Genomic DNA, 46,165 nt, shown 5'->3' on the forward strand with positions numbered 1-46,165 from the left:
AGGGCTGCAGAGCAAAGGCGGTGGCGGAGCATCTGCCACCCCGCGCCGGGCGAGCCGACCTGATCGACGCCAGATCGCCGAGGTGGCGGTCAATGCGGGGAACTGGAGTCGATCAAGGGCTGGAATCCGGAAGTCCCCGGTCGGTCCGCTCTCGCGCGTCCTGTCCGTGCGGTGGCACACTGCGCCCTATGGGCGACGCGACGGGTACCCGCCATCTGCTCCTGCTGCACGGCATGGGTGCCACCGGTGAGGTGTGGCTGCCCTGGGCGCCGCTGCTGGAGCGCCACTGGGCGGGGCGCTGGCTCGCCCCCGACCTGGCCGGCCACGGCTGGTCGCCGCCGCTGCCGGCGTACTCCTTCGAGGCCCTGGCCCGGCGGGTGGTGGAGGGGCTCGGCCCGGTGGCCGAGCGACTCGGCCCGCGCGACCGGCTCGTGCTGCTCGGGCACTCGCTCGGCGGGGTGGTGGCGCTGGCGCTGGCCGCCCGGTCGCGGCGCCTGCCGGTCGACGCGGTGGTCGGGCTCGGCATCAAGGCCGTCTGGTCCCCGGCCGACCTGGAGAAGGCCCGCGAGCTGGCCGCCCGCCCGGTGACCTGGTTCGCGACCCGGGACGAGGCGGCCCGCCGCTACCTGCGGGTCTCCGGGCTGGCCGGGCTGTTCGCCCCCGATCACCCGGTGGTGGAGGCGGGGCTGCGCCGCGAGGACGGCCGCTGGCGGTTGGCCATGGATCCGGCCGCCTTCGCGGTGGGAGAGCCCCGGCTGCCCGCGCTGCTCGCCTCGACCGACGTCCCGGTGCTGCTGGCCCGGGGCGAGCAGGACCCGATGGTGAGCGACGCGCAGCTCAAGGAGCTGGGCGTGCCGGTCGCCACCCTGCCGGGGCTGGGCCACAACGCGCACGTCGAGGATCCGGAGGCGGTGCTCGCCCTCCTGGACCCGTACCTCTGAGCGCCGGTCAGGCGGTGGGGGAGAGCGGCGAGCCTTCGCGCGGGGCCGGCGCGGTCCAGTCCGGTGCGAGCTGCCGGCGGGCCGCGTCGAGGAACACCTCGGCGTACGACTCGGCCGGGAAGTCGCCCAGGTAGCGGGCCCGGGTGGCCCAGCGCGCCGCCGCCTTCGGGTCGGTGTCGAGCAGCTCGGTCAGCACCTCGTCCACGTTGGACATGTCCCGGCGCAGCACGTAGCCGGAGCCGGCCAGCGGGAACCGCTCGACGAAGTGTTCCCCGTCGACGCCCATGTCGGTGACCGCGTACGGCTTGCCGGAGTAGAGCCAGTCGGAGATCACCCCGGAGACGTCCGAGACCAGCGCGTCGGCGCGGTTGACGCACTCGGTCAGGGTCAGCTCCCGGCCGGCCGCCGCGCCCCACAGGTGCGCCCGGCCGGTCTTCGCCCGGTCGGCGGCGAGCAGGTCGGTGAGCCGGGCGAGCTGCCGGGCCGAGGCCGGGTTCTGCGCGGTGTACGGGTGGGCCCGCAGGATCACCGTCGCCCCCCGGTCGAGCAGCCGGCGGATCAGCGTCTCGGCCACCGGCAGCGAGCAGTAGTCGGCGTCGGCGTGGTGCCCCGTCCAGGTGGGGGTGTAGAGCACCGTCGGGTGGGCCCGGCCGGCGGTCGCCTCCCGGCGTACCTCGATGGTCTCCACCTGGGGACGGCCGACCACGACGAACTTCTCGGCGGGGATCTCCACGCCGGCCCGGGCGTACCGTTCGATGGCCGCCGGACCGGCCACGAAGATCTTGTCGAAGATCGCCGAGACCGGGTTGGCGCTGGGCGCCTTGTCGCTGTCGCCGTGGTGCAACTGCACGTGGGTGAGCTGCGAGAACCGGATGCAGTGGCTGTTCTTCGCGCCGTGGTTGACGTAGAAGGCCGTCCGCAGGCTCGGCACCAGCGCCTCGTCCATGGTCTTCAGCGTGGGGCAGAAGACCACCGGCGCGCGGGTCGCGGCGGCCACGGCGGGCAGGAATTCCGGCTCGCGCAGCAGCACCATGAAGGGCCGGCCGATCCGCTCCAGGTAGGGCAGCCACATGGTGACCTGGTACTCGGAGCCGGGTGGTGCGGAGAAGTAGAGCAGGAACTCGGGTTGGTGCCGGCGCAGCGCCCGGCCCACCGGGCCGCCGCCGGCCGGCGGCCGGAACCGGCGCCGGGCCAGGTCGAGGCCGACCGCGCCGCTGCCCGCCCCGACCAGCAGGGCGGCCACCAGGGCCATCCAGGCGGGCAGGGCCAGGGCGGCGGCGAGCGCCACCAGGGCGAGCAGCACGAGCAGCGCGTCGCCGAGCCGGGCGGCGACCAGCGGGGTCCAGGACCGGACCGGCAGGTTGGCCGCCCGGATCTCCAGGGCGCCGGCGTCGCGCAGCGGCCCGACCAGCAGTACGAGGCCGAGCAGGACGAGTGCGGTGGCGGCCAGCGCCGGGTCGAAGCCGGCGTCCAGCCGGCGGGTGTAGCCGACCAGGATGCCGGCGGCGACCAGCACCGACTCGGCGAGGCCGTCGGCGGTCGGTCGGACCCGGCGCTCCCAGGCGCCGGCGGCGAGGGCGGCGACGGCGACCGCGAGCCCCCAGCCGGTGGCCCCGGTGAGGGCCACGAGGAGGAAGGCCAGCACCGCCAGCCCGGTGGTCAGCACCCGGGCGAGCAGCTTCCGGACCAGGTCACCACGCATCTGGCTCGTCCCGTCCCGCGGCTCAGGCGTCGACGCCGGTGGGCAGTTCCGACGACTCCAGCTCGGCGCGTCTGGCGCCGCGCTGCGACCTGGAGCCGTCGTCCGCGTCGCGCGCGCCGGGCTGGGCGGGCACCGCGGCGACCGGTTCGCCGGGTGCCCGGCGGACGTCGATCACCTGACCGGTCAGCTCGGAGAGCAGCACGTCCAGGGAGGCCTGGGCGACCGCCTCGGCGGAGAGCAGCGTGTGCTCGGGCTCCTCGCCGAACGCCTTCGTGCGCATCGGGGTGGCGGTGCGCTCCGGGTTGACGCAGTTGACCCGTACGCCGAACTCGGCCCACTCGTCGGCGAGCGCCTGGGTCAGGTTGACAAGCGCGGCCTTGGTGGCCGAGTAGAGCGCGTAGCGCGCCCGGCCCCGGGTGTAGGAGCTGGAGGTGTAGAGCAGCAGCTGGCCCTTGGTCTGCTGGAGGAACGGCAGGGACTGCCGGGCGATGGTGACCGGGCCGACGAAGTTGACGTGCAGGAGACGGTCCATCGTCTCCTCGTCCATCTCCGCCAGCGCGCCCTTCTCCAGGATCCCGGCGGTGACCACCACGTGGTCGATCCGCCCGGTCGCCTCGAAGGCCGTCTTCAGCGCGGCGGACACGTCCTCGGCCCGCTCCACGTGCGTGCCGGTGGTGGAGCGGCTGAACGGGAAGACCTGGGCGCCGTAGCGGCGGGCCAGCTCGGTGAGGTCGTGGCCGATGCCGTAGCTGCCACCGAAGACCACGATGGTCCGGCCGGCCAGCTCCTCGGTGTAGCTGCGGTGGTCGCTGACCTTGGGCACCTGCGCGGCGGCGAGCTGGAACAGCTTGTCCGCCAGGTGCACGTCGACCGGGTGGGTGACCTTGATGTTCTCGTCCGAGCCGTCGATCACCTTGATCGGCGTGCCGGGCAGGTAGCGCAGCACCACGCCGCAGTCGTCGGTGGCGGCGAAGTCCGGGTCGCCCTCGGCCCGCCGGTACGCCTCGCGGATGGTGCCGGAGCGGAACGCCTGCGGGGTCTGGCCGCGGCGCAGGGTGGCGCGGACCGGGATGTCGGTGATGCAGTCGTCCTGGTCGACCTGGATGATCGTGTCGGCGGACGGGATGGCCACGTCCACCGCCGAGTAGGTCCAGAGCGCGTTCACGCACTCGCGCACGATGCGGGCGCTGACCAGCGGCCGCACCGCGTCGTGGAAGAGGATGTTGACGTCGCCCTCGCCGACGGCGTCCAGGGCGATCCGGGTCGTGTCGTTGCGGGTGTCGCCGCCCTCGATCACCTTGGTGACCTTGCGGAACCCGGCGCCGGCGACGATCCGCTCGGCGTCGGGCACGTGGCCGGCGGCCATCAGCACGATGATCTCGTCGATCTCCGGCGCGGCCTCGAACACCGCCAGGGTGTGCTCGATGATCGGCTTGCCGGCGATCTTCAGCAGCTGCTTCGGGATGCCCAGCCCGAGACGCGTCCCGGTCCCCCCGGCGAGGATCACGGCCACGGTCCGCGAGGGGCGCCAGGGTGCCGGGCTGGCCGGCGCGGCGTCCGGTGCGGGGGTGCGGTCGTGCGTCATTGCCGTTCCTCACTTCTGCGGGGTGGATGGGGTTTTTGTGGGTCGGTGACCGGGTGGTGAATTTTGGTCGGCGTCGAGGAAAACCTTAACGCGGACGACGGAGCGCACCGACCCGGGCGAGCCCGGGGCCGGTGCGCTCCGCACGTCTACTTCTGGTTCTCGTAGGCGTCGCAGACCTCCTTGGTGGGGCCGTCCATCCGCAGGACGCCCCCCTCCAGCCAGATCGTCCGCTCGCAGGTGTCCCGGATCGATCCGATGGAGTGGCTGACCAGGAAGACCGTGCCGGCGCTCTCCCGCAGCTCGCGCACCCGCTGCTCGCTGCGGGCCCGGAACTTGCGGTCACCGGTCGCCAGCGCCTCGTCGATGAGCAGCACGTCGTGCTTCTTGGCGGCCGCGATGGCGAAGCGCAGCCGCGCGCCCATGCCGGACGAGTAGGTGCGCATCGGCAGCGAGGCGAAGTCGCCGCGCTCGTTGATGCCGGAGAACTCGATGATCTCCGGCGCCAGCCGCTTGACCTCCTCCGGCGGCATGCCCATGGCCAGGCAGCCGAGCACCACGTTGCGCTCGCCGGAGAGGTCGTTGAGCAGGGCCGCGTTCACGCCGAGCAGCGACGGCTGGCCCTGGGTGTAGACCGCGCCCCGGGCCGGCGGGAGCAGCCCGGCGATGGTCCGCAGCAGGGTCGACTTGCCGGAGCCGTTGCTGCCGATCAGGCCGATCGCCTCGCCCTGGTACGCGGTGAAGCTCACGCCCTTGACCGCGTGCACCTCACGGATGTTCGGCGCGTTGGTCCGGGACACGATCCGCTTGAGCGCGGAGACCGGGGTGGTGCCACCGGTGGCGCCCTTGTGGATCCGGTAGATCACGTGCACGTCGTCCACCACCACGGTGGGGATGCGCCCCGAGTCCACCACGGCGGTGCTGCCCGCCGGCTGCGTCAGGTCAGCCACGGCCGTACTCCTCTTCTCCGCGCCAGAAGTAGACGAACCCACCGAGTCCGGCGACCACCGCCCAGGCGACGGCCAGGGTCCACAGCCGCAGCGGCGAGGACGCGATGTGCTCGGGGTGAGCCGAGTCGAGCAGCGCGTACCGGGCCAGCTCGATGTAGACCAGGATCGGGTTGCACTCGAGGATGGTCGCCGCCCAGCCCGGGAGCCGCTCCGCGAAGAGCGTGACGCTGTAGAGCACGCCGGACGCGTACAGCCAGGTCCGCATCACGAAGGGCATGACCTGCTTGAGGTCGGTGATCTTCGAGCCGAGCCGGGCCATCACCATGGTCAGCCCGATGTTGAAGATCGTCTGGAGCGCCAGCGTCGGCACGAGGAGCAGCCAGCGCAGGGTCAGCGGCTCGCCCGTCAGCAGCACGATGCCCGCCAGCACCACCATCGACATGAGCAGCTGCTGGAGCTGCACCAGGGTGACCGTGATCGGCAGCGCGGCCCGGGGGAACTGGAGGGCCCGGATGAGTCCCAGGTTGCCGGTGATCGCGCTGGTGCCGTTCTGCACCGCGGTCTGGGTGAACAGGAAGATGAACACGCCGGTGCAGAGGTACGCGATGAAGTTCGGCACGTTCTTGTTCTGCGAGATGATCACGCCGAAGATCAGGTAGTAGACCGCCGCGTTGGTGAGCGGGGTCAGCACCTGCCAGAGCTGCCCGAGCTGGGTGTTGCTGAACGAGGAGGCGACCTTCGCCCGCGAGTACGCGGTCATGAAGTGTCGGTACGCCCACAGTCGGCGGGCGTACTCGGCCAGGGGTGGGCGTTCCCCGGCGACCCGCAGCCCGTACCGCTGGGCCAGCTGGGCCCGGGTCAGCCCGGATTCGGGGTCGGCCACCGCGGTGTTGGCCATGGTCAGGCGCTCCGATCTTTTGTGCTGATGGGGAGCAGGGAGATGTGTCGCGGCGTTGAAATCTAGCGTGGCCGGGCGGGGAGGGTGCCTCGCTGCTGCGTGGAAGGTAGTCCAAAACACGTCGGGACGCAACCGTACCGTCGTTGCGCTACATTGTCCCACGTGACGACCGAGAAGAGGCGTGCCCCGGCCGGCGCGGCGGTGCTGCGCGGGGAGATCACCAGTGCCATCCGCGCCGCCGTGATGCAGGAGTTGGCCGAGGTCGGCTACGGCCGCCTCTCCATCGAGGCGGTGGCCCGCCGGGCCGGGGTCAGCAAGACCGCGATCTACCGCCGGTGGCGGTCGAAGCTCGACCTCGTGCTGGACATGGTCTCGGCGGCGGCCGGGCGCAACCTGCCGCTGCTCGACACCGGGAGCCTCCTGGGCGACCTGGAGATCCTGCTCCACGTGATGGCCCGCGCGCTGCGGCACCGGCTGGCCTCGCAGATCATCCCGGACCTGCTGGCCGAGGCGGCCCGCAACCCGCAGATCGCGGAGAAGCTCCAGGCCGCCCTGGACGACTACCAGCAGGCGGTCGGCCGGATCCTGATCGGCCGGGCGGTCGAGCGGGGGGAGCTCTCCCCGGACACCGACCGGCGCGCCGCCGTGGACCTCATCGTCGGTCCGGTCTACTGGCGCCTGGCCATCTCCCGGGCGCCGCTGGAGCTCGAGGAGGTGCCCCGACTGGCCTCCGCGATCGTCGCGGCCCTCCGGGTAGCATGCTTGGGGCCTGTCCGCGACGAGGTGGAAGTCTGACCCCCGATGCCCGGCCGCGGCGTGCCGGTCGATCATGAACATCAGGAAACACCTGGTCGGACAAAGGTTGCGATCGGGTTGTTTCCAGCAGCAACCGCTACCATTCCCCCAAACTGTCCCCCGAAGTGAGAACCGTGTCGACAGGAGGAAGCCCCATGGTCGGGCCGCACCCAGAGTTCATTCCCCCAGCACGACCGATCATCGGTGAGGCCGAGATCGAGGCGGCTGTCCGGGTGCTGCGGAGCGGCCGGGTCGTGCAGGGCCCCGAGGTCGCGGCGTTCGAGGAGGAGTTCGGCGACCTGGTCGCCGGCCGGCACTGCGTCGCCGTCAACTCCGGCACGTCCGCGCTCCAGCTCACCCTGATGGCGCTCGGCTTCGGCCCGGGTGACGAGGTCATCGTGCCCTCGTTCTCCTTCGCCGCCAGCGCCAACGCCGTCCGGCTGGTCGGCGCCGAGCCGGTCTTCGTGGACATCGAGCCGGGCAGCTTCTGCGTCGACCCGCAGGCGGTCGCCGCCGCGGTCACCCCGCGCACCGTCGCCATCATGCCGGTCCACCTCTACGGCCACCCGGCCGCCATGGACCAGATCATGGCGATCGCCGAGCGGCACGGCCTCGCCGTGGTGGAGGACGCCGCCCAGGCGCACGGCGCGACCCTGCACGGCACCCCGGTCGGCGCCTTCGGCACCGCCGGCTGCTTCAGCTTCTACCCCACGAAGAACATGCACGCCCTGGAGGGCGGCATGGTCACCACCGCCGACGCCGAGCTGGCCCGCACCCTGCGGCTGCTGCGCAACCAGGGCATGGAGCAGCGGTACGCCAACGAGATCGTCGGCGCCAACATGCGGATGACCGACGTGGCCGCCGCGATCGGCCGGGTGCAGCTCACCCAGCTCGCCGAGTGGACCGAGCAGCGGCGGGCCAACGCCAAGTTCCTCGACTCGAAGATCACCGGGATGGTCACCCCGCCCGTGGCGGACGCCGCCAAGCACGTCTACCACCAGTACACGGTGCGGGTGCAGGGCAACCGGGACGCGGCCATGGCCCGCCTCACCGAGCTGGGCATCGGCAACGCGGTCTACTACCCGACCCCGATCCACCGGCTCAAGCCCTACCTGGACGCCGACGGCAAGCCGGGCCCGTGGGACCTGCCGGAGACCGAGCGGGCCGCCGCCGAGGTCGTCTCGCTGCCGGTGCACCCGTCGCTGAGCCCGGCCGACCTGGAGCGGATCGCCGAGGGCGCGAACCTCGCCGGGGGTGCCCGGTGAGCCAGAGCCGCAAGCTGCGCGCCGGCCTGATCGGCCTGGGCGCCATGGGCCGCAACCACGCCCGGGTGCTGTCCAACCTGGACGGCGTCGAGCTGGTCGGCGTGGTCGACCCGGCCGGCGACGTGACCGGCACGCTCCGCGCCCCGGTGGTGCCCGAGCTGAGCGACCTGCTGGCCATGGGCATCGACTACGCGGTGGTCGCCTGCCCGACCGCGCTGCACGAGCGGATCGGTCTGGAACTGGCCGCCAACGGCGTCTGCGCGCTGATCGAGAAGCCGCTGGCCCAGTCCGTCGAGGCCGCCACCACGCTGGTCGAGGCGTTCGAGTCCGCCGGCCTGGTGGCCGGCGTCGGGCACATCGAGCGCTACAACCCGGCGCTGCAGAGCCTGCGTACCCGGCTGGAGGCCGGCGAGCTGGGCGAGGTCTTCCAGGTCGTCACCCGGCGCCAGGGCCCGTTCCCGCACCGGATCGCCGACGTCGGCGTGGTCATGGACCTGGCCACACACGACATCGACCTGACCGCCTGGGTCACCGGCCGGGAATACACCTCGGTGTCGGCCCGGACGGTCTCCCGCAGCGGCCGGCTGCACGAGGACATGGTCGCCGTGGTCGGCCAGCTCTCCGACGGCACGATGGTCAACCACCTGGTCAACTGGCTGAGCCCGCTCAAGGAGCGGTCCACCGTGGTCACCGGTGACAAGGGCTGCTTCGTCGCCGACACCCTCACCGCCGACCTGACCTTCTACGCCAACGCCGCCATCGACACCGAGTGGGAGGCGCTGCGCGCGTTCCGCGGCGTGGCCGAGGGCGACATGGTCCGGTACGCGATCCCGAAGCGGGAGCCGCTGCTGGTCGAGCACGAGCGCTTCCGCGACGCCGTCGAGGGCAAGCAGAGCGACATCGTCACGCTGCGGCAGGGCTTGCGTACCGTGCAGGTCGCCGCGGGGCTGCTCGAGTCCGCGTCCGACGGCAAGGTGGTGTCGGTCGCGGCGAGCGGCAGCGACGTGGAGTCGGCACTGCGATGAGCCCCGCGCCGGTGCGGCGGACGGTCTCCGCGGTGGGGCGGCGGATTCCCCGGCGGTGGCGCATCGCGCTCCGCCGGGCCGCCGCCGGCGACCGGCCCTGGGAAACCCCCTCGGTACGCGAGGTCTGCGAGCTGCCCGCCACCACGCCGTTGCTGGTGCACGCGGGCGGGGTCGCGGACGACCGGGCGCTGGAGGGTGTCATCGACGCCCTGGCCCGGTTGCCCGAGTTCCACCTGGCCCTGGTCCGTGCCGACGCGGAGCAGGCGGCCGTGCGGGAGCTGGTACGCCGCGCCGGCAAGGCGGGACGTCGGGTGCACGAGGTGCCCCGACCTCGCCGGCTGACGCCCGACTTCCTCGCCTCGGCGGATCTGGCCGTGCTCGGGTTCGCCGAGGCCGGGGGCGACGCGCCGCTGGTGCCCGGCGTGCTGGACGTGTACCTGGCGGCCGGGCTGCCGATCGTGGCGGGCAACACCCGGGCGGTGCGGGAGCACCTGGCCCGCCACCGCACCGGCGAGCTCTTCGTCCCGGGCTCGGTTCCCTCCTTCGCGAAGGCCGCCCAGCGGGCGTGGGCGCGCGCGAACGGCGAGACGCACGAGACGGACCGGACGGACGAGGCGCCGCCGGTCGCTCCGGTCGAGGCCGGCACGCCGGGCCCCTGGCGGGCGCTCGGCGCGGGGCCGGTGCGACTCGGCCTGGGCACCGCCAACTACGCCGGTCAGCTCTCCGCCCTGGCGGTCGCGATCAGCACGGCCCGCCCGGACGTCGGCATAGAGCTGGTGGTCGCCAAGCCGCCGGCCACCTTCCGGCACCCCGCCGACCGCTACCTCCACTTCCCGGCCGAGCACCAGTTGGACGTGCAACTGGAGCGCATCCGCCGGGTGCTCGGCGGGTACACCCACCTGATCGTCGACGCCTTCCGCCCGGTGCTCGGCCGGGTCAACGGGGACGACATCGCGGCCGACCTGCCCGCCCTGCGCCGGGCCCGGATCAAGGTCGCGCTGCTGGCCCACGGCAGCGAGATCCGCCATCCCGGCGCACACCTGGAACGGCACGCCGAATCCGCCTTCCGGGACGCCCCGGAGGACCTCCGGGAGCGGCTCACCACGGTGGCCGAGCGGAACCGGCGTACCGCCGAGGAGAGCGGCCTGCCGCTCTTCGTGACCACCCCCGACCTGCTGGACGACGTGCCCTTCGCCACCTGGGCGCCGCTGGTGGTCGACGTGGACGGGTGGGCCTGCGACCGGCCGGTGCTGGAACGGTCCCGGCCCGTGGTGCTGCACGCCCCGTCCAACCGCTGGACCAAGGGCACCGACCGGCTGCTGCCCGCGTTGCAGGACCTGCACGACCGGCGGATCATCGAGTTGCGACTGGTGGAGGGCCTGCCGTACAGCGAGATGCGCCGCCTCGTGCAGGACGCCGACATCGTCGTCGACCAGCTCGTGATGGGCACGTACGGCACCTTCTCCTGCGAGGGGATGGCCGCCGGGAAGGTGGTGGTGGCCTACCTCAGCGAGGGAGCGCACCGCGCGGTCGGCGTACGACCACCGATCGCGAACGCCACGCCCACCACCCTGGTCAAGACGATCGAATCGCTGCTGGACGACCGGCCCGCGGCGACCGCCCTCGCCGCCGAGGGGCCCGGCTACGTCCGTGCGAACCATGACGGCAGGCGTACCGCCGAGGTCTTCGACGCCTTCCTCCGGTGACCGGCTCCGGCCGTCCGGAGGACCGGCGACCGGGATCCGGGCCGCCCCTGCCACACCCCGTCAACGAGGAGAAGCACCCCATGCGAGCTGTCCCCCGTACCGACGCCCGACCGACCCGGGGGCGGGTGGTGATGCTGGTCGACAACGGGGTCCACGGTGACTCCCGGGTGCAGAAGGCGGCCCGGTCGGCCGCCGAGGCCGGCTGGGAGGTGATCCTGGTCGGCATCCTGAAGGGCGCCGCCGCGGAGGAGAACTGGCGGATCGGCGACGCCGAGGTGCGCCTGATCAGGGTGCCCCGGCGGCTCCCGCACCCGGTCACCTACCGCCGTGCCCTGCTGCGCCGTCCGCTGGCCTACAAGCCGGGGCCCGAGTCGAAGCGGAAGCTCAACAAGCTCAAGGCCCGGCGGGACGATCTCAACTTCCGGCTCTCCGAGATCAAGGTCGCGCGGCGCGAGGGCGGCCCGCGCTGGGCGGAGCTGGCCGGCAAGGCGCGGCTGGCCACGCCGTACTTCGTCAACAAGGCGATGTTCCAGTGGGTCAAGCTCCGCTCCCGGGAGCTGAAGCGCCTCCAGGAGCACCAGCAGGACCCGAACTCCCGGCTCGACCGGGCCGCCCTGCGGTTCTGGCAGGGCCTCCAGGGTGACCGGGCCTGGCGGCGCCTCGACCCGGAGCTGTGGGACTTCGAGCTGGCCTTCGCCCCGGTCGTGGACGAGCTGGCGCCCGACCTCATCCACGCGCACGACTTCCGGATGCTCGGCGTCGGGGCGCGCGCCGTCATGCGGGCCCGGGCGGGTGGCCGGGACGTCAAGCTGGTCTGGGATGCCCACGAGTTCGTACCGGGCATCATCGGCCGGCCCACGAACCTGCGCTGGCTGCCCGCCCAGATCGCCTACGTGCGCGAGCACGCGCCGTACGCCGATGCGGTCATCACGGTCTCCTCGACCCTGGCCGACCTGCTTCGCGAGACGCACGACCTGCCCGAGCAGCCGGGCGTGGTGTTGAACGCCCCGCCCGCCGCGCTCACCCCGGAGCAGCGGGCCGTGCCGGTGCCGGACATCCGGGCGCTCTGCGGCATCGACGCGGCCACGCCACTGCTGGTCTACTGCGGCGGCATCAACCCGTCGCGCGGGGTGGACATCATGATCCGGGGGCTGACGCGGATGCCCGACGCGCACGTCGCGCTGGTGTCGCTGCACCCGAACGGCAAGGTGCCGATCATGTACGAGCTGGAGGAGCTCGCCGCCGAACTGGGCGTGGCCGACCGGGTGCACCTGCTGCCGTACGTGCCGCACTGGCAGGTGTCCGCCTTCGTGGCCCCCGCCGACCTCGGCGTCATCCCGATCCACCACAAGCCGAACCACGAGATCGCGCTGATCACCAAGTTCTTCGAGTACGCCCACGGTCGCCTGCCCATGGTGGTGAGCGACGTCAAGACGATGGCAGAGGCGACCCGGGCCACCGGCCAGGGCGAGGTGTTCCGGGCGGAGGACCTGGACGACTACCTGCGCGCCGTGCGGGCGGTCCTGGAGGACCCGCAGCGGTACCGCGCCGCGTACGACCGGCCGGGCGTGCTGGAGCAGTGGACCTGGGAGGCGCAGGCCCGGGTGATGGACGAGGTCTACACCCGGCTGCTGCCGAACTACCCGAAGGCGGTCACCTCGACGGATGCCGCCCCGACCGTGCCGGCACAGCGATCGGCGGTGCCGGTCCGCTGACCCGCGCTCACGAGAAGGGGCCCGGCCGATCGGCCGGGCCCCTTCTCGTTCGCCTGCGCTCCGTCGCGCGGTTTCAGTCGTCCAGCAGCAGCCGGTCGTACCCGGACTGGGTGACGGTCCAGTCCCACGTCTTCAGGACGTGCTCGGACGCGGCCCGCCCGGCCTCCGCCCACCGCTCCTCGGTGGCCGTCGCGGCCAGGATCCGCTCCGCGGCCTCCTCGGGGGTGGCGACCACCCAGTCGGCGGGGAAGAGGGTACGGGCGCCGTGCGGCTTCCCGGCGAAGAACGGCCAGTCCCGGACCACCGGCACCGCCCCGCTGGCGGCACCCTCCACCAGGCCGCAGTGGAAGCTCTCCCGCACCGAGGCGCTGAGGATGACCCCCACCTCCTGGAGCGCGGCCGGGACGTCGTCGGTCTGCCCGTACCGCCGGACCGCGCCGAGCGGCTCCAGCTCGGCCAGGTCCTGGCTGAGCAGCTTGCCGTAGTCCTTGGCCGGCTTGCTGGTGCGGTTGTTGAAGTCGCTGCCGATGAGGGTGAGCCGGTAGCGCTCGTCGCGCTCGCGCAGCTTCCGCAGCACCTCGATCGCCCAGCGCGGGTCCTTCGCCACCGAGCTGAACCCGACCATGCCCAGGGTGAACCGGGCGTCCGCCGGCTTCGAGCGGGGGTACCGCTGCAGGTCCATGGCGTTGTCGATGACCCAGAGCCGGGGGCCGTCGGCCTCGGTGAGCTGGGGCAGCACCGCGGTGGACAGGTCCTTCAGGTGCTCGGAGACGAAGACGACGTCGTCGACCCGGGAGAAGTCCACCAGGTGCGGCCAGAAGTTGAAGGCCTCGAAGCTGTGCAGCCGCACGATGATCCGGGCGGTGCCCGGGTCGTGCAGCGTGAACAGCGCGGCGGTGGCCTGGCACCAGTCGACGAAGACGGTGTCCGCCCAGTCCAGGTGCGGTCGCAGCCACTCCTCGATCTTGGCGCCGTACGGCGACTCGCCGGCCAGCAGGTGCTCCATCACGGCGCTGCCGCTCAGGGCCAGCGGACGGGTCACCGGGTCGTCGTAGAGATCCAGGAACCGGACCTCGACGTTGGGCATCGCCCGGTAGCGCTCCAGGATCTCCTGCAGGAAGTTGTCGTTGATCAGCGTGGTGACCAGCAGGCGCAGCGGCCGGTCGGTGGGCACCGGCGCGGCCGGGGCGAGCCGCCCCCGCTTCGCGGACAGCTTCCGGGCCGCGGTGCTCTCCCGGAACGGCGTCAGGAACGCCCCCGGGTCCTCGCTCATCGGCGAGGAGAGCCGGTCGAAGTGCAGCACCCGGTTGGAGGCCAGGCTCCACGCCCTCGACACCGCCGCGGCGGCCTTCTTGCTGTCCCGGGCGAGCAGGCCGTCCGCCACCGCGAGCTGGGCCCGGATCGCGTCGTGCAGGCCGGTCGGCACGCGGCCGAGGGCCAGCTCCGCCTGCGCCGCCTTGGTCAGCACGTCCGCGCGGGTGCCGGCGCTGTTGATCCGGTTCACCGCGGCGGAGGCGGCGCGGGCGGCGACGGCCGGGCGGCCGGCCTTCACCGCGCTGTCGTGCAGCCGGACGGCGAGCTTGCTGCGGAACCGGTCCGGTACGCGCGGAGCCGCCACGGCACGGGTCCAGAACCAGGCGCCCGCCGGGTTGCTCATGACCGTCTGGCCGGTGGCCTTCTGCAGGGTGGTCCGGACGGTCTGGACCGCCGCCCGCCGGGCCCCCCGGGCGCCGATGCCCGCGGCCGCCACCACCTGGCGCTCCAGACGCCGGCCCACCGACTCGGTCCGCCGTGCGTCGAGCGCCTTCTGCGCCGGCACGAGCCCGTAGTACGCGCCGGCCCGGGTGTTGCGCTGGGCCATCTCCCACACGGCGTGCACCGCCCGGGCGTCGAGCGCCACCAGCAGGTCCGCCGTCCGGTACCGCTGCCGCAGCCAGGCGTTGCGCCGGGCGTGCAGCCACACCTTTCGGTTGGCCGGCGCGCGGCCGAGGGCCCGGCGGAGCCGGGCGTCCCGCTTCTCCCCGGGTACGGCGAAGGTGCGCACCTCCGCCAGCGCCGGGTCGATCGGCAGGTCCGCGCTGTCGAAGAGGCACGCCACGGTGACCCGGGCCCCCCGACTGCGGAAGCGCTCCAGCGCCTCGATCAGGACGGCCGGCTGCTTCGGCGCGGTGGCGGCCACGATGAGCACGGTGGTCACGGCTGGAGATCCTCCGTCGAAGCGGTCGCGGCCGGGGCGGAATCGCCGGCCGTGGTCGGCCGGACGAGCTCGGTGAGGTGTCGGACGGCGGGGCCGAGCACGGCCGGTCGGGCGAACCGGCGGGCGAGCTCGCGCGCCGCCCTCCGGTCGGCGTCGGTCGCCTTCAGGGCCATCCGGGCCGCCTCGCTGAAGGAGTTGGCGAGCCGGCGCGGGTCCAGGCCGACCGCCCCGGTCCACAGCGGATGCCCGGCCAGGATGTTCGTCGCGTCGTGGTCGACGTCGTGGGCGGAGAGCACCGGCAGACCGGTGGCCATGAACTCGTACACCTTGCCCGAGGTGACGAAACGGCCGCCGACCAGCATCAGAACCAGGGCGTCCCACGAGCCGTAGGTCGCCGCCAGGTCGGCCTTCGGCACCGGGCCGCCGAAGCTGACCCCGTCGACCGCGGCCTCCTTGAGCAGGTCCATGTGGCGGTTGGCCTCGCGGGCCGGACCGGCGCCGATGTGGCCGCGCACCTCGAACCGGGAACCGGCCACCACCGGGTCGTCCCGCCGGGCGATCCGCCAGCCGTCGAGCACCGACTCGAGGAAGGCGGGCGTGAAGTTGACCGAGCCGAGATAGCCGAAGGTGAGCCCGGCTGCCGGGCCCAGCGACCGGCCCGTGACGTCGGGCAGGCTGTCCTCGTCGTAGCCGTTGCGCACGACGTGCACCCGGTCGGCGAGGTGCGGGTAGCGCTCCCGGTAGAAGCCGGCGATCGGGTCGTTGACGCACCAGACCGCGACGGCGTGCTCGAGGACCTTGGACTCCCAGCGGCCGGAGACCGAGTCCCGGGTGAACGCCTCACCGCCGCCGATCACGTCCAGCGACCAGCCGTCCCGGAAGTCGATCGCGTAGGGGACCTTGTGCTCCTCCCACAGCTTCCAGGTGGCGGCCAGGTTCACGTACGGAGCGCAGGAGGCGAGCAGCAGGTCGGCGGGGTGCTCACGGTGCACCCGCAGGACCGCCGCCTCCAGCTCGTGCCGCCAGCCGCCGAAGACCGGCTCGGGGAAGACCTTCTGCTCGCGCTGGCGCAGCCGCTTGATCCATCCCGCCGGGTCGAGCGAGCGCTCCTCGGAGAAGGCGCGGATGTCGGTCTCCAGGTCCTCCCGGATCAGCGGCAGCTCGACCACCTTGACCCGCGGGTCGACCTTCTCGGAGAGGGTGTGGTCGAGGCCGTACTCCCGTTCCCACGCCTCCTGGCAGATGGTGATGACGGTGATGTCCCAGCCCATGGCGACGAACTGGTTCGCCGTCTCGCGCAGCCGGTACGCGCTGCTCTTGGCCGCGGGCGGAAAGCCGATCGCCAGGTAGATGGCGTGCGGCCGCGGCCCGCCGCCGGACCGGGGGAGGGGGACAACTCGGTTGCTCATCGCAGGTAGCCGATCGTGAAGAGGGGAGGCGTCGTCATGCCAGGTGCCGGCGCAGCGTCTCGGCGACCCGGTGGGCTGCCCGCCCGTCGCCGTACGGGGTGCCGCGGGGCGCCTGCGGGGCGGGACGGGTCGCCGCCGCCGCCCACTGCGCACCCAGCTCGCGCGGGTCCGGGACGAGCATGTTCCAGCCGTCCGCGAGGGTCTCCACCCACTCCGTCTCGGTCCGCAGGGTGGTGCACGGGCGGTCCAGCAGGTAGGCCTCCTTCTGAAGGCCGCCCGAGTCGGTGACCACGCCGACGGAGCCCAGCACGGCGGCCACCATGGCGGCGTACGGCAGCGGACGGCCGGCGTGCAGCGAGCCCCGGGACAGCTTCAGGCCGTGCTCCTCGGCCCGGGCGACCAGCCGCGGGTGGGCCAGCAGCGCGACCGGCACGGGCAGGTCGGCCAGCGCGTCGAGCAGCGCGGCGAGCCGCTGCGGGTCGTCGGTGTTCTCCGCGCGGTGCAGGGTGGCCAGCAGGTAGGGGGCGTCCGGGTCGATCCCCTCGGGCAGGGCCGGCCGGGGCTGGCCGCCCTGCGACACGTCGTCCCGGACCCGCAGGCAGACGTCCACCATCACGTCGCCCACCAGGTGCGAGCGGGACGCCAGGCCCTCCGCCGCCAGGTGCCGGACCGCCTCCTCCGTGGGGGCGAGCAGCAGGTCGGCGGCGTGGTCGGTGAGCACCCGGTTGTGCTCCTCCGGCATGCGCCGGTTGAACGAGCGCAGTCCGGCCTCCAGGTGAGCCACCCGCAGGTGCTGCTTCACCGCCGACAGCGTGCCGGCCAGCGTCGAGTTGGTGTCGCCGTAGACCAGGACCCAGTCCGGCCGCTCGGCGGCCAGCACCGGGTCGAGCGCGGCCAGCGTGTTGCCCGTCTGCACGCCGTGGCTGCCGGAGCCGATGCCCAGGTGCACGTCCGGGTCGGGGATGCCGAGGCCGGAGAAGAACACGTCGGACAGGTCCGCGTCGTAGTGCTGACCGGTGTGCACGATCACGTGCTCGCACCCGTCCTCGGCGAAGGCCGCGGCGATGGGCGCCAGCTTCACCAACTGCGGTCGGGCGCCGACGATGCTGACGACCTTCACTGCGTGACTCCTCGTGATCTGCGACGGGGACTACGGGCGGACCGGGGGCCGCCGCCGGTGGCGGGGGTCGGGGTGCGCACCTCGACCGCCCGGAGCGACAGTTCAGCTGTTCCGGCGCCGGACCCTGGGCGGGCACGGGGACGACCACGGCGGACGACCAGGCCCGCCGACGCCGCGGGGACGTCCTTGCCGACCGCGGGAGCCCGGGTGACGGGCGGCGGCACTAGGAATAGTAGTGCCCCGACCGGCGCCCGGGCACGGACGCGGCCGCCGCCGGGCCGCGATGGTGCGCGACGCCACCGGGCGGTTCCGGTCATCGGCGCCCGGGCAGGCCGGAGGGCGACGAGCGACGTGGGACGGGACACAGCGCACCACCCTAACCGAAGCTCCCTGGTCCCCCGGCCCTCGCCGCCGGGGCGCGTGGGGTCGTCGCCCACCGTTCGCCGCACCGGGGGTGGATCTTCTCCGGCCGTTCACGGCCGGCCCCCGGGCCGGGCGCCGCCGTCGCCGCCCGCCGGGGCCGGGTGAGGCTGGCCGGAGCGGGCGAGGTCGCTTGCGTACACTACGGCGCCATGACCGCCTCGGGGCCTGACATCCGCACCAGCACGTCCGCCGCCGGCGACCCGGTGGCCGGCGCCACCGCCGGGGTCCCCGAGCGGTCCGAGCCGCCGGTCGACGCGGCGGAAGGCGCCGCCGCGGCCGCGGCCGGCCCCTCGCGGTGGCGGCGGCTGCGCCCGGACCTGCTGGTCGCCGCCGTCTACCTCGCCGGCGCCCTCTGGGTGACCGCCCGCGGCTGGCTGGACCACGGCGGCCGGCTGCTCGGCAGCCGCCCGAACGACCAGGGCTTCAACGAGTGGATGCTGGCCTACGCCGCGCACGCGGTCAGCCACCTGGAGAACCCGTTCTTCACCACGCTGCAGAACGCCCCGACCGGCATCAACCTGATGACCAACGTGGGGATGCAGCTTCCCGGCCTGGTCCTGTCGCCGTTCACCCTGTTGTTCGGCGCCTCCTTCTCGTACCTGCTGTTCATCACGCTCAACCTGGCCGGCACCGCGTACGCCTGGTACCACGTGCTCTCCCGGCACCTGGTGTCGTCCCGGGCCGCGGCCTTCGTCGGCGGCCTGTTCTGCGCCTTCGCGCCGGCCCTCGTCTCGCACAGCAACGGGCACCCGCACATCACCGCCCAGTGGCTGGTGCCGTTCATCCTGTGGCGGGTCGTGCGGCTGGCCCGTGACGGCCGCCCGGTCCGCGACGGGCTGGTGCTGGGCGGGCTCGTGGTGGCGCAGTTCTTCGTGAGCCTGGAGATCCTCTTCCTGGCGGCGCTCGGCTGCCTGATGATGGTGATCGGATACCTGATCTTCCGCCCCCGCGAGGCGCTGCGGCGGGCCCGGCCGCTGCTCGGCGGGCTCGCGATCACCGGCGTGCTGGTGGGAGCCGCCGCCGCGTACCCGCTGTGGATGCAGTTCGCCGGGCCGCAGCACCGGGTCGGGCACCCCGGCAACCCCGACGTCTACGCGCTGACCGTCGGCTCGTTCGTGCGCTACGCCACCGAGTCGGTGGCGGGCAGCCCCACCAGCGCGCTGCGCTGGGGCCCGAACACCACCGAGCAGTCGAGCTTCTACGGCTGGTCGGTGGTGGTGCTGGCGGTGGCCGCCTGCTGGTGGCTGCGCCGCGAGATCGTCGTCCGGGTGCTCGCCGTGGTGATCGCGATCTCCGCGGTCTTCTCGATCGGCACCACCTGGACCTGGGGCACCCGACGCACCGACGTGCCGGCGCCGTTCGCGCTGGTGACCGACCTGCCGGTGTTCGACTCGGTGGTGGTCTCCCGGTTCGCGCTGATCACGACGGCGGCGCTCGGCGTCCTGTTCGCGGTCTCCGGCGACCGGCTCGCCCGGCTGCGCGTGGGCGAGCCGGCCCAGGCCCGGCTGGTTCCCCGGCTGGCCGCGGTGGCGGCGCTCGCCGCCCTGCTGCCGATCCTGCCCACCCCGCTGGAGGCCCGCGGCCGGACGCCCGTCCCCGATTTCGTGACCAGCGGCGCGTGGCGCGACCACGTGGCACCCGGCCGCACCCTGGTGCCGGTTCCGGTCAGCGGGATGACCTCGCTCTACTGGAGTTCGGCCGCGCTGGCCGGCTTCGCCGTGCCGGAGGGCTACTTCCTCGGCCCCGTCTCCGCCACCGACGCCACCGGCCGCTGGGGCGTCGAGCCGCAGCCGACCGCGAAGCTGCTCACCGCCGTCTCGCGGGGTGAACGGGACACCGCGGTCGGCCCGGCCGACATCGCCCAGGCACGGTCCGACGTCCGGTACTGGAAGGCCGATGCCGTGGCGCTGCCCGACCGGGGCGCCCGCGGCCACGACAACCTGAAGATCGTGCTGGACGCGTTGTACGGCCCGGGACAGCGGGTGGACGACGTCTGGCTCTGGGACGTCCGGCCGTACACGCGGTGACGGGCGGGCGCGCCGTCACCGGCTGACGGTCACGGCGACCTCGTCCAGATCAGCAGCAGGTAGCCGCCGAAGTACGTGGAGAAGGCGGTCACCGCCACCAGCACGGTGACCGCCCGGGCCCGGCCGGCCCGGGCCAGACCGACGGCCGCCGGGAGCAGCAGCGCGAACGCCGGCAGCAGGAACCGCGCCTTGGAGTGGTAGTAGCCCGCCGAGCCGACCGTGGTGACCAGCAGCAACCCGCTGTACAGCAGCAGCTCCCACGGCTGCCGGTCGAGCAGGCTCAGCACGAGGAACACCACCGCGAGCAGCATCACCACGCTCACCACCAGCATCTGTGGCGCGGCCGGCTGCGCCAGCACCTCCCGCCCGCGCTGGAAGGTGTAGACGCCGAAGTCGAAGCTGCTGCCCCAACCGGCGGACTGGATGTGGAACCAGCCGTCCGGCCGCCCGGTCTGCGTGCCCACCCAGGCCAGGTAGCCGAGCCAGCCGGCCGGGGCGAGCAGCATGGCGACCCAGGGCCGCCAGCCGTCCCGGCGCCGGACGATCGCCACCAGCGCGGCCAACCCGACCACCGGGATCAGCGACGAGGCGGTCGGCCGGGTCAGACCGGCGAAGAGGCAGAGCACGCCCGCGGCGAGCCAGCGGCGGCGCAGCAGCGCGTAGAGCGTCCAGGCGGCCAGGGCGGTGAACAGCGTCTCGCTGTAGGCCATCGACTCCACGATGCCGTGCGGTAGCGCGGCCCAGAGCGCGGCGAGCAGCACTCCCGTGCGCCGGTCGTGCAGGTACGTCCCGATCGCGAACAGCCCCCAGGCGGCCGCCAGGCCGGCCAGCCAGGCCACGATCAGCGCCGCGTCGCGCGGGCTGAGCGGGGTGATCCGGTCCAGGCCGCCGATCAGGCCGGGGTAGAGCGGGAAGAACGCCATGTCGCTCTGTGTCCTGGCGTACCCGTCGTAGCCGTGCTGGGCGATCGAGAGGTAGTAGGTGGCGTCCGACCTGGTGAGCCGCTGACCCGGGGAGACGCCCGTGGTGCGGGCCCAGACGTAGACGGCCAGCACACCGATCAGGCGGATCACGGCATAGGCCGCGAGCGCGGGCAGCGCCTGCCGGGCGGCCGCCCGGAGCCGTCCGGCGAGGGTCGTGCGCCCCGGGGGCGGGCTCGCCGGCTCCGCGGACGGTGCCGGCGTGGGCCGGCTCGGTTCCTTGGTCGTCACCAGGTCCATGTTGCGATCCTGTCCGCGCTGAGCTGGGGTGATCCGACGGTCCGCCGGGGTTCGCCGGGGGGCTCGACGCCGGCCCGGCCCGCGAACGGACGGGGCCACCGGTCGTTGAACTGGATGGAGGGTAGCAACCGGCCCGCCAGGGCGCGGTGCGCCGACGGCGGCGGACCCTCCCGGCCGACGCGTTGTCGTAGACTCGCTCGGGTCCCGCGGGTGCGGTGCTGGCGACAACGGAAACGGGCAGGAATGGGATCTGACGGCACGACCGCCCCGGTGGCCACCCGGGGACGGGTCGTCATGCTGGTGGACAACGGGGTCATCGGCGACTCCCGGGTGCAGAAGGCCGCCCGCTCGGCGGCCGAGGCCGGCTGGGAGGTCGTCCTCCTCGGGCGCGCGCCCGTCGGGCAGCCGCAGCGCTGGCGACTCGGCGACGCCGAGGTCCGCCTGATCCCGATGCCCGAGCCGCTCGCCAAGCGCCGGCACGAGTTCCGCCGCGTCTGGCTGCGCCGGCCGCTCGCCTACCCGCCGTCCGGCGTCGCCGCCCACCGCACCCAGGCGATGAAGGCCTGGCGGGCCGACCTGGCGGTTCGGCGGGCCGCGCTGACCACGGCGGCCCGGGAGTCCGGCGCCGGCCGGCCGGGCGGCCTGCCCTGGGCGGCGCTGCGCGCCGAGGAGAAGCTCGCCGGCCTGACCCGCAAGTGGGTGGGTTTCCGCCACCGGCAGCTCAACCAGGCCCGGAAGCGCCGCAAGCTCCACGGCCCCTGGGACCGGGCGTACACGCTGTTCTGGCAGCGGCTGCGCGGCGACGGCGCCTGGCGCCGCCTCGAGCCGGGGCTGTGGGACTACGAGCTGGCCTACGGCCCGGTCGTCGACGAACTGGCCCCGGACCTGATCCACGCCAACGACTTCCGGATGATCGGCGTCGGTGCCCGCGCCAAGATCCGGGCCGCCGCCAAGGGCCGCCGGATCGCGCTGCTCTGGGACGCCCACGAGTACCTGCCCGGCGTGCAGCCGTGGCGGGACAACGCCCGCTGGCTGCCCGGCAACGTGGCCCACGAGCGGGAGTACGTGCCGTACGCGGACGCCGCGATGACCGTCTCCGGCGGCCTGGCCGACCTGCTGCGACGCGAGCACGGGCTGGCGGAGCGCCCGGCGGTGGTGCTCAACGCCCCCGCGGTGGACGAGCTGCCGGCCGACGCCGGCGAGCCGGTGCCGGACATCCGTGCGCTCTGCGGCATCGGGCCGGACACCCCGCTGCTGGTCTACAGCGGGGTGGCCGCCGCCAAGCGGGGCCTCGGCGTGATGGTCGAGGCGCTGCCCCGGCTGCCCGGGGCGCACGTCGCCCTCGTGGTCAACAAGCCGGCGTCGGCCTACGTCACGGGCCTGGTCGCGCGGGCCGGTGAGCTGGGCGTGGCGGACCGGGTGCACGTGCTGCCCTACGTGCCGCACCACCAGGTGGTCCGGTTCCTCTCCGGCGCGCAGGTCGGCGTCATCCCGATCCAGCACTGGCCCAACCACGAGATCGCGCTGATCACCAAGTTCTTCGAGTATTCACACGCCCGCCTCCCGCTGGTCGTCTCCGACGTGCAGACGATGGCGGAGACTGTCCGCGAGACCGGGCAGGGCGAGGTGTTCACGGCCGAGGACGTGGCCGACTTCGTCCGGGCGGTCACCGCGGTGCTCGCCGACCCGGCGCGCTACCGCGCCGCGTACGACCGGCCCGGTCTGCTGGCCGGCTGGACCTGGGAGGCGCAGGCGCAGGTGCTCGACGGCGTCTACTCCCGGCTGCTGCCCGACGCCCCGCCGCGCCCGGCGCCGGCCGGCGACCCGGCTCCGGCGTCGGTGGGGGTCGGCGCGTGAGCGCGCGGCCGGACGTGACGGTGGTCGTCGCCGTCTACAACACCATGCCGTACCTGACCGCCTGTCTGGATTCGCTGGTCGGGCAGACCATCGGGCTCGACCGGCTGGAGGTCGTCGCGGTCGACGACGGCTCCACCGACGGCAGCGGCGCGGAGCTGGACCGGTACGCCGCGCGCTACCCGGACACGGTCCGGGTGCTGCACCAGGCCAACTCCGGCGGCCCGGCCGCACCGAGCAACCTCGCCCTGGACCACGCCCGCGGCCGCTACGTCTTCTTCATCGGCTCCGACGACCACCTCGGCCCGGAGGCGCTGGAGCGGCTGGTGGCCGCCGCCGACCGGTGGGAGTCCGACGTGGTGCTCGGCCGGATGGTCGGCACCAACAAGCGCTACGTGCACCAGGCGGTCTACGCGAGCACCGAGGAACGACTCGACCTCTTCGACAGCGCGCTGCCCTGGTCGCTGTCGAACACCAAGCTGTTCCGGCGGGACCTGGTCGAGCAGCACGGCCTGCGGTTCCGCACCGACATGCCGATGGGCAGCGACCAGCCGTTCACGCTGGAGGCCTGCTTCCGGGCGAAGAAGATCTCCGTCCTCGCCGACTACGAGTACTACTACGCGGTCAAGCGGACGAACGCGCAGAACATCACCTACGCCAGCCGCTTCGAGGAGCGGCTGCGCTGCGCCGAGGAGCTGGTCGGCTTCGTGGCCGGGCTGATCGAGCCGGGCCCGCGCCGGGACGCCGTGCTGGTGCGCCACTTCAGCTGGGAGGTGGCGAAGCTGCTCCGGTCGGAGTTCCTGGATCTCTCCCCGGACGTCCAGCAGCACGTCCACGACCGGATCCGCAAGCTGGCCGAGGCGTACCTGACCGAGGGCGTCCTGGCCCGGATGGCGCCCGACCTGCGGCTGCGCCTCGCCGTCGCGCGCGACGGCGACCTGGCGCGGCTCGGTGAGCTGATCGGGCAGCAGGCCGACAGGGCGCTGCCCGAGGTCACCGTCGAGGACGACCGCTGGTACGCCCACCACGTCGGCTTCCGCGACCCGGCGTTCGGCTACCCCGACGACTGGTACGACGTCACCGACCAGGCCGCCAAGGTGCTGGCGAAGCTGACCGCGACCGAACTGGCCTGGGGCCGGGACGCCGCCGGCGCCCGGGCCCTGGTGGTCACCGCGCGCAGCCGCTGGGCGGAGCTGTCCGAGCTGGCCGCCGACGCGCTCCGGGTCAGCGTCGGCGAGTTGACGGGTGTCACGTCGGTCGCGCCCGACGGCACCGGTACCGTCGTACGGACGGACTTCGCGGTGGACCGGCTGCTCGCGGTCGTCGCGGCGAACGGGGAGCGTCGGGTGGTGCGCGCCGAGGTGACCGCGCTGGGCGGCACCGGCTCGGCGCCGCTGCGGACGGACCGGCGCGTCGCGGCACCTCGGCTGCTGGCCCGGCACGGCGTCCGGTTCCACCTCGTCACGCCCACCACCAACCACAAGGGCCAGGTGATCGTCGCGATCACGCCGGTGACTCCCGGTCGGTTCCTTGCCCGCCTGCGCCGAATCTGGCCCACTGGAGGAAAGTAGTTTCATGAACATCTGCGTCGTCGCGCTCGGCAAGATCGGTCTGCCGCTCGCCGTGCAGTTCGCCTCGAAGGGGCACCGGGTGATCGGTGCCGACGTCTCCGAGCGGGTTGTCGAGCTGGTCAACGACGGTGCCGTGCCGTTCCCCGGCGAGGCCGACCTGGACGTCAAGCTGAAGGAGGCGGTCGCCGCCGGGCTGCTGTCGGCCACCACCGACACCGCCGCCGCGGTCGCCGAGTCCGAGGCCGTCGTCGTGGTCGTGCCACTCTTCGTGGACGCCGAGGGCGTGCCGGACTTCGGCTGGATGGACGACGCCACCCGGGCCATCGCCCGCGGGCTGAAGCCGGGCACCCTGGTCAGCTACGAGACCACCCTGCCGGTCGGTACCACCCGCAACCGCTGGGCCCCGATGCTGGAGGAGGGCTCCGGCCTCACCGCCGGCCAGGACTTCCACCTGGTGTTCAGCCCGGAGCGGGTGCTCACCGGCCGGGTCTTCGCCGACCTGCGCCGCTACCCGAAGCTGGTCGGCGGCATCGACGAGGCGTCGGCCGAGCACGGCGTGCGCTTCTACGAGGCGGTGCTGGACTTCGACGAGCGGGCCGACCTCGACCGCCCGAACGGCGTCTGGGACCTCGGTTCGGCCGAGGCGTCCGAGCTGGCCAAGCTCGCCGAGACGACCTACCGGGACGTGAACATCGGCCTGGCGAACCAGTTCGCCCGGTTCGCCGACACCGTGGGCGTCGACGTCACCAAGGTCATCGAGGCCTGCAACACCCAGCCGTACAGCCACATCCACTCGCCGGGCATCGCCGTCGGCGGCCACTGCATCCCGATCTACCCGCGGATGTACCTGTGGAACGACCCGGCGGCCACCGTGGTCCGCTCGGCCCGCGAGGCCAACGCCGCCATGCCGGAGTACGCCGTCGACCTGCTCGCCGCCGCGTACGGGGACCTGACCGGGGTGGGCGTGCTGGTGCTCGGCGCGGCCTACCGGGGCGGCGTCAAGGAGACCGCCTTCTCCGGGGTCTTCCCGACCGTCGAGGCGCTGCGGGCCCGGGGCGCCGTCCCGTACGTCGCCGACCCGATGTACACCAACGAGGAGCTGGCCGCGCACGGCCTCCCCGGCTACGAGGGCGAGCCGGTCGGCGCCGCGGTCATCCAGGCCGACCACGCCGAGTACCGCAACCTCACCCCGGCCGACCTGCCGGGCGTGACGGTGCTGGTCGACGGCCGCCGGGTCACCGACCCGGCGCGCTGGACCGGCGTCCGCCGGGTGGTCATCGGCGGCTGACCCGTCCGTCGCCCGTGGGCCCCGGCCGTCCCGACGGCCGGGGCCCGCTGCGTCGCGCGGCCCGGCCGGCACCGCCCGTGAGGACCGTCGTCAGCCGTTCACCCGTCGGACACCCCGGCAATACTTGTGTTACTTGCCCCGTTTAAGGTCGCAGCTGCCCGGTATCGGACCAGATCGACGCCGGTGGGCAGACAGGGAGCGTGTCGTTGTTCAGCAGAGTACGGAGCCAGCAGGGTCTCGTCGTCGTCGGCCTGACGCTGCTCGGCTACGGGGTCATGGTCCTCTCCGGGGCCCTCGGGCTGGTGGTCCCGTACGCGGTCGCCGCCCTGGTCGTGATCGCCGGTGAGCTGAGCCTCGCCACCCGGTACACCGAGACCGGCGAGCTGCTCCGCAAGGCCGGCCTCGGGCTGGTCTTCCGGCGGCTGGTCCGCGACCTGTCCGTGGTGCTGCTGGTGGTCGGCACGGTCCGCCCCGGCGTGGGCGGCACCGTCGCGGTGCTGCTGCTGCCGGCCGCGCTCTGGACCGTCGCCGTCGGCACCACCGCGCTCACCAAGGTGGTCGACGGGCGGGCCGCCACCCCGGCGTTCACCCGCAACCTCGACCTCGGCACGCTGCGCCGGGTGCCGGTCCCGCCGGCCTGGGCGCGGTTCCTGGCCGGCCTGCGGCTGCCGCTGCTCAACGTGCTGCTGGTGCCGGCCGCCGTGGTGGCCGCGGTGGCCGACCGGATCGCCCCGGTGGTGGTCACCGGGCTGGTCACCCTGGCCGCCGGGCTGGTCACCGCCGCGGTGCTGGCGCTCACCTTCCTGCGCGGGCGCGGGAAGACCCCGGGGATCCTGCCCGCCGTGCACGACTGGATGGCCCGCGAGCGGCCCGAGGTGGCGCTCTACTTCGCCGGTCCGGCCAAGGACGTCTACCAGGCCAACATGTGGCTCGCCCCGGTCGAGGCGGCCGGCCGCCGCGCGGTGGTGCTGCTGCGCGCCGAGGACGCGTTCCACGAACTGGCCGACACCCGGCTGCCGGTGATCTGCGTACCGGCCGGGGTGGACTTCATGAACCTCGACTTCAGCTCGGTCCGGGTCGCCCTGTACGCGGCCAACGTCGGCGCCAACATCCACATGCTGCGCGAGCCGGGCGTGAAGCACGTCTTCGTCGGCCACGGCGACAGCGACAAGCAAGCCAGCGTCAACCCGTACAGCAAGGTCTACGACGAGGTCTGGGTGGCCGGGCCCGCCGGCCGGGAGCGGTACGCCCGGGCCGGGGTGGGCGTGCTGGACCGCGACATCGTGGAGATCGGCCGGCCGCAGCTCGCCGGGGTGCACACCTTCGGCTCCGGCGCGGCCGACCACGTCTTCACCGTCCTCTACGCCCCCACCTGGGAGGGCTGGCTGGACGACGACCCCTACCACACCTCGCTGGTGCTGATGGGGGAGCGGATCGTGTCCGGGCTGCTCGCGGCCGGCAACCTGCGGCTGATCTACAAGCCGCACCCGCTGACCGGCAGCCGCTCGAAGAAGGCCCGGGCGGTGCACGAGCGGATCGTCGCCCGGATCCGTGCCGCCGGCGGCCAGACCGACCCGGCCTCGCTGGACGGCACCGCGCACCTGGTGGTCACCGGCCGGACCCCGGCCCTGTTCGACTGCTTCAACGTCACCGACCTGCTGGTCAGCGACGTCTCCAGCGTGGTCTCCGACTTCGTGCAGAGCGAGCGGCCGTACGTGGTGGCCAACCCGGCCGGCCTGCCGGAGGACGAGTTCCGCCGGACCTTCCCCACGGCGCGGGCGGCGTACCTGCTCTCCGCGGACTGCGGTGAGCTGCCGAAGGTCCTCGCCGTCACCCGGGCGGGCGACGACCCGATGACCGAGGCGCGGCGGGAGCTGAAGGAGTACCTGCTCGGCCCGGCCGGGTCGAACCCGATGGACCGGTTCCGGGACGAGGTCGGCCGCCTCTGCGGCTGACCGCCGACACCGAACGTGCGGGGGCGACGACCGGTCCGGTCGTCGCCCCCGCCGCGTGCTCAGCCCTGGTACGGCGGGTTGTCCACGTCCCGGGAGACGACCTCGCCCTTCTCGTCCACCCAGCCCTTCGGCCGGGCCGGGTTACCGGCCACCAGCTGGTACGGCCTGACGTCCTTGGTCACCACCGAGCCGGCGGCGATCATGGCGTACTCGCCGACCTCGATCCCGCAGACCAGGGTGGCGTTGGCGCCGATCGAGGCGCCCCGGCGGATCATGGTCGGGGTGATGGTCCAGTCCGGGTTCTGCGCGCGCGGGCGGAAGTCGTTGGTGAACACCGCGCACGGGCCGACGAAGACCTCGTCCTCGATGGTCACACCCTGGTAGACCGAGACGTTGTTCTGGATCTTCACGCGGTCGCCGACGGTCACGTTCGCGTCGACGTACACGTTGCGGCCGATCACGCAGCCGGCGCCGACCTGGGCGCTCGACCGGACGTGGGCCAGGTGCCAGACCTTGGTGCCGTCGCCGACCTTGGCGCCGGCCTCCACGTCGGCCGTCGGGTGGACGAAGACGGAGGCGGACCGGTCGTTGGTGTCAGTCATGTCAACTCGCATCGTCGCAGGGCGCGTCGTCGCGCCGTCGGTGCCCGACGGTCGCGCCGGCTGACCGCCGCGCGCCCGGCCGGGCCAGGACCACCCGGCCGCGCCGGGCTACCGGAGCCGGCGCGCGGGCTCGACGCAGCATAGCGAGCCGTCAGGCCACCAGCTCCGCCACCGCGTCGGCGGCGGGTCGGTCGGCGGGCAGCGGATGCGCGGCCACCACCGCGTCGACCGGCAGCGCCGCGTAGAGGTGCGGGAAGAGCGCGCCGCCCCGGGACACCTCCCAGCGCAGCGCGTCGCCGAGCCGCGCCTCGTCCACCGCGAGCACGGTGAGACCGGTGACCCCGGCGAAGACCCGGCGGGCGGTCTCCACCACCTGGTCGGCCGCGGAGAGGTGGACGTAGCCGTCCTGGCGGTCCATCGCGGTGCCGGTGAACCGGCCGGCCGCCTGCGCCTGCTCCCACTCGCCGTTGGTCAGAATCTTGTAGATCACCACCGCAGCCTAGGTCCCCGCCGCCGGTCGCGGCGGGCCGGTTCGCGGGTACGCCCGCGTCCGTGCGCGGGAGCCGGCATGCTCGGATCGGACGGCCGCCGAGGGAGGGCGATGAAGAGCTACGACGACGAGTGGACCGACGGCGAGCGGGCGGTCTACGACGAGTGCTACCAGGCGGGCACGGAGTGGGCGGACGACCCCGACACGCCCTCCGACGACGTCCAGCAGGTGATCAACATGGCCGAGGCGGACGACGACACCTTCGGCGACGCCGAGATCGACTTCCCGCCGCTTGTCGACGCCGTCACCCAGGCCACCGGCGAGAACCTGACGAGCGTGCCGGCCAGCCACGCCGACCCGGGCTTCCGGGGCTTCACCGACGGTGTCCGCGACGCCACCGCCGACGAGGTCTTCGGTCTCTGACCGGGCACCGGCCCTCCCGTCCCGCTCGTCCGTCTGCCACCATTCGCAGGGCAGCACGTCGAGCGGATGGAGGCACGGGTGCGGATCCTCCTGGTCGAGGACGATCGTCGGGTGGCCGCCGCCCTGTCGTCAGCGCTGACCCGGCGCGGTTACGAGGTGGAGCACGCCGCCACCGTCGAGGCCGCGCTCTCGGCCGCCCCCTGCGACCTGGTGCTGCTCGACCTGACCCTGCCCGACGGTGACGGCACCGACCTCTGCCGGGAGCTGCGCCGGCGCAGCAGCCAACTCGGCATCATCGCGGTGACCGCCCGCGGTGAGGAGCGGGACCGGGTGCTCGGGCTGCGACTGGGCGCCGACGACTACGTGGTCAAGCCGTTCTCGATGGTGGAGCTCCAGGCCCGGATCGAGGCGGTGCTGCGCCGGGCCGCGCACACCGTGCCGGAGCGCAACCTGATCGAGGCGGGCGTGGTCCGCATCGACGTGGGCGGCCGGACGGTGACCGTGGCGGGCCGGCCGGTGGCGCTCACCCGCAAGGAGTTCGACATCCTGCTCTCCCTGGCCCGCCAACCCGGGGTCGCCGTGCCGCGCGACCGGATCCTGCTCGACGTCTGGGGCACCACCTGGGCCGACCGGCACACCGTGGAGGTGCACGTCGGGTCGCTGCGCGGCAAGCTCGGCGACCCGACGCTGGTGGAGACCGTCCGCGGGGTCGGCTACCGGCTCCGCGGCGAGTGAGGGGGCCGCCGTGCGCCGCCGGCTGGTGATCAGCTACCTGCTGTTGATGGCGCTGGTCCTGCTCGCCCTGGAGACACCGCTGGCGGCCACCCTGGCCACCCGGGAGACCGACCGGGTCCGCGCCGACCGGCTCGCCGACGCCACCCGGTTCGCCTCACTGGCCGGCCCGGCGCTGCGCGGCGGCACCCCGGGCCCGCTGGACGGGGAACTGGCCGCCTACGACGACCTCTACGGCGTCGGCGCGGCCGTGGTGGACCGGGACCGCCGGACCGTGGCCGCGTCAGCGCGCTGGGAGTTCGGCGCGGGCACCGACCCGGCCCTGGACACCGCGCTGGCCGGGCAGCAGTTCAGCGGGCCGGAGTCGGTCTGGCCCTGGGTGGACGGCCCGGTGGTGGTGGCGGTGCCGATCAACGACGGCGGCGAGGTGCTCGGCGCGGTGGTCACCACGACGCCGGCGGCCAAGGTGCGTCGCACCGTCACCGCCTGGTGGCTGCTGCTCGCCGGGATCGGCCTGCTCGCGGTGCTGGCCTGCATCTCCCTCGCGTTCGGGCTGGCCGGCTGGGTGCTGCGCCCGGTCACCGAGCTGGACGCGGTCACCCACGAGATCGCCGAGGGGCACCGGCGGGCCCGGGTCCGCCCCCGGCTCGGCCCGCCCGAGTTGCGCCGGCTGGCCACCAGCTTCAACGACATGGCCGACGCGGTCTCCGACGTGATGGACCGGCAGCGGGCGTTCGTCGCGCACGCCAGCCACCAGCTGCGCAACCCGCTCACCGCACTGCGGCTGCGGGTGGAGGAGCTGGGACCGAGCCTGACCGACTCCGACGGCCGGGCCGAGCACCGGCTCGCGCTGGAGGAGACCGACCGGCTGGCCACCGTGCTCGACGGGCTGCTCACCCTGGCCCGGGCCGAGCGGGAGGAGAACCAGCGGGTCACCGTGGACGCCGCCGAGATCGCCGCCTCCCGGGTCTCGGCCTGGCTGCCGCTGGCCCGGCACCGGTCGGTCACCCTCACCCTCGACCCGACCGGGGCGCCCGCGTACGTTCGGACCGTGCCGACCGCCATCGACCAGGCGCTCGACGCGCTTATCGACAACGCCGTGAAGTTCAGCGGCGCCGGGGGAGCGGTGACGGTGACCGTACGCCCGGCCGACGGCGGTACCGCGCTGGAGGTGCGGGACACCGGCCCCGGCATGACGGCCAGCCAGCTCGACCAGGCCACCGAGCGGTTCTGGCGGGCCCCCGACGTGCAGAACGTGGACGGCGCCGGGCTCGGGCTGACCATCGTCGCCGTGCTGGTCGACGCCTCCGACGGCCGGCTGACCATGCGCCAGGGCGAGCCCCGCGGGCTGATCGCCGAGCTGTGGTTCCCGGCCCCGGACGAGGTGGCCGAGGCGGACGAACCCGCTCCGGCGTTCGACGACGGCCCGGTCGAACGGGCCGGCTCCGAGGCGGCGCGGCGCTGACGCCGGCTCAGGGCTTGGTGGCCCGGTACCAGTCGGCCGCGCCCGGGTGCAGCGGCAGCGGGGTGGTGACGATCGCCGCCCGGGGACTCATCCGGCCGGCGGCCGGGTGTGCGGCGGCCAGCTCCTCCCGGCGCTCCATCAGCAGCCGGGTCACCTCACGCACCAGCGCCGCCGGCAGGTCGGCGCGGACGATCAGGTAGTTCGGGTTCGCCACCGTGCTGACCGGGTCCGCCCCGTAGACCGAGCGGGGAATGTCCCGGGTCACGTAGACCTGCCCGTACCCGCGGCGCAGCGGCTCGGTCCACTCGCCCAGGTCGACCATCCGCACGGAGGTGTTCCCGGCCAGCTCCGCGACGCCGCGGACCGGCAGGCCGCCGGAGAAGAAGAAGGCGTCGATCCGCCCGGCGCGCAGCGCCGCCACCGAGTCGTCCAGGCCGAGCTGCTCCCGGTGGACCGCGTCGCCCAACTGGGCCACGTCCAGCAGCCGGGAGGCGGTGACCTCGGTGCCGGAGCCGTCGGCGCCCACCGACACCCGCCGCCCGCGCAGGTCGGCCAGGGTGCGCACCGGGCCGCCGGCGGTGGTGACCAGGTGCAGCAGGTCGTCGTAGACCCGGGCCACGGCGAGCACCGTGGGGTGCTCCGGGGCGCGCGGCGGCAGGACGTCGGCCTGGGTGAAGCCCAGCTCCGCCTCGCCGGAGCCGACCAGCCGGACATTCTGCGCGGACGCCGCGGTGACCACCACGCTGGCCTGCACGCCGGGCAGCTCGCGGTTGAGCAGGGCGGCCAGCGACTGGCCGAAGGCGTGGTAGACCGCGGTGGGGCTACCCGTGGCGATCCGGATCCGCACCGGCTCGGCGGGCTCGTCCCGACAGCCGGCCAGACCGGCCACGAGCAGCAGCAACAGCGCGAGCGGTGCGGCGGTCCGGCGCCGGCCGCGCACAGACCAGTGTCGGCTCACGGGCTGCACTCTGCGCCGTGGAGCACCCGCCGCGCAAGCCCGGCCGCCCGGCGCCGCTCCGGCGGCCGTGCGGTGACCGCGGATCGGGCTGGGACGCGCCGGGAAGTTCGGTCAGCAGGCCGCCGCCGGGGCGAGCGCGGCGCTCTCGGTGATCCGCACCCGGTGTGCGCCGTTGGCCACGCTCACCAGGAAGCAGCCCGCGCCGGGCCGGAGCGCCGCCGGGACCTCCAGCAGCGCCGCGCTCCGGACCAGCACCGCGGCCAGGTCCCGGTCGGCCAGCCGGATGCCGAGGCTGTGCCGGCGCACGTGCCGCCCGCCGGCCAGCAGCGCCGCCCGCCACGCCGCGGCGGCCAGCCGGGGACGCCACACCCGGCGGGCCGTGGAGGCGCCGGGGAAGGGGCCGCCCAGCAGCTCCCGGCGGCCCTGCCGCCAACCCGCCTCCAGCAGGGTCGCGTACGCCGGCCGGTGCTCCCGGGGCACCGACAGCCGGTGCAGCTCGTACCGGCGGCGCAGGCCGCCCGTGGTCAGCTCGTGCTCCACCGGCACGTCCAGCCGGAGCAGCAGCTGCCGCATCCGGTGCGCCGCGTCCTCGCGGTTGAACTCGGCGATCCCGCCCCGGTACCGCCCGACATCCGTGCGGCGGGCGTCGGCGGCCGGGGGCGGGGTGCAACGCACCAGGCAGGCGACCTCGAACGCGTCGGCCAGGGTGAGCCAGTCCAGCGGCGGGGGCGGCGACGACTGGCGGGGCCGGTCGAGCAGGGTTGCGGACTCGGGGGCCATCGGAACAGCTCCTTGGTCGGTGGCGGGGTTCCCTAACCGTGACCCGCGCCGTCCGCGCCGCGAAACCGCTGCGCCCGAGCCTTGAGCAAAATTTGCGGCAACCCGCCCTCAGAGCTCGGTGACGACCACGTCCACCAGGCGGGGCCGGCCGGCCGCCCGCGGCTGCTCCTCGACGGCGTACTTCAGCTCGCGCAGCGCCCCGATCAGCGCGTCCGCGGTCCGGGGCCGGGCCCCGGCGGTGAGCAGGTCGCGGACCAGCCGCCCCTTGGTGGCCTTGTTGAAGTGGCTCACCACCGACCGGGTCGGCACCCCGCCCACCTCACGCTCGTGCAGCACCCGCACGGTGACGGTGCGTTCGGCGACCGCCCCGCGCGGCGCCCAGGTGGCCGCGTACGCGCCGGAGCGCAGGTCGAGCACCGGACCGTTCCCGGCGGCCGTCGCCATGGCCTCCGCCAGCGCGGTGCGCCAGTACGCGGACAGTGCACCGATCCCCGGCAGGCGCGCCCCCACCGGGCAGCGGTATGGCGGGATCCGGTCGGTGAGGCGTACCGCGCCCCAGAGGCCCGAGCTGATCAGCACCGAGCGGCGGGCCAGCCGCTCCGCCGCCGGCGGCAGCGTGGCCAGGTCGAGCGCCTCGTAGAGCACCCCGGTGTAGATCCGCCCGGCCGGCGCGGTGGCCGCCGCCCGCAGCCGCGCGTTGCGTCGCAGCTCGCCACGCTGCCCCTCGCTCAGGCCGAGCGCGTCGCGGGCCGCCGCCTCGTCCGGGCCGGCGCAGAGGTCGACCAGGGCGGCCAGCACCTCCTCCCGGGCCGGGTTCAACTCGGGCAGGGAGAGCTTCGCGAGGTCCAGCCGCCGGCCCGTGCCGGCCTCGGCCTTCCCCTCGGACGGGGGCAGCAGGATGAGCACCGGCACAGCGTACGGGCCGGGCTCAGCGCCACGGCCGCACGGCGCTCTCCGGGTGGTACACGCGATAGCCGCCGGCCTCGGCGACCACGGCCGCGTCGGCCCGGTCACCGAGCAGCCGGCGCAGCCCGCGCTCCGCCGACGAGCCGGCGGCCACCACGTACCCGGGCCGGGCCGCCCGCCCCACCCGCTTCCAGTACGCCGGGTAGCGGTTCTGCCCGGGGGTCAGGTTCCCGTCGAGCACCCCACAGACCACCGCCTCGCCGGTGTTGAAGATCAGCCGGTTGCAGGTCCAGTAGTCCGTGTACACCTCGTGCAGGCCCACCCGGCGCACCGCGTCGGCCAGCTCCCGGGCCCGCCGCTCCTCGGCGCGCAGCGCCGGGGTTGTCGCCACGAACATCACCGTGCCGGCCAGCACGGCGGCGGCCAGCGCGGCCAGCACCAGCCCGGCGAGCGCGCCGCCCAGCCGGGCCGCCACGCCCGCCGTGGCCCGCACCGCGTGCGCGGCGGCCAGCCAGAGCGGCCAGAGCACCGCCGGCAGCGAGATCTGGAGCACCGACAGGTAGCGGGAGTTCCCCAGCGGGTCGGTCGCGGCCAGCGGGCTGCGCACGTACGCGAGAAGGGTCAACGCGGCCCCGACGACCAGGGCGAGGACGGCCGCGGCCCGGACCCGCGCGGGCGGATCCGGGGCCCGGCGCCAGGCGACCAGCGCGAGCCCCGCGGCGGCCACCAGCAGGACCGGGTAGAGCACCCCGAACCACTGCGCCCAGCGGGCGCAGCCGTCCATCGGGCAGAGGCCGGAGGCCAACGGCACCCCCTCCAGCAGCCCGCCGTGCACCCGCTCCCACCAGGACGGGGCCGCGCCGTCCTTGGTGCTGATCTCCCGGAACACCGACAGCGAGTCCTGGCCGTCCGGGGCGACGAGGTTGTCCTTCACCATCGGGGCGACCCCGACCAGGAAGCCCGCCACCAGCAGCACCCCCGGCCAGCCGATCAGGTCCCGGGGCGCGGCCAGGAGCAGCACCAGCCCGGCGACCGCCAGGTAGGGCGCGATCAGCCAGTCCGACCAGAGCGCCACCCCGGCCAGCAGCCCGAACAGGCCGGTGGCCAGCCAGCGGTGCCGCACCCGGCGCTCGCCCAGGGCGACCGCGATCAGCACCATCGCCAGCACCGCCGGTTTCACCTCCGGCCGGCCGCCGACCACGGTCAGCTGGTCGCGGACCACCCGCTCGGAGCCGAGCGCCAGCACGCCCACCACGAGGGTGGCCAGCCAGGGGGAGAAGAGCCGGCGGGTCAACCGGTACGCCAGCCACAGGAAGACCGCGTAGAGCGCCACCAGCGGCAGCCGCAGCAGTGGCCAGCTCGCCCCGCCCCAGCCGACCAGCGGGGCCGCCAGGTAGGACTCCAGCAGGCCCATGTAGCGCTGGCCGTAGAGGAAGACCGGCCGCTCGTCGCCGGTGGCGATGTGCAGGGCGGCCAGGCCGAACATCGCCTCGTCGCTGTTGGAGGTGGGCAGGGTGAGCAGCGTCAGCACCAGCCGGTAGCCGACCCCGGCCGCGCCGAGCAGCAGCGCGACCAGCGCCGGCCGGTCCAGCGCCGGACGCCACCGTCCCGGGTCCCGCTCTGGTGTCGACACGACCAACGCCCCCGTCGTCGCCTCGACCGCAGTCTGTCACGCCCCGTGGCGGGCGGCGGGTGGATCGGCGCACACCACTCGCGTGGCCGGTCCGCGCGGGTTGTGGCAGGGTGACAGCGTGCCACCCACACCACCCGACCAACTGGCCGTGCCGCAGCTGCACCGGGCCGCGCGCATCGAGGACGCCCTCCACAACCTGGTGGAGCGCCGGCTGCGGCGCACCGGGTGGCAGGTCAACATCATCGCGTACGCCGGGTACGGCGCCCCCGGCTGGGCGCGGGTGCTCTGCCGGGTGCTGCTCGGCCGCCCCGACACCCGCCAGCGCGGCCGGCTGGAGAAGGTCCGGGGCTGGCGGAGCTTCACCACCCTGCCCGCCAAGTACGCCACGGTCACCATCGAGGCCGGCGGCGTACGCCAGGAGACGACCGCGGACCGCAGCGGCTTCGTGGACACCGTCATCAAGGCCGACTTCACCCCGGGCTGGGGCTGCGTACGCCTGAGCGTGGCCGACGCCGAGCCGGTGGAGGCGCTGGTCCGCATCCTCGACCCGGAGGTCCGGTTCGGCATCCTCTCCGACATCGACGACACGGTCATGGTGACCGCGCTGCCCCGGCCGCTGCTCGCCGCCTGGAACACCTTCGTCCTCGACGAGCACGCCCGGGCCGCCGTCCCCGGCATGGCGGTGCTGTACGAGCGCCTGGTCACCGCCCACCCCGGCGCCCCGGTCTTCTACCTCTCCACCGGCGCCTGGAACGTCGCGCCGACGCTTACCCGGTTCCTCTCCCGGCACCTCTACCCGGCCGGGCCGCTGCTGCTCACCGACTGGGGGCCGACCGCCGACCGCTGGTTCCGCAGCGGCCGGGAGCACAAGCGGGCCACCCTGGCCCGGCTGGCCCGGGAGTTCCCCGACGTCCGCTGGCTGCTGATCGGCGACGACGGGCAGCACGACCAGGAGATCTACCGCGAGTTCGCGGCCGCCCACCCGGACAACGTGGCCGGGGTGGCGATCCGCCGCCTCTCGCCCACCCAGTCGGTGCTCGCCGGCAGCCTGCCCGCCCCGCAGGGCCGCCCGTCCGCCGGCCCGGTGGGCCAGAAGTGGCTGGCCGCCCCGGACGGCGCCGGCCTCTGGAAACTCCTCCGCGAAGCCGGCCTGGTCTGAGCCTTCGCGCCCGCCTCCCCGCCTCCCCGCCGCGTCGATCATGAGGTTGACGGCGAAGTGGATCTCCTTGGGTGCCGTCAACCTCATGATCGACGGGGTGGGGTCAGCCGCTACGGGCCCACCCTGGAGACCGTCGCCGACGGCGTCCGCGTCGTGTCGGGTCCAGGTCGGGTTCGTCATGCTTCCGGGTGCGCTGTGGAAAGATCTTGGACAGTTGCTGTTCGGTGCGGACGGTAAGTGTCCAAGATCCGGGGGATCGGCGTTCGGGAGCGTCCGGGTAGCGCCCCTTGGCGGTGGCCGCGGAGTGGATCCGGGGCGGGGTGGAACGCCGGAGGCCGCGCATGCCCGAGTCGGTGTCGTCCCGGATCCCCGGACAGCGATGCCCGCGTCGGCGTGGACGTCGCTGTCCGGGGGGCGTCATGCTTCGCTCCGGTCACGCCCGCGTGGGCGCCGAAGTCCCCGTCGGGTCATCCGTGGCGCCGGTCCCGCCCCGGGTCAGCGTCGATGTCTGGGTCGGTCATCTGTTTGCCCCGGTCATGGCCGCGCCGGCGTCGGGGTCGGTCATGCCGTCGTCCGGGTCTTCCGTGGCGGGGCCGGATTCGGCTGAACCCGCAGGGCCGCTGCCCTTGCCGTCCGCCGCGCCGTCCTGCTGGCCGGGGTCGTTGCCCGTGCCGCTGTCGGCTCCCTGGCCCGGGTCGGCCGGGGCGCAACCCGGCACGCTCGGGTCGGCCACCATGTAGACCTGCCCCTGGCCGGCCTGGTCCATGCCTTCACCGGCCGCGCCCTGGCCGGCCTGGTTCATGCCCTTGTCCTGGCCGGGGGCCTCGTCCCTGCCCTGGCCGACGCCCTTGCCCTGGCCCTGACCCATTCCCTGGCCCTGGCCCTGGCCCATTCCCTGGCCCTGGCCCTGGCCCATGCCCTGGCCAATGTCCTGGCCCTGGCCGCGCTGGTCGCGGGCGGCCTGGCGGGCGGCGCGGAGCTGCTGGACGATCGCCCGGAGCTGCTGGATGCGCGCCCGGATCTGCTGAAGCCGCTGGGCGACCTGCTTCCCGGCGGCTGCACCCTGCTGCCCGTCCGCCGCCTGATCACCGTCCGCGGCCTCGCCGCCGTCCTGTTGCCCGTCGGCCCCCTGGTCACCGTCGGCCGCCTGGTCAGCGTCGGCCGCCTGACTTCCGTCCGCGGCCTGGTCGTCGTCCTGTTGCCCGTCGGCCGCCTGCCCGTCCTGCCCGGCCGCGCCCTGCTGATCGGCTGCCGCCCCGGCGTCGCCGTTCTGCTGGCCCGCGCCTTCCTGCTCGCCGGCACCCTGCTCGCCGCCCGGCGCCTCGCCCGCCTGCTGGTCGTCCTGGCCGTCGCCCGCCTGCTGGTCGTCGTCGGCCTGCTGGGCCGCCTGCACGATGGCGGCGATCTGCTCCAGCAGTCCACCGATCGCGTTGATGATGGCGGCGGCCCGGTCCGCGCCACCCGCCGCGCCGCCTCCGCCAGCCTTGTCTGCTCCACCGGCGTTGCCGGGTCCGCCAGCCTTGTCGGCCCCACCGGCGTTGCCGGCTTCACCTGCCCCACCGGCGTTGCCGGCTCCACCTGTCCTGTCGGCTCCAGAAGCCTTGCCCGGCCCGCCGGCGTTGCCGGCCGCGCCGCCCGCTTCCCCAGGTGCCCCGGCCCCTTCGGCCGCCGCTCCGGGTGCCCCGGCTCCGCCGGCCGCAGCCCCGCCAGCCCCCGCCGCTGAATCCTGGGCGCCCTGCACGATGCCGCGTACCCCGCCGACGAGGCCGGCGAGCTGTTTCACGCGCGCCTCGGTCACCCGCGGGTCGACGAGCTGGCCGGAGCGCTCGCCCCTCATCTGCTCGGTCACCGCCCAGGCCCGGTTGAGCTGGGTGGCCGTCGCCTGCTCCCACGGCACGCTGGGGCAGGCCGCCCCGGCCACGTCGACCGTGCCGGTGCAGCCGGCGGCGGCCCGGCGCTGCTGGATGAGGTCGACCACGGCCTGCCGGTTGGCGATCCGGGCCGCCGAGTTGGCGTCCGGGTCGCGGCGCTGGGCCGCGATGAAGGTCAGGTTGTTGCGCAGCGCGTTGTCCAGGCCCTGGCAGTTCTCGGCGGCCTGACCGACCCCGGTCGCGACCGCGAAGGCCGTCCCGGCGGTCATCGCCAGCGCCACCCCGCCCGCGATCTTGCGGTTCCGGGACGGGCCCGCCGTCCCGCGTCGCCTGGTTGTGCCTCTGCTCCACGCCATCGAAGCTCCTCCGCCTCGTCCGTCACGGGTGTCCGGCATCCGTCCAGCGGTACGGAGGGTGACACGCGTCCGTTCAGGTCGGTCGCGGCTCCGCGCGACATCTCCACGCAGCGTAGGGATCTCGGGCGTTGGCGCTACTCTCCGCGCATGTCGCGGGGCGGCGTTCAGAAATCTTGGCGAGTTACCGTCCGCTACGAACGGCAACTCTCCAAGATCGGAACAGCGAGCTTCGGGCAGCGAGCGACGAGCAGAGAGCAAGGGGCAGCGGGGCAGCGAGCAGCGGGCGGCGGTGTTTGTGGCTCAGGCGGGGCGGAGCCAGAGGACGCCGAGCGGTGGCACCCGCAGCGCCGCGGACGCCGGCATGCCGTGCCACGGCACGCTCTCGGCCTGCACCGCCCCCAGGTTGCCCACGCCCGAACCCCCGTAGTGGTGGGCGTCGGTGTTGAGCACCTCGGTCCAGGTGCCACCGGCCGGCAGGCCGACCCGGTAGCCCTCCAGCGGCAGCGCGGAGAAGTTGGCCACGCAGACCAGGGTCTGGCCGTCGGGGGCGATCCGGGTGAAGGAGACGCTGTTGTTGGCGACGTCGTCTCCGGCGATCCAGCGGAAGCCGGCGGGGTCGGTGTCCTGCGCCCAGAGCGCCGGGGTCTCCCGGTAGACCCGGTTCAGGTCGCCGACCAGGCGCTGCACGCCGGCCCGCGCCGGGTCGTGCAGCAGGTACCAGTCGAGGCCGCGCTGCTCGCTCCACTCGCGGTCGTCGGCGAGTTCGCAGCCCATGAAGAGCAGCTGCTTGCCGGGGTGCGCCCACATGTACGCCAGCAGCGCCCGCACGTTGGCCAGCCGCTGCCAGGTGTCGCCGGGCATCTTCCCGGCCAGGGAGCCCTTGCCGTGCACCACCTCGTCGTGGCTGATCGGCAGCACGTAGTTCTCGCTCCAGGCGTACGCCAGGGAGAAGGTGAGCTGATGGTGGTGGTGCTGCCGGTAGATCGGGTCCTTGGAGGTGTAGAGCAGGGTGTCGTGCATCCAGCCCATGTTCCACTTGAAACCGAAGCCCAGCCCGCCCTCGGCGGTGGGGCGGGTGACGCCCGGCCAGGCGGTGGACTCCTCGGCGACCATCACCACCCCGGGGTGGTGCTTGTAGACGGTGGCGTTGACCTCCTGGAGGAAGGCGATGGCCTCGAGGTTCTCCCGGCCGCCGTGCACGTTGGGCGCCCACTGGCCCTCCTGGCGGGAGTAGTCCAGGTAGAGCATCGAGGCGACCGCGTCGACGCGCAGCCCGTCGACGTGGAACTCGTCCAGCCAGTAGAGGGCGTTGGCGACCAGGAAGTTGCGCACCTCGCGGCGGCCGAAGTCGAAGACGTAGGTGCCCCAGTCGGGGTGCTCGCCGCGGCGCGGGTCGGGGTGCTCGTAGAGCGGGGTGCCGTCGAAGCGGGCGAGGGCCCACTCGTCCTTGGGGAAGTGCGCCGGCACCCAGTCGAGGATCACCCCGATGCCGGCCTGGTGCAGCCGGTCGACCAGGTGGCGGAACTCGTCGGGGTCGCCGAAGCGGGCGGTGGGGGCGTAGTAGCCGGTGACCTGGTAGCCCCAGGAGCCGCCGAACGGGTGCTCCATCACGGGCAGGAACTCGACGTGGGTGAAGCCCAGTTCGGTGACGTACGCGGTGAGCTGCTCGGCCAGCTCCCGGTAGGTGAGGCCGGGCCGCCAGGAGCCGAGGTGCACCTCGTACACGCTCATGGGCTCCTGGTGCGGCTGCCGGCGGGCGCGGCGGGTGAGCCAGTCGGCGTCGCCCCAGGCGTACCGGGAGTGGTGGACCACGGAGGCGGTGGCCGGCGGCACCTCGGCGCGGGCCGCGAAGGGGTCGGCCTTGTCCCGCCAGTGCCCGTCGGCGCCGAGGACCCGGTACTTGTACCGGCTGCCGACGGAGGCGCCGGGGACGAAGACCTCCCACACCCCGCTGGAACCGAGCGAGCGCATCGGCCAGCCGTCGTCCGGCCCCCAGCCGGTGAAGTCGCCGACCACCCGGACCCCGCGCGCGTTGGGCGCCCAGACGGTGAACGCCACGCCCTCGTCGAAGACCCGGGCGCCGAGCGCCTCCCAGAGCCGCTCGTGCCGTCCCTCGCCGATGAGGTGCAGGTCCAGCTCGCCGAGGGTGGGCGGGTAGCGGTACGGGTCGTCGTGCACGGCGCCGTCCACCTCGACCCGGTAGTCGAGCACCTCGCCGGGCAGCACGGCCTCGAAGACGCCCACGTCGTGGACCCGCTTCATGGGGTGCCGCTCGTCGCCGGCGAGCACGGCCACGTCGGCCGCGCCCCGGCGCATGGTGCGGATGGTGGTGCGCCCGTCGGCGGGGTGCGCGCCGAGCACGGCGTGCGGGTCGTGCGCCTGGCCGGCGATCAGCTGCTCCATCGTGCGTCGTCCTTCGCGGCCGGTGCGGTCGGGGCGGTGCCGCCGGAGAGGTCGGCGGGTACGTCTTCGACGGTCAGGTCGGCCGCCGCGGGAGCCGGCGGCGCGGGCTCGGGCTCGGCCGGGGCGGGCCGTCGCACGGTGAACACGTGCGCGGGCTGCAGGTACGGGTCGAGCCGCACGGCGTTGCGCTGCCCCCAGTCGTACTCGGCGCCGGTCAGCTCGTCGCGCACGGTGAACCGCTCGTGCCAGTCGAAGCCGAGCGCCGGCATGTCCAGGGTGGTGTTGCCCCACTGGACGGAGCGGGAGTCGAACGAGCAGATCGCGATGACCGTGTTGCCGGTGTCCGGGTCGTGCTTGGACCAGCAGAGCAGCGCCGGGTTGTCGATGTCGTGGAAGCGCAGGGTGCGCAGCCGGTGCAGGGCGGGGTTGTCCCGGCGGACCCGGTTGAGGGTGGCGATGAACGGGGCGAGCGAGCGGCCCTGTGCCTGCGCGCCGGCCCAGTCGCGGGGGCGCAGCTCGTACTTCTCGTTGTCCAGGTACTCCTCGGCGCCGGGGCGGGCGACGTGCTCGAACAGCTCGTAGCCGGCGTACATGCCCCAGGAGGGGGAGAGCAGCGCGGCCAGCACCGCCCGGATCTTGAACATCGGCGGGCCGCCGTGCTGGAGGGACTCGTGCAGGATGTCCGGCGTGTTGGGCCAGAAGTTGGGCCGCATGTAGTCGGCGGCGGCGACCAGTTCCTCGCAGTATTCGCGCATCTCGGCAGCGGAGGTGCGCCAGGTGAAGTACGTGTACGACTGGGTGAAGCCGATCTTCCCGAGGCCGTGCATGATCGCCGGGCGGGTGAACGCCTCGGCGAGGAAGAGCACGTCCGGGTCGACCTTCTTGACCTCCCAGATCAGCCAGTGCCAGAAGTCGAACGGCTTGGTGTGCGGGTTGTCGACCCGGAAGATCCGGACGCCCTCGCCGACCCAGTGCAGCACCACCCGCAGGATCTCGGCCCGGATGCCCTCGGGGTCGTTGTCGAAGTTCAGCGGGTAGATGTCCTGGTACTTCTTCGGCGGGTTCTCCGCGTACGCGATGCTGCCGTCGGCCCGGGTGGTGAACCACTCCGGGTGCTCGGTCACCCAGGGGTGGTCCGGCGCGCACTGCAACGCCAGGTCCATGGCCACCTCCAGGCCCTGGTCGGCCGCGGCGGCGATGAAGTCGCGGAAGTCCTCCGGCGTACCCAGGTCGGGGTGGATGGCGTCGTGGCCGCCCTCGGCGGCGCCGATCGCCCACGGCGAGCCGACGTCGTCCGGGCCGGCGGTGAGCGCGTTGTTCGGGCCCTTGCGGTTGACCCGCCCGATCGGGTGGATCGGCGGCAGGTAGAGCACGTCGAAGCCCATGGCGGCGACGCCGGGCAGCCGGTCCAGGGCGGTGACGAAGGTGCCGGAGCGGGCGGGCGCGTCGACGGTGGCCGGGATCGCCCCCTCGGAGCGGGGGAAGAACTCGTACCAGGCGGAGAAGAGCGCCCGCGGCCGGTCGACCCAGAGGGTGTGCTCGTCGCCGGTGGTGACCAGCTCGCGGACCGGGTGGTCCCAGAGCAGCGCGGCCAGGTCGAGCGCCGGGCCGACCCGGCGGGGCAGGCCGGCGTCCTCGTCGCGCAGCGCGGCCACCGCCGCCCGGACCCGCTTGTCGTCGGCGGCCGGCACGAGGTCGAGGGCGGCTTCCAGCACCCGGGCGCCCTCGGCCAGGTCGTTGGCCAGCTCGGCCGGGCCCTGGCCGGCGGCGAGCTTCTTGGTGACGGCGTTCTGCCAGGTCAGGTACGGGTCCTGGAACGCCTCCACGGTGAACCGCCAGGTGCCGACCGCGTCCGGGCGGATGGTGGCGTGCCAGCGGTCCTGGCCGGGCTCGCCGGGACGCATCCGGGTGAACGGGCGGGCGGCGCCGTCCGGGCCGAGCCAGACCACATTGCAGCCGAGCGCGTCGTGGCCCTCGCGGTAGGCGCGGGCCGACACGGGCACGATCTCGTCGACCACCGCCTTGGCCGGGTAGCGACCGCAGGCGACGACGGGGGAGACGTCTTCGATCGGGAACCGTCCAGTCACCGGTTCAACCTACTGCGCGAGATCGCTTCGCGCTCGGGTCAGCCGGCCGCTCCCACCGACCGGTACACCTCCAGCGTCCGCTGCGCGATGGTGTCCCAGGAGAAGTGTTCGACGGCCCGGCGGCGGCCCGCGAGACCGAACTCCTCGGTCCGCTTCGGGTCGGCCAGCAGGTCGTTGACCGTCGCCGCCAGGTCGGCCACGAACCGCCCCGGATCCAGCGGCCGGCCGCTGCCGTCACCGGCCTGCTCGATCGGCACCAGCAGGCCGGTCTCGCCGTCGGCGACCACCTCGGGGATGCCGCCGGTGGCGGTGGCCACCACGGCGGTCTCGCAGGCCATCGCCTCCAGGTTGACGATGCCCATCGGCTCGTAGACGGACGGGCAGACGAAGATGGTGGCGTGGGTGAGCACCTGGATGACCTCGTGCTTGGGCAGCATCTCGGCGATCCAGACCACGCCCGAGCGGTTGGCCCGCAGCTCCGCGACCAGGCCCTCCACCTCGGCGGCGATCTCCGGCGTGTCGGGGGCGCCGGCCAGCAGCACGAGCTGGGTGTCGGCGGGCAGCTCCCGGGCCGCCCGCAGCAGGTACGGCAGGCCCTTCTGCCGGGTGATCCGGCCGACGTAGACCACGCTGGGGCGGGCCGGGTCGATGCCGAGCCGGTCGACCACATCGGTGCCGGGGTCCGGAGCGTACTGCGCGGTGTCGATGCCGTTGTAGACCACCCGCACCCGGTCCGGGTTGACCTCCGGGTACGCGGTCAGCACGTCCCGCCGCATCCCCTCGCTGACCGCGATGATCGCGTCGGCGGCCTCGAACGCGGTCCGCTCGCACCAGGAGGAGAGCGCGTAGCCGCCGCCGAGCTGCTCGGCCTTCCACGGGCGCAGCGGCTCCAGGCTGTGCGCGGTCACCACGTGCGGCACCCCGTGCAGCAGCCGCGCGGTGTGCCCGGCCAGGTTGGCGTACCAGGTGTGGCTGTGCACCACGTCGGTGCCGGCGGCGCCGGCGGCCATCTCCAGGTCGACGCCCATGGTCCGCAGCGCGGCGTTCGCGCCGGCCAGCGCCGCCGGCTCGGCGTACGCGGTGACGCCGGGCTCGTCGCGGGGCGCGCCGAAGCAGTGCACCCGCACGTCGGCGAGGCGGCGCAGCTCGCGCGCGAGGTACTCGACGTGCACCCCGGCGCCGCCGTAGACCTCCGGCGGGTACTCGCGGGTGAGCAGGTCGACGCGCAGCCGTGCGGAATCGCTCATGTCCGGCACCCTAGCGTGGATACCCGGGCCGCACCCGGGGGCAGACTGTGCCCGTACGAGTGGTGAAGTCGGGGCGGGATGGATAGCGTCTGAGCATGGCTGCCAAGGTGCTCGCGATCGTCCTTGCCGGCGGGGAGGGCAAGCGCCTCATGCCCCTCACCACCGACCGGGCGAAGCCGGCCGTCCCCTTCGGCGGGATGTACCGCATGGTCGACTTCGTCCTCTCCAACCTGGCCAACGCCGGCTATCTCAAGATCGTCGTGCTCACCCAGTACAAGTCCCACTCGCTGGACCGCCACATCACCCAGACCTGGCGGATGTCGACGATGCTCGGCAACTACGTCACCCCGGTGCCGGCGCAGCAGCGCCGCGGCCCGTGGTGGTTCGCCGGCTCGGCCGACGCCATCTACCAGAGCTTCAACCTGATCAACGACGAGCAGCCGGACCATGTGATCGTCTTCGGCGCCGACCACATCTACCGGATGGACCCCCGGCAGATGGTGGAGGACCACATCGCCTCCGGCGCCGCGGTCACCGTGGCCGGCATCCGGCAGCCGCTGTCGACGGCCGACCAGTTCGGCGTGATCGAGGTCGGCGAGGACGGCCGGCGGATCCGGGCGTTCCGCGAGAAGCCCACCGACGCGGTCGGGCTGCCCGACGCGCCCGACCAGATCTACGCCTCGATGGGCAACTACGTCTTCAGCACGAAGGCGCTCTGCGAGGCCGTCGAGCGCGACGCCGAGGACAAGACCAGCAAGCACGACATGGGCGGCAGCATCATCCCGATGCTGGTCGAGCGCGGCGAGGCCAACGTCTACGACTTCAAGGACAACGAGGTGCCGGGCAGCACCGACCGGGACCGCGGCTACTGGCGCGACGTCGGGACGCTCGACTCCTTCTACGACGCCCACATGGACCTCATCAACGTCCACCCGGTCTTCAACCTCTACAACTTCGACTGGCCGATCTACAGCAACCAGCCCCCGTACCCGCCGGCCAAGTTCGTGCACGCCTGGGGCGAGCGGGTCGGCCGCGCGGTCAGTTCGATGGTGTCGCCCGGGTCGGTGATCTCCGGCTCGCTGGTGGAGAACTCGATCGTGGCCCCGCGGGTGAAGGTGCACTCCTGGGCGCACGTGGACGGCGCGGTGCTCATGGAGGGTGTCGAGATCGGCCGGCACGCGGTGGTCCGCCGGGCCATCCTGGACAAGAACGTCTACGTTCCGGAGGGCGCCGAGATCGGCGTCGACCTGGAGAAGGACCGCCAGCGCTACACCGTCTCTGACAACGGCATCGTCGTCATCGGCAAGGGCCAGCGCGTCGAGCCCTGATCCACCCGTACACCGCAAGGAGGTTCCCGCCGTGGCCCACCACCCGCGCCACCGCGCGGGCGGCGGACACCCGGAGCGGGGC

Annotated in this window: 34 protein-coding genes; 16 read left to right on the forward strand and 18 right to left on the reverse strand. The window is 73.9% G+C overall.

Annotation, left to right across the window (positions count from 1 at the left end; genetic code table 11):
* Positions 1-188 precede the first annotated feature (188 nt).
* Positions 189-941, forward strand: a complete 753-nt coding sequence (locus tag ACW0Q9_RS07430; RefSeq protein ID WP_456179200.1) for an alpha/beta fold hydrolase — start codon at positions 189-191, stop codon at positions 939-941.
* A 7-nt stretch (positions 942-948) separates the two neighbouring features.
* Here the strand turns inward: ACW0Q9_RS07430 and ACW0Q9_RS07435 are convergent, their stop codons facing one another.
* The 4 genes from ACW0Q9_RS07435 to ACW0Q9_RS07450 all read right to left on the reverse strand — a co-directional run bounded on the left by ACW0Q9_RS07435 (position 949) and on the right by ACW0Q9_RS07450 (position 6,073).
* Positions 949-2,643, reverse strand: coding sequence for a CDP-glycerol glycerophosphotransferase family protein (locus tag ACW0Q9_RS07435; RefSeq protein ID WP_456179201.1), 1,695 nt, complete (start codon positions 2,641-2,643; stop codon positions 949-951).
* A 22-nt stretch (positions 2,644-2,665) separates the two neighbouring features.
* Positions 2,666-4,228, reverse strand: a complete 1,563-nt coding sequence (locus ACW0Q9_RS07440; protein ID WP_456179203.1) for a D-ribitol-5-phosphate cytidylyltransferase — start codon at positions 4,226-4,228, stop codon at positions 2,666-2,668.
* 146 nt (positions 4,229-4,374) lie between these two features.
* Complete coding sequence (locus ACW0Q9_RS07445; RefSeq protein ID WP_456179205.1) at positions 4,375-5,175, reverse strand: ABC transporter ATP-binding protein; 801 nt, start codon at positions 5,173-5,175, stop codon at positions 4,375-4,377.
* On the reverse strand, positions 5,168-6,073 hold the full coding sequence (locus tag ACW0Q9_RS07450; RefSeq protein ID WP_456179207.1) for an ABC transporter permease: 906 nt from the start codon (positions 6,071-6,073) through the stop codon (positions 5,168-5,170). The genes ACW0Q9_RS07445 and ACW0Q9_RS07450 overlap by 8 nt, the downstream gene beginning before the upstream one ends.
* Positions 6,074-6,235: 162 nt before the next feature.
* Between ACW0Q9_RS07450 and ACW0Q9_RS07455 the strand changes: the two genes are divergently transcribed.
* The 5 genes from ACW0Q9_RS07455 to ACW0Q9_RS07475 all read left to right on the forward strand — a co-directional run bounded on the left by ACW0Q9_RS07455 (position 6,236) and on the right by ACW0Q9_RS07475 (position 12,579).
* Positions 6,236-6,868 (forward strand): TetR/AcrR family transcriptional regulator, encoded by a 633-nt coding sequence (locus ACW0Q9_RS07455; protein WP_456179209.1) that lies wholly within the window; start codon positions 6,236-6,238, stop codon positions 6,866-6,868.
* Between the two features lie 155 nt (positions 6,869-7,023).
* Positions 7,024-8,133, forward strand: coding sequence for a DegT/DnrJ/EryC1/StrS family aminotransferase (locus ACW0Q9_RS07460; RefSeq protein WP_456179210.1), 1,110 nt, complete (start codon positions 7,024-7,026; stop codon positions 8,131-8,133).
* Positions 8,130-9,158 carry a Gfo/Idh/MocA family protein gene (locus ACW0Q9_RS07465; RefSeq protein WP_456179212.1) on the forward strand — a complete coding sequence of 343 codons (1,029 nt, stop codon included), beginning with the start codon at positions 8,130-8,132 and terminating at the stop codon, positions 9,156-9,158. Before ACW0Q9_RS07460 ends, ACW0Q9_RS07465 begins: the two co-directional genes overlap by 4 nt.
* The gene (locus tag ACW0Q9_RS07470) at positions 9,155-10,864 is read left to right on the forward strand and encodes a glycosyltransferase (RefSeq protein ID WP_456179214.1); all 1,710 of its coding nucleotides are present in this window, start codon (positions 9,155-9,157) and stop codon (positions 10,862-10,864) included. The genes ACW0Q9_RS07465 and ACW0Q9_RS07470 overlap by 4 nt, the downstream gene beginning before the upstream one ends.
* An 80-nt stretch (positions 10,865-10,944) precedes the next feature.
* Complete coding sequence (locus ACW0Q9_RS07475) at positions 10,945-12,579, forward strand: glycosyltransferase family 4 protein (protein WP_456179216.1); 1,635 nt, start codon at positions 10,945-10,947, stop codon at positions 12,577-12,579.
* A gap of 73 nt (positions 12,580-12,652) precedes the next feature.
* Here the strand turns inward: ACW0Q9_RS07475 and ACW0Q9_RS07480 are convergent, their stop codons facing one another.
* From ACW0Q9_RS07480 to wecB, 3 genes are read right to left on the reverse strand one after another with little or no spacing between them, the layout of a single operon-like run.
* The gene (locus ACW0Q9_RS07480) at positions 12,653-14,776 is read right to left on the reverse strand and encodes a glycosyltransferase family 1 protein (RefSeq protein ID WP_456179217.1); all 2,124 of its coding nucleotides are present in this window, start codon (positions 14,774-14,776) and stop codon (positions 12,653-12,655) included.
* The gene (locus ACW0Q9_RS07485) at positions 14,773-16,185 is read right to left on the reverse strand and encodes a glycosyl transferase (RefSeq protein ID WP_456179218.1); all 1,413 of its coding nucleotides are present in this window, start codon (positions 16,183-16,185) and stop codon (positions 14,773-14,775) included. Before ACW0Q9_RS07485 ends, ACW0Q9_RS07480 begins: the two co-directional genes overlap by 4 nt.
* Positions 16,186-16,219: 34 nt before the next feature.
* Positions 16,220-17,305 (reverse strand): non-hydrolyzing UDP-N-acetylglucosamine 2-epimerase, encoded by a 1,086-nt coding sequence (wecB, locus tag ACW0Q9_RS07490; RefSeq protein ID WP_456179219.1) that lies wholly within the window; start codon positions 17,303-17,305, stop codon positions 16,220-16,222.
* Between the two features lie 572 nt (positions 17,306-17,877).
* Here wecB and ACW0Q9_RS07495 point away from each other — a divergent pair.
* Entirely contained in the window at positions 17,878-19,755 is a 1,878-nt protein-coding gene (locus ACW0Q9_RS07495) for a hypothetical protein (RefSeq protein WP_456179221.1), read from the forward strand.
* 29 nt (positions 19,756-19,784) lie between these two features.
* Here the strand turns inward: ACW0Q9_RS07495 and ACW0Q9_RS07500 are convergent, their stop codons facing one another.
* Positions 19,785-20,975: a hypothetical protein gene (locus ACW0Q9_RS07500; RefSeq protein WP_456179223.1), complete on the reverse strand. Its 1,191-nt coding sequence runs from the start codon at positions 20,973-20,975 to the stop codon at positions 19,785-19,787.
* A 294-nt stretch (positions 20,976-21,269) separates the two neighbouring features.
* Between ACW0Q9_RS07500 and ACW0Q9_RS07505 the strand changes: the two genes are divergently transcribed.
* The 4 genes from ACW0Q9_RS07505 (at position 21,270) to ACW0Q9_RS07520 (ending at position 27,643) form a co-directional block, all read left to right on the forward strand.
* Positions 21,270-22,832 (forward strand): glycosyltransferase family 4 protein, encoded by a 1,563-nt coding sequence (locus ACW0Q9_RS07505; RefSeq protein ID WP_456179255.1) that lies wholly within the window; start codon positions 21,270-21,272, stop codon positions 22,830-22,832.
* On the forward strand, positions 22,829-24,400 hold the full coding sequence (locus tag ACW0Q9_RS07510; protein ID WP_456179224.1) for a glycosyltransferase family 2 protein: 1,572 nt from the start codon (positions 22,829-22,831) through the stop codon (positions 24,398-24,400). Before ACW0Q9_RS07505 ends, ACW0Q9_RS07510 begins: the two co-directional genes overlap by 4 nt.
* A 4-nt stretch (positions 24,401-24,404) precedes the next feature.
* On the forward strand, positions 24,405-25,688 hold the full coding sequence (locus ACW0Q9_RS07515; RefSeq protein WP_456179225.1) for a nucleotide sugar dehydrogenase: 1,284 nt from the start codon (positions 24,405-24,407) through the stop codon (positions 25,686-25,688).
* A gap of 206 nt (positions 25,689-25,894) precedes the next feature.
* Positions 25,895-27,643, forward strand: a complete 1,749-nt coding sequence (locus ACW0Q9_RS07520; RefSeq protein ID WP_456179226.1) for a CDP-glycerol glycerophosphotransferase family protein — start codon at positions 25,895-25,897, stop codon at positions 27,641-27,643.
* A gap of 59 nt (positions 27,644-27,702) precedes the next feature.
* Here ACW0Q9_RS07520 and ACW0Q9_RS07525 read toward each other — a convergent pair whose 3' ends face one another.
* Together ACW0Q9_RS07525 and ACW0Q9_RS07530 are read right to left on the reverse strand one after the other, a co-directional pair.
* A complete protein-coding gene (locus ACW0Q9_RS07525) occupies positions 27,703-28,245 on the reverse strand; it encodes an acyltransferase (protein WP_456179228.1) in 543 nt (180 codons plus the stop codon).
* A 151-nt stretch (positions 28,246-28,396) separates the two neighbouring features.
* Positions 28,397-28,735 carry a DUF952 domain-containing protein gene (locus ACW0Q9_RS07530; protein WP_456179229.1) on the reverse strand — a complete coding sequence of 113 codons (339 nt, stop codon included), beginning with the start codon at positions 28,733-28,735 and terminating at the stop codon, positions 28,397-28,399.
* Between the two features lie 111 nt (positions 28,736-28,846).
* Between ACW0Q9_RS07530 and ACW0Q9_RS07535 the strand changes: the two genes are divergently transcribed.
* From ACW0Q9_RS07535 to ACW0Q9_RS07545, 3 genes are all read left to right on the forward strand, one after another.
* Complete coding sequence (locus ACW0Q9_RS07535; protein WP_456179231.1) at positions 28,847-29,158, forward strand: hypothetical protein; 312 nt, start codon at positions 28,847-28,849, stop codon at positions 29,156-29,158.
* A gap of 66 nt (positions 29,159-29,224) precedes the next feature.
* Complete coding sequence (locus tag ACW0Q9_RS07540; protein WP_456179232.1) at positions 29,225-29,893, forward strand: response regulator transcription factor; 669 nt, start codon at positions 29,225-29,227, stop codon at positions 29,891-29,893.
* Between the two features lie 10 nt (positions 29,894-29,903).
* Complete coding sequence (locus ACW0Q9_RS07545; RefSeq protein ID WP_456179234.1) at positions 29,904-31,355, forward strand: ATP-binding protein; 1,452 nt, start codon at positions 29,904-29,906, stop codon at positions 31,353-31,355.
* Positions 31,356-31,362: 7 nt separating this feature from the next.
* On the opposite strand, the gene ACW0Q9_RS07550 is transcribed toward ACW0Q9_RS07545, so the two are convergent.
* The 4 genes from ACW0Q9_RS07550 to ACW0Q9_RS07565 all read right to left on the reverse strand — a co-directional run bounded on the left by ACW0Q9_RS07550 (position 31,363) and on the right by ACW0Q9_RS07565 (position 35,632).
* Entirely contained in the window at positions 31,363-32,313 is a 951-nt protein-coding gene (locus ACW0Q9_RS07550; protein ID WP_456179236.1) for a TAXI family TRAP transporter solute-binding subunit, read from the reverse strand.
* Positions 32,314-32,424: 111 nt separating this feature from the next.
* Positions 32,425-33,093, reverse strand: a complete 669-nt coding sequence (locus ACW0Q9_RS07555) for a hypothetical protein (RefSeq protein WP_456179238.1) — start codon at positions 33,091-33,093, stop codon at positions 32,425-32,427.
* A 108-nt stretch (positions 33,094-33,201) separates the two neighbouring features.
* Positions 33,202-34,005, reverse strand: coding sequence for a peroxide stress protein YaaA (gene yaaA / locus ACW0Q9_RS07560; protein WP_456179240.1), 804 nt, complete (start codon positions 34,003-34,005; stop codon positions 33,202-33,204).
* A gap of 16 nt (positions 34,006-34,021) precedes the next feature.
* Positions 34,022-35,632, reverse strand: a complete 1,611-nt coding sequence (locus ACW0Q9_RS07565) for a hypothetical protein (protein ID WP_456179242.1) — start codon at positions 35,630-35,632, stop codon at positions 34,022-34,024.
* Between the two features lie 118 nt (positions 35,633-35,750).
* On the opposite strand from ACW0Q9_RS07565, the gene ACW0Q9_RS07570 reads away from it, so the two are divergent.
* Entirely contained in the window at positions 35,751-36,791 is a 1,041-nt protein-coding gene (locus tag ACW0Q9_RS07570) for an App1 family protein (RefSeq protein ID WP_456179244.1), read from the forward strand.
* 517 nt (positions 36,792-37,308) lie between these two features.
* On the opposite strand, the gene ACW0Q9_RS07575 is transcribed toward ACW0Q9_RS07570, so the two are convergent.
* The 4 genes from ACW0Q9_RS07575 to glgA form a co-directional block, all read right to left on the reverse strand.
* Positions 37,309-39,018 carry a hypothetical protein gene (locus tag ACW0Q9_RS07575; RefSeq protein ID WP_456179246.1) on the reverse strand — a complete coding sequence of 570 codons (1,710 nt, stop codon included), beginning with the start codon at positions 39,016-39,018 and terminating at the stop codon, positions 37,309-37,311.
* A gap of 300 nt (positions 39,019-39,318) precedes the next feature.
* Positions 39,319-41,421, reverse strand: a complete 2,103-nt coding sequence (gene glgB / locus ACW0Q9_RS07580) for a 1,4-alpha-glucan branching protein GlgB (protein ID WP_456179247.1) — start codon at positions 41,419-41,421, stop codon at positions 39,319-39,321.
* On the reverse strand, positions 41,409-43,508 hold the full coding sequence (locus ACW0Q9_RS07585) for a maltotransferase domain-containing protein (RefSeq protein ID WP_456179249.1): 2,100 nt from the start codon (positions 43,506-43,508) through the stop codon (positions 41,409-41,411). Before ACW0Q9_RS07585 ends, glgB begins: the two co-directional genes overlap by 13 nt.
* Positions 43,509-43,546: 38 nt before the next feature.
* Positions 43,547-44,755, reverse strand: a complete 1,209-nt coding sequence (gene glgA / locus ACW0Q9_RS07590; protein ID WP_456179251.1) for a glycogen synthase — start codon at positions 44,753-44,755, stop codon at positions 43,547-43,549.
* Positions 44,756-44,850: 95 nt separating this feature from the next.
* On the opposite strand from glgA, the gene glgC reads away from it, so the two are divergent.
* Positions 44,851-46,083 (forward strand): glucose-1-phosphate adenylyltransferase, encoded by a 1,233-nt coding sequence (gene glgC, locus ACW0Q9_RS07595; protein ID WP_456179253.1) that lies wholly within the window; start codon positions 44,851-44,853, stop codon positions 46,081-46,083.
* Positions 46,084-46,165 lie beyond the last annotated feature (82 nt).

It is taken from the genome of Micromonospora sp. I033 (assembly GCF_053890995.1).

Excerpts from the sequence above, each read along its gene's own strand:
- ACW0Q9_RS07440 (WP_456179203.1), bottom strand. The coding sequence starts at position 4,228 with ATGACGCACGACCGCACCCCCGCACCGGACGCCGCGCCGGCCAGCCCG.
- ACW0Q9_RS07475 (WP_456179216.1), top strand. The coding sequence starts at position 10,945 with ATGCGAGCTGTCCCCCGTACCGACGCCCGACCGACCCGGGGGCGGGTG.
- ACW0Q9_RS07525 (WP_456179228.1), bottom strand. The coding sequence starts at position 28,245 with ATGACTGACACCAACGACCGGTCCGCCTCCGTCTTCGTCCACCCGACG.
- ACW0Q9_RS07495 (WP_456179221.1), top strand. The coding sequence starts at position 17,878 with ATGACCGCCTCGGGGCCTGACATCCGCACCAGCACGTCCGCCGCCGGC.
- glgC (WP_456179253.1), top strand. The coding sequence starts at position 44,851 with ATGGCTGCCAAGGTGCTCGCGATCGTCCTTGCCGGCGGGGAGGGCAAG.
- ACW0Q9_RS07460 (WP_456179210.1), top strand. The coding sequence starts at position 7,024 with ATGGTCGGGCCGCACCCAGAGTTCATTCCCCCAGCACGACCGATCATC.
- ACW0Q9_RS07535 (WP_456179231.1), top strand. The coding sequence starts at position 28,847 with ATGAAGAGCTACGACGACGAGTGGACCGACGGCGAGCGGGCGGTCTAC.
- ACW0Q9_RS07485 (WP_456179218.1), bottom strand. The coding sequence starts at position 16,185 with ATGAGCAACCGAGTTGTCCCCCTCCCCCGGTCCGGCGGCGGGCCGCGG.
- ACW0Q9_RS07575 (WP_456179246.1), bottom strand. The coding sequence starts at position 39,018 with ATGGCGTGGAGCAGAGGCACAACCAGGCGACGCGGGACGGCGGGCCCG.
- ACW0Q9_RS07450 (WP_456179207.1), bottom strand. The coding sequence starts at position 6,073 with ATGGCCAACACCGCGGTGGCCGACCCCGAATCCGGGCTGACCCGGGCC.
- ACW0Q9_RS07470 (WP_456179214.1), top strand. The coding sequence starts at position 9,155 with ATGAGCCCCGCGCCGGTGCGGCGGACGGTCTCCGCGGTGGGGCGGCGG.
- ACW0Q9_RS07505 (WP_456179255.1), top strand. The coding sequence starts at position 21,270 with ATGCTGGTGGACAACGGGGTCATCGGCGACTCCCGGGTGCAGAAGGCC.
- glgB (WP_456179247.1), bottom strand. The coding sequence starts at position 41,421 with ATGGAGCAGCTGATCGCCGGCCAGGCGCACGACCCGCACGCCGTGCTC.
- ACW0Q9_RS07540 (WP_456179232.1), top strand. The coding sequence starts at position 29,225 with ATGGAGGCACGGGTGCGGATCCTCCTGGTCGAGGACGATCGTCGGGTG.
- ACW0Q9_RS07515 (WP_456179225.1), top strand. The coding sequence starts at position 24,405 with ATGAACATCTGCGTCGTCGCGCTCGGCAAGATCGGTCTGCCGCTCGCC.
- ACW0Q9_RS07435 (WP_456179201.1), bottom strand. The coding sequence starts at position 2,643 with ATGCGTGGTGACCTGGTCCGGAAGCTGCTCGCCCGGGTGCTGACCACC.
- ACW0Q9_RS07430 (WP_456179200.1), top strand. The coding sequence starts at position 189 with ATGGGCGACGCGACGGGTACCCGCCATCTGCTCCTGCTGCACGGCATG.
- ACW0Q9_RS07555 (WP_456179238.1), bottom strand. The coding sequence starts at position 33,093 with ATGGCCCCCGAGTCCGCAACCCTGCTCGACCGGCCCCGCCAGTCGTCG.
- glgA (WP_456179251.1), bottom strand. The coding sequence starts at position 44,755 with ATGAGCGATTCCGCACGGCTGCGCGTCGACCTGCTCACCCGCGAGTAC.
- ACW0Q9_RS07500 (WP_456179223.1), bottom strand. The coding sequence starts at position 20,975 with ATGGACCTGGTGACGACCAAGGAACCGAGCCGGCCCACGCCGGCACCG.